Raw genomic sequence first — 57,671 nt, forward strand, 5'->3', positions numbered from 1 at the left:
CTCGGTCGGGTCCTGGTTGGGCCGCGGGTCGATGCCGATGAGCAAAATGTTCTTGGCGCCGCTGACCGTGGCGTGCTTCTCACCCTCGGTGCCGAGCAGGTTTTCCTTGTTGACGCTGCGCGTCGCATACCCGAAGACCGCATCCTTCAGCACGAATGTCGTGCCAGAGACGATCATGAGTAGGGCACCGGCGATCACGAGGATCCGCGCCCACAGTGGATCCCGCCGGCCGCGACCCTTTCGCCGCGCCACGCCTTTCGCCAACTCCCCGCCACTCCCCGTACTCGGCAATCACCTTCCGTCATGAAGGCCGGCCCCGGAAGCCTTCTGCACGGTACCTGGACAACGCGATATCGTCACGTCCCGGCGGCGACGTTGCATCGCCGGTGGCCCCGATCGATACGGAGCGTGTTGGTGATCCGGAAGACGGCGGTGGCGCTGGTCCTCGCCTGGCTCATCCCGCTGGCGACGCATCCGCTGCGGCTGGACTTCCTCCTGCCGTTGCTGGTGCTCGCGGGCACCGTGGCGATCCAGCGCGGCGGGGTCACCCTGGCCGACCGGGTCGTGGTGGCCGCCGCCCAGCTCTTCGGCGCGGCCTGCGTCTTCGGGCTCGCGGTCACGCTGTGGCCCGGCCACCTGCACCCGACGCTGCTGGCGGGCGTCGCGCTGACGGTGCTGGTGCTGGTCGCCGCCGCCACCGGACGGGTGCCGCAAATGCCCCGGATGCGTAAAGACGCACTCCTCGGCATCGCGGTCGCCGGGGTGTCGGTGGTGGCGCTCGTGCCGTACGTCGCGCGCGATCTCGGCGGCCGGCTCGGCCTGCCCCTCGCCGGGGAGGACATCACCCGCCACTTCCTGCTGTTCGACGTGATCGGCCGGACCGGCGGCTACCTGTTCCTGCGCCCGGAGGCGCTGCGCCCGTACGTGCCGGACGAGCAGCTGGCCGGCATCGCCAACTACCCGCAGGGCGCGCACTTCAGCTACGCGGTGCTGGACCGGTTCGTGCGCTCCTCGGGGCACAACGCCGCGCCCGCAACCGCCGTCGACGTGATGATGTGGCTGGTCATCGGCACGTACCTGCTGCTCGCCCTCGCCGTGCTGTGGGCGGCGCGCCGCATCGCCGGACCCGGCGCCGGCACCGCCCGGCTGCTGCCGGTGCTGGGGCTCGTCGCCGCCTGGCTGGTCCTCGGCGACCCGGTGACCGTGCTGTCCCGCGGGTACCCGAACGAGCTGGCCGGCCTGGCCTGCGCCGCGGTGCTGACCGCGCTGGTGGCCCGGCCGCTGACCCGCCTCGGCGAGCAGACGGCGACCGTGGCGCTGCTGCTGGTCGCGGTCTCGTTCAACTACGCGCTGTTCCTGCCCTACGCCGGGATCGTCGCCGCGCTGTGGGCGGTCCGGGCGCGGCTGTGGCGGCACTGGTGGGCGTGGGTCTGCGCGGTGGCCGCCGGTGGCCTCGCCGCGATCGGCCCGCTGACCGCCGCCGCGGCCTCCAGCGACAGCCAGCTGCTGCTCAACGGCACCGCCAGGGTCGTGGACCGGCCGGCGACCGTGCTGCTCGTCGCGCTGGCCGCGGTGGGCGTGCTGGCCACCAGGAGAAGCCCCCGGCTGCGGGCGGCCGGGTTCGCGCTCGCCACGGCCGGGATCATGGCCGTCGGGCTCGGTGCGTACCAGATCGCGACCATCGGCCGTCCGGTCTACTACTTCGACAAGCTGCTGCACCTGCTGATCGTGGTCGCGCTGTGCGCGCTCGGCGGGCTGGCCCGCTTCCGGTTCAAGTTGAGCGCCGCGGTCGCGGTGCCGGTCGCGCTGTTCATGCTGGTGGCCGGCGGCGAGTGGCACACGACGCCGGTCGCGCCCGGGGTGCAGCTGGCGCTCGGCCGGGACCGTGGCGCTCCGGAGGCGGCCCGCGACGCGCTGCTGATGGCCAGGATGTTCCCCGACGGCGGCGGTGCGGTGAACGTCAACCTCATGGGCCGCCCGTGGCGCAACTGGGCGGCCACGCTCTGTGCCGGTGCCCTGCAGGGCCAGTACCGGCACTTCCCCGGCTGGTCGGACGTGCTGTACCCGGGCGGCAAGGGCGCCACGATGGACGACCTGGATCGTTTGGTGGCGAACAGCCCCGTGACCGTGCGGTTCTTCCTGCACGACCCGGCGGCGAGCCTGCTCGTGGTGGACACGGAGCATCCGAACCGCCCCGCGGTGCGGGCCGGACAGCCCTTGCCGGTAGCCTTCGGAGATCCGGCTGCGCCGACGAACGTCGAGGCCGCTCGCCTGCTGGCTGCGAAGTATCCGGCAAAAGTGCAGCTCGTGTACGCTACGCCAGCGAACCCTTAAGGATCGCCGAGACGGATTGGTCATCGTGCAAAGACCCGTGGTGAGCGTCGTCATCCCGACGCGCAACCGGCCCGAGCTGGTGGTGCGCGCAGTCCGCAGCGCACTGGCGCAGACCCTCGCGGAGCTCGAGGTCGTCGTCATCATTGACGGACCCGACGACGCGACGGTTGCAGCCCTCCGCGAGATCGGCGACGAGCGGGTCCGCTGGGTCGAGCGGGAGACGTCCGGTGGGGCGCCCGCCGCCCGCAACCACGGCGTCGACGTCGCCCTCGCCGAGTGGGTCGCGTTCCTCGACGACGACGACGAGTGGCTGCCGGAGAAGCTGGAGACGCAGCTGGCCCGGGCCAAGGCGTCCGGGGTGCCGCTGCCGATCGTCGGCAGCCGCCTCTACATGCGCACCCCGCGGGCCGAGCTGATCATGCCGCGCCGCATCCCGGCGCCGGACGAGCCGATCAGCGAGTACCTGGCGGTGCGGCACGGGCTGTTCCACGGCGACGGGTTCATCCAGACCTCCACGATCATGGCGCCGACGGCGCTGCTGCGGAAGGTGCCGTTCGCCGACGGGCTGCGCCGCCTGCAGGAGCTCGACTGGACGCTGCGCAGCCTCCAGGAGGACGGCGTCGACCTGATCTACGCCGAGGAGCCCCTGGTCATCTGGTATGCCGACGAGAACCGTCCGCGGATCAGCTTCGACGCGCCGTGGAAGCAGTCGCTGGACTGGCTGCGCGAGACCCGCCCCCGGGTCACCCCCCGCGCCTACGCCGCGCTGGCCATGAGCGTGGTCGGCTCGATGGCCGCCGCCAGCCGCAGCCCCCGGGTCTTCTTCGACCTGCTGGGCGAGGCCCGCCGGCACGGCAAGCCCAGCGTGACCGACTATGTGACGTTCCTGCAGGTGTGGCTGGTCCCCGCCGGGCCCCGGCGGGTCGTGCGCGACTTCTTCCTGAGCCGCCGGCGCGGCAAGGGCAAGAAGCAGCTGCAGGCCAGCGCCCGATGACCCAGCGCACCGCGATCACCGCGGGCGCGGCCGCCGCGGCGGTCCTGGCGGTCCTCGCGGCCGTGCTGGAGCACGGCCGCACCGGTAGTCTCAGCGAGTCGGCAGAGGCGTTCGCGGCGGCGGTGATCGCCCTCGGCGTCATCGCGCTCGCGGTGAGCCTGCCCGGCATCACGCTGCGCGGCGCGGCCACCGGCGGGCTGTTCACCCTCGCCGGCATGCTCACCTGGACCTCGACCCAGCGCCCGATCGTCATCTGGGCCGTGCTGTTCGTGGAGGTCGTCGTCTTCGCCGTGTGGGGCCGGCCGTGGCTGCGCACCCTGCGCGAGCTGCCGGGGCTCGGCGGTGCCTGGCTCGGCCTGTCCTACTGGGTGTTCGGCGTGCTCGGCGCGCTGTTCGTCCTGCGCGCCGGCCACCTCACCGTCGCCGCGCAGCGCCTGGCGTATCTGGGCGTGTTCACCCTGGCGGTCCTCGCCGTCGTCGCCACGACCCGCCGTGACCGCGGCAAGGACTTCACCGTCGGCATGGCCGCGGCGATCCTGGTCGGCATCGGCGCGCTGCTGTACGTCGGTGCCGGCAGCCTCTTCGACGAGCTGCACGCCATCCCGGACAGCGCGTCGGCGCGGGTGATGCGCAACCGGTTCTGGGGCGGGCCGGGGCTGTTCTACCACCCCAACTCCCTCGCCGGCCTGGTCGTGATCGCCGCGGTGCGGGTCGGCTTCGACCGGGCGTTCGCCGCGTGGCAGCGCCTCGGCGTGGCCGTGATCGCGGCGCTGGTGATGTCGATCAGCGACTCGCGGACCGGGTTCGTGTTCGCGGCCGCCGCCGCCTGCGTCCACGCCGTCGTGGTGCTGCTCCCACGGGCCGGCGGCGCCGGCGACCAGGCAGACGGAGAGGGCCAGCATCTGGACCGCGGCCGGGCCAGGTGGGTCGCGGTCGCGATGCCGTTCGTGGTCCTCGCGGCCGTCTTCACCGTCGGCAACGGCAGCAGCTTCCTGTTCCGCGACCGGTTCACCCCGGACGGCGGAGACGTCACCAGCGGCCGCACCGACACGTGGCGGCAGGTGTGGGTCGACTGGGAGCACGCCGGCTGGGCGGAGAAGGCGTTCGGCGACGCCCGCACGTCCCGCGCGGTCGTGCACCGCGAGGACGACGGCGCCCCGAAGGAAGGGCCGCGCCGCGACCTCAACACCGACAACGCCGCCGTCGGCGCGTTCCGCCGCGGCGGGGTCCTCGGCGCGATCGGCTTCCTGATCGGGTTGGCGCTGCTGCTCTGGCACGCGCTGCGCGGCCTCTGGTACGCGGTCGTCCTGCGCCGCCCGGGCGTGGCGCAGCCGGCGCTGTGGTTCACGGTCGGCGCCGCCGCCGCGGTACCGACGATCATGACCGAGGACTGGATCATCGGCGGCACCAACGGCGCGATCTGGCTGGTGCTGCTGGCCGGGGAGGTCCGCGCGCGGCAGCGGCCCGAGCCGCCCGCGGTCGTGCCCGGCCAGAGCCCGGGCAGCCAGGCCCGGGGCGCCGAGGGGCGTCAGGGCGCCAGCGCGTAGGCGACCTCGCCCTGGCGGTGCACCGTCCAGGTCGGCGGCACGTAGAACTCGCAGACGCGCGGCGGGCTCACGCACAGCACCGCGTCCACGTCGACGGCGGCCGCCGGGGGCAGGCCCGGCTGCAGCGACTGCAGCGACACGATCCGGGTGCCGCGCAGCAGGATCCACCAGGGGTACTCCCACGTGTTGTACCCCTGCGCGAGCCCGACCCGCCGCGCGCCGGCGGCGCGGACCGCGGCCGCCGCCCACTCGTAGTCGCGCTGCCACTCCGGCTCCCGGATGAACCGCTGGTCCAGCTGCGAGGTGGTGAAGACGTTGCCGTGCCCGACGAGGCGGCGCGGCCAGCCGTACGTGACGGCGAGCCCGCCGGCGGCGACCCCGGCCACGAGCGTGCCGGTGGTGGCCCAGGTGGCGAGGCGCCGCCCGCCCAGCCCGGCGATCCACAGCCCGGCCAGCGGCGCGCCGAGCACGAGCAGGAAGACGACGAGCCGGTTGCCCCACGGCTGCCACTTGACGGTGATGACGTAGGCGAGGACCGCGAGCCAGAAGACGGCGGCGTAGAGGCGCGTGGTCGTCGCCGAGTCCCTGCGCAGGGCCAGCAGCAGCGCGCCGATGAGGATCAGCACGCCCTGCGCGGGCATCGACACCCGGTCCTCGTCCGGCGGCCATGACTGGTACGGGAACGTCTCGTTCCAGTACGTGATGTCCCGCCCCTGCGGGTCGACGCCGAGGACGCCGGCCAGGCCGATGATCGCGTGCTCGATCGCCGTGTTGACGGGCTGCACCGGGGTCTGCAGCGCCGTCTCGGCGATGCGCAGCGTGTTGATCAGCACCGCCGCCGGGTCGTGCCGCTGCATGGAGATGGACTCGCGCAGGTGCGCCGGACCGAGCGGGTTGTCGTAGGTGTCCTGGACCCGCAGCAGGTTGGGCCCGGCGAGCAGGACCATCAGCGCGCCGGCCGCGGCCGGGCCGGCCAGGCCGCGCCAGCCGGCGAGCCGCAGCTGCGCCGCGGCCCACACCGCGAGCAGCAGCCCGGCGGCGAGCAGCCCGGTCGCCTTCGTCAGCAGGGTCAGCCCGGCGGCGAGGCCGACGAGCAGGATGTCGAACCAGCCGGAGCGGGCGCGCAGGCCGTCGAGGGTGAAGGTGGCGACGCAGGCGACCCAGAGCGCGACGACGAGGTCGGTCTGGGTGCTGGTCGCCTCGAGCACGACCATCGGGGTGGTGCCGACGAGGAGCGCGGTGACGAGCTGCGCCCTGGCGCCGCCGCCGAGCTGCCCGGCGACGCGGGACGCGGCGAGCACGACGCCGACGCCGGCGGCCAGCTGCAGCAGGTTGTAGGCGCCGTCGCCGCCGGTGAGCAGGCGCAGGTGCAGCAGCAGGTACTCCGCGCCCGGCGCCATCGCCAGCTGCCGGTCGATGATCGTCGGGTAGAAGCCGGCGTGACCCTGCTGGACCCAGTGCTCGATCTTCGGCAGGTGGTACGTCTGGGAGTCGAAGTTGTTCGGCGGCGCGAGCACGGCGACGGCGAGGTCGAGCGCGAAGAGCCCGGCGAGGGCGGCCACCATGAGCCGCTCCACCCCGGCCAGCGCCACCCACCGGGCCCGCAGGAGGGGCCACGGCACGGACCGCGGGAGAGGCCGCGCCTGGAGCGGCCGGCGGGACCGGTGCAGCGCGAGGCCGCCGGTGACGAGCAGCGCGACGAGCCAGGCGGTGGTGACCGCGGGCCGGTGCAGCGCGTGCGCCGCCGACAGCGCCTCGACGGCGAGGGCGGCGGCGCCGCCGACGAGCACCGCGGCGCGCAGCAGCGCAACCCGGACCCCGCCGTCGCGGGTCCGGCAGAGCCAGGCGACGGCCAGGAATGTGAGCAGCGGCACCACGATCACCGGGCCAAGCTACCCGACGATCGTGACGCCGCCTCACATTGACGGACTACAGCCGTTCGACGGCATCGCCGTGGCAGCGGGCCCTGGTGTCGAAGATGTACCGGGCGTGCCGCTCGACCATGGCGTAGTCGAAGTCGTCGTGGTCGGTGAGCAGCACGACGGCGTCGGCGGCGGTCAGCTCGGCCGGGGTCAGATCGACGAGGGTCACGCCCCCGACGTGGCCGGTGTCGCGCTGCGACGCGTGCGGCTCGACCGCGTGCACGTCGGCGCCCTGGGCGACGAGCAGCTCGGCGACGGCGCGGGCCGGCGACTCGCGCAGGTCGCCGACGTTGCTCTTGTACGCCAGGCCCAGCAACAGGATCCGGCTGCCGTTGACCGGCTTGCAACGGATGTTGAGCCCGGCGGCGAGGCGCTGCACGACGTAGCGGGGCATCCCCTCGTTCACGTCGTTGGCCAGCTCGATGAACCGGAAGCGCTGCCCGACCTCGCGCTTGACCTGCCAGGACAGGTAGGACGGGTCGATCGGCAGGCAGTGCCCGCCGACGCCGGGTCCGGGGTCGAACGCCATGAACCCGAACGGTTTGGTGGCGGCGGCGCCGATCGCCTCGCGCACGTCGACGCCGAGCTGGTTGGCGACGATGGCGAGCTCGTTGACCAGGGCGATGTTGATGTGCCGGAACGTGTTCTCGAACAGCTTCGTCAGCTCGGCGGTCCGCGGCGCGGAGACCGGCACCAGGCGCTCGACGAAACGCTGGTAGAACCGCATCGTGGCGGCCAGCGACGCCTCGTCGATGCCGGAGACGAGCTTCGGCGTGTTGTCCAGGTGCCAGGTCGGGTTGCCGGGGTCGATGCGCTCCGGGCTGTACCCGAGGAAGAAGTCGTCGGGCGTGCTGAGCCCGGAGGCGTGCTCGAGCAGCGGCCGCAGCACGGTCTCGGTGGTGCCGGGGTACGTGGTGGACTCGAGGATGACGGTGCAACCGGCCCGCAGGTGCGGGGCGAGCTGCAGCGCGGCCTGCTCGATGTGGCTGATGTCGGGCACGCCGTCGGTGAGCGGCGTCGGCACGGTGATCGCGCACGTGTCGAAGCCGGCGGCGTCGGCGTAGTCGTCGCTCGGGCGGTACCGCCCGGTTTCCAGCGCCCAGGCGAGCCGGTCGTCCGGGACGTCCTCGACGAAGGAGATGCCGGCACCGAGGGCCTTGACCCGGTCGGTGTCGACGTCGAGCCCGACGACGTCGTCGCCCGCTTCGACCGCCCGCATGGCGAGCGGCAGGCCGACGTAGCCCTGCCCGATGATGACTGTTTTGCCCATGATCATCCTAAGGGTAGGAACACTCGACCCGCCGGCCGAGGTGCGGCCGGCGGGTCGAACGCATTGGCGTGTTGGTTGGTGGCTGGCAGCTACGAGATGCGGCGGCGGCGCAGGATGAAGCCGCTGCCGAACAGCGCGGTGAGGCCGAGCAGGCCGGCGACCAGGTCGGCGCCGTGGGCGGTGTTCGTCCGGTCCTGAGCGGCGAGGTCGTCGCCGCCGGCGGTGGCACCGGCCCCGTCGAGGGCGGTCTCGTTGGCGGACAGCCGGAACGGGCTCCAGCCGCCGAAGAACGGGCCGTAGAAGCCGGCCGGCCGGTCGCCGCCGTCCCAGCGGCCGTCGTGGCCGCCGTTGTTGCGCACGCCGTTGCGCACGCCGTTGCCCAAGGGCGTGCCGGCGAAGAAGTCGTCGCCACCGAAGCTGTACGAGCCGCGCCAGGCGAGCACCCGCACGGTGGCGGAGGCCGACTGTCCCGACTTCTTGCCGGTGACCTTGATGGTGGCGTAGCCCGGCGACGTGAGCCGGACCTTGGCGGAGAACTTGCCGTCCTCGTCCGCGCGGCGGTCCCCGCTCACCCTGGCCGGGAACGGGCTGTCGAAGCCGCCCGAGTGCCGGGTGATGCGGTACTTGACACGGATCGAGATCGGCTCGCCGGGAAGGAACCGCTTCCCCGCGATGCGGACCGCGCCACCGGTGCTGACGGTGGCGGAGCTCACCCTGATGGCGGGTTCCGGCGCCGGATAGTTGGCTGCTGCCGCAGCGGCTCCACCGGGCTCGGCGTGCGCTGCGGTCGGTGCTCCCAGCACTGCCGCCGCGACGAGTGCCCCCGCGAGGGCGGTCAATGCGGATCTTGTTCGGGGTCGCATAAATTTCACCGTAGACTTCGCATCACCCCGATATGGGCATTTTTCATCATTTGCCGCATGTCTCGGCGGATTGCAACCGAAGCGTCCAGGGTCCGATGCCGGGCGTGGTGACCAGCCGCGGCGTGAACGCGGCACCCGGCACCGGCAGCGGGCCCGTGATGAGGTTCAGCTCCAGCGTGCTGCTGCGCCCCGGCGCCAGGTCGACGGTGAACACCGCGACGGTGCGCCCCAGCTCGACGCCGCTGCCGTAGTCGACCGGCGCGCCGTCCTGGGTGGCGTCCACCGGCGCGCCGCCGCTGGGCAGGTACACCATGACGTTGGTGCGGATGGTGTACTCCCCGGCCAGGCCGAGGCCGAGCACGCTGCGCGGCAGCCCGGAGGCCGGCGCGGTCGAGGCGAGCTTCACCGTGAGGATCAGGTGCCGGGAGCCGTCCTCCAGGCACTCCCCGGCGCGCAGCTGCGCCTCGCGGGTCATGTAGTAGCCGAGTTTGGCGCCCGTGCCGTCGTTGAGGAACACCCCGACGGTCGGGTGGGCGCCGTCCTCGGCGGGCAGGGTGCCGGCCAGAACGGTGCCGGCGATCTCGGCCTGCTCCTGCGGGTGCGCGCTCCAGGCGAGCAGCCGCCGCTCCTGCGCCGCCTGCCGCAGCGCCGGCACGAGCTTCGTGGTGGAGAACGCGGCCGTGGTCAGCTTGTCGAAGACGGCCTTCGCGGCGCCGGCGAAGAACGCGTCCTGCGCGGCCTGGTCGGCGATCGTCAGGTACACCTCCGACAGCAGCCGCCGCACCGCGGTCGGCCCGGTCAGGGGCGGGCCGCCGGCGACGTCGACGGGCCCGGTCGCCTGCAGCAGGTAGGCCAGCGCCACGGGGTCGGTGGCCATGACGCCGTCGACGGCGCGGCCGGAGCGCAGCCGGTACATCTCGCGGTACAGCGCCGCCGCGGTCGGGAAGTCCGGGGTCAGGTTCACGTCGGCGGGGAACGTGCCGAGCCGGTCGGTGTGCAGCTCCTCCTGGTCGGGGTCCAGCGGTAGCACCGGCTCCGGGAACGTGCCGATGCCGGTCGCGGCGGCGCCCTGCTCGACGATGCTGATCGCGCCCCGGTCCGCCCGCAGCACCACGTACGCGCCCATCATGCCGCCGGTGGCGCGCACCTCGGCGAGGTTCTGGAAGAGCATCAGGTAGGTCCGGGGACCGGCGGCGCCGAGCATGGCGGGCAGCAGCCTGGCCGCGCGGGCGACCGGCTCCAGCAGCGGCACGACCCGCCGCAGCCCGTCGTCGAGCCGGTCGACGGCGGCGCGGACCCGCGGGGTGAGGCCGTCGCGGTCGAGGGCGGCCAGGCGTTCCTGCGCCGAGCGGGCCAGCGCGCCCGCGGCGGTGAGCTTCGGCGCGGCCGCGGTGACCGCCGCCAGCCCTCGGGGGTCGTGGTCGCCGGCGAGCGTCGACTGCAGCCCCCCGGCGGCGTCCAGCAGCGGCGGCAGGACCCGGTCGGCGAGGTCGTCGACGATCCGGGCGACCGCGCCGACCGCGGTGAGGTCGTCGCCGGCGACAGGGGCGGAGGTGCCGAGACCCCAGGTGATGCCCTGCGTGTCGGCGCGGGCAGCGTCCGTCTGCCGGCGCAGGTCGGCGGTCGTGCGGCGGGCGGCGGTCAGGTCGCCGGCGCGCAGCGACCGCTCCAGGGTGCCGACCAGCGTGGCGGCGCGCTGCAGGTGCCCGGCGGCGGAGCCGGCCACGACGAGCAGCCGCAGGCCGAACCCGGCGGCGAGCACCAGCACCACGGCGGCGGCGAGCACCACCTTGCGCTGCCGGGTGCGCAGCAGCGCCCGCAGGTGCGGCCGGACCCCGGTGATCTCAGTCGAGCTGTCGGGCACCGCCGACGACCTCCTTGACCTGTTCTGGCTGGGTGATGACGCGCAGGGCGCAGTAGAAGCCGGTACGGCGCCGGGCGAGGGTGTCCGCGGCGTAGCCGCGGGCGCGGGCGAGGTTGCGTCTCGACGCGGCCGCGGCCGCCGCCGGGTCGGCGACCAGGGCGGTGATCGCATAGGCGAGGGCGACCGGGTCGTCGGGCGGCACCAGGTGCGCCGGGTCGAGCAGTTCCGGGGTGCCGCCGACGCGGGTGCCGACCGCGGGCAGGGCCCTGGCCATCGCCTCGATCAGCGCCCGGGGCAGCCCCTCGGTCCGTGACGGGAGCACGAACAGGTCGGCGTCGTCGAGGAACAGCCGCACGGCCGCGCCGGGCGGGACGGCACCGGCGAACGCGACCCGCCCGCCGAGGCGCCGCTGCCGGACGAGGCGCTCCAGGTCGGGGCGGCAGCGGCCGTCGCCGAGGTGCACGAGGTGCGCCTCCAGGCCGGCCCGCACCAGAATCGGCAGCGCCTCGATGAGGGTGTCGATCCCCTTGTACGGCATCTCCAGCGAGCCGACGGAGACCAGCCGGACCGCGACCTTGGGCGAGGCGGCGGCGCGCGGCCGGTCGACGAACGCGGTCTCGTCGAGCTGGATGCTGGAGTACGCGGCCGTCACCGCCCCGGGCGCGGCCGGGTACCGCGACTGCAGCGCCCGCTCGGTGACGTAGGCGACGGCGACGGCGGTGCGGCACTGGGAGCGCAGCCTGGCGGTGAACCAGGCGCGCAGCAGCGGGCGCAGCGGGTGGCGCATGACCTCGGGGGCGAACACGTCGTAGGGGTCGCCGACGACCTCCAGGCCGAACGGCAGCCCGCGGCGGCGCAGGCGCCGGTGCAGCAGCGTGCCGATCGGCGAGGGTACCCGCAGCAGGGCGGCGTCGCCGGGCTCGACCGCGCTGCGGACGGCGGCGCGCACCCCGCGCAGCCGCAGCAGGTACTGCAGTGGGCCCACGTAGTGCGGCACGGCGTGCACGGTGACGTGCTCGCCGTCCACGCGCTGCGCGTCCGGGGGGCGGCCCGGCCGCTCGGCGACCCTGGCCACGACCCGGACCTCGGCGAAGACGGTCAGGTAGCGCTGCCAGAAGTCGTACGCGCCGCCGGTGGTGGACCAGACCCGGCCGTCCGGGGTGCGGACGTACCGCTGCTCACAGCTCACGACGAGACGCACCGCGCCGTCACCTCCTCCTCGCTGCGGACCGAAACGCTGTGGACTGAGACGCTGCGGACCGAGACGCTGCGGACCGAGACCAGCCGCAGCACGCCGTAGAAGACGAGCCCGTAGACGCAGGTCTTGAGCAGGCCGGCGCTCTCGCCGCGGAAGCCGTACATCCAGGCGACGGTGAACAGCACGCTCGCGTACGCGTACACGGGCGCCCGGTCGAGGCGGTTGATCAGCAACCGGTGCACCACGGTCAGGCCGGCGAACAGCACCGGGATGCCCCACAGCCCGTAGTTCAGGTACGCCTCGCCGGTGAGGGAGAAGCCGTAGCCGGACGCGCTGCCCGGGGCGTACCGGTCGACGAGCCACTGCGCGAGCGGCGGCTGGGCGTGCCCGGGCACGAGGTTGACGACGGCCTGCCAGTAGGTGGCGCCGTGCGTGAACGGGTCGACGGCCGGCACGTGCGTCATGACCCACGTGTCGACGAACAGCACGGAGCCCTGGTTGAGCACCTGCGTGGTGCCGGTGGTCCCGCCGCCGCGGAGGTTGAAGATCGCGGTGGCGCCGAGCAGCAGGGCGATGCCGTAGCCGGCGGGCCTGGCGAAGGAGCCGCCGCGGGCCAGTTCCCGGTGCAGGATGATGCTGAACAGCACGAAGACGAAGTCGCGTTCGCCGGTCGACAGGCAGTAGGCGACGTAGACGACGAAGTTCAGCCGGTACGTGAAGCGCCCGGCGCCGCTGCCGTTGGCCATGAAGTACAGCGCGCAGGCGAACATCTCGAACAGCAGGTAGTCGTAGTGGCCGGGGCCGGCGACACCGATGCGGTCGATCTTGGTGCCGGCGAGGAAGCCGGTGCCGCCGAGGACCAGGATCGTCGTGGCGTAGAGGGTCAGGGCGACCAGCACGACCGGCAGCAGCGGGAAGCGGTGGGTGGCGCCGCCCGCACCGCCCGCGCCGCCGGCACCGCCCGCACCGCCCGCGCCGCCGGCACTGCCCGCGCCGCCGGCACTGCCCGCGCCGGTCAGGTCGCGGCGCTGCCGCACGAGCAGGCCGCCGGCGAGGACCCCGGCGAAGGCGAGCAGCAGCCCCAGCGCCGCCCGGTCGATGAGCGCGGTGTTGGTGCCGAAGTAGATGGAGCCGCCGAGCAGGTAGCTGACGACCGGGCCGAAGCCGAAGAGGAAGAAGTACGCGGCGATGTAGGCGAGCACGTCGCGGGCCCCGCCCACCAGCAGCAGCACCGGGATCACCAGCCCGGCGAGCAGCACCGCGTACCAGGGGTCAAAGCTCACGCCGCAGCAGCTCCCACTTCAGGCCGGCGTGGACGGCGGCGGCCGCGGCGGTGGCCCAGGCCGCGCCGGTGATGCCGTAGCGGGGCACCAGCACCAGCGCGGCCAGGACAGCGGCGGCCAGGACGGCGGCGTTGACGGCGAGCTGGCCGGTGAAGCGGCGCACCGCCGACAGGGCGGCGTCCAGCACGAAGCAGGTGGCGGCGACGGCGGTGGCGACGGTGAGGACGGTGAGGGTGCCGGCGTCCTCGGCGTACACCTCGCCGTAGACGGTCCGCAGCAGGTCCGCGCCGAACAGGTCGGCGGCCCACACGGCGAGCACGCCGGCGAGGGTGACGCCGGTGAGTGTCCGGCGCACCAGCGCGGCGAAGCGGTCCCGGGCGCCGGTGGCGCGCAGCTCGACCAGGCGCGGCAGGAGCGTCTGCGCGACGGCGGAGACGAGCACGTTGCCGGTGAGGACCAGGTACCCGGCGGCGGCGAACGCGCCGAGCGCGGCGGCGCCGAGCTGGTCCTGCAGCGCGTAACGGGGCACGTTCGCGGTCAGCGAGGCGAGGCCGGAGGCGAGGCCGAGCGGCAGCGCCGTCCACACCAGCGCGCCGGGGCCGGGCGGGCTGGAGCGGTGCCGGTGCCGCTTCGGCACGCTGACGCGGGCGTCGGCGTCCAGGACCCGGGAGGCGAGCGGGGCGCAGCAGCCGAGCCAGGCGATGAGCGAGCCCATCGCGGAGCCGGCCGCGGCCCAGGCGACGCTGCCGGTCGCGGCGAGCAGCACCGCGGTCAGGCCGATGGTGAGCGCGCCGTTGACGAGCTGGGCGACGGCGACCGCGCGCTGGTCGTGGTGGCGCTGCAGCAGGCCGAGGTAGATGTCGCCGATGCCGTCGAACGCCTTGGCCAGCCCGACGAGGATCACCACCGCGGCGGGCAGGTCGAAGATCCACACGGCGGCGCAGACCGCGGCGGCGGCGACGGCCATCCCGCCCGCGCGGACCCGCAGGTACCGCCGGAACGGGTGCTCGTGGACGGTGTCGGTGACCAGGACGGTGCGCAGCGACAGGTTCGCCAGCAGCACCAGCGGGGCGCCGACGGCCAGGCCGAGCGCGTAGTCGCCGACCATCGCCGGGGTGCCGAGCCGGGCCACGACGACGAGGACCAGCCACTGGCACAGGGCGTAGCCGGCGTTGCCCGCCACACCCCAGCCGACGTTGCGGGCGAAGGACGGCCGCCGCGCGTGCCGGACCCGGGGGCGCACGGACGGGCGCAGCGACTGGCGGCCGGCCGGGCGGGCAGCGGAGTTGGCGGGTCGCAGCTGGGTCATCTTCGGGCGGCCCGTTCCAGCACGTCGGCGACCGCCGCGGCGGCCCGGTCCTGCGCGAAGCGCGCCTCGGTGTGCTCCCGGGCGAGCTGCCCGCGGCGGCGCAGCGCGCCGTTGCGGAACTCGGCGTGCGCCTCGTGCAGGGCGGCGACGAGCGCGTCGACGTCGTCGCGGGGCACGGTCCAGCCGGTCGACGGGGCGACGGTCTCCGGCAGTGCCCCGGCGTCGGAGACGATGCTCGGCACGCCCATCGCGCCGGCTTCGAGGGCCGCGCCGTGGTTCTCCGACAGCGACGGGCTGATGCTGACGTCGGCGGCCGCGTAGCAGTCCCGCACGTCCAGGACCGAGTCCTGCCAGTCGATGCTGGGGTCGGCGGCGACGCCGAACCGGCGCATCAGCGCCCGTTTGTGGGTCTCGCCGGCCGGGGTGAAGCCGCCGCCGAGCAGGATGAGCCGGGCGCCGCCGGACGTCTCCCGGCGGAAGCGCTGCCAGGCGGCGAGCAGTACGTCGTGGCCCTTGATGCCGCGGCCGCGGTGGGTGAGCCGCTTCGGCGGGTACACGTAGGCGACCATGCAGGCGGTGAACGTGCCGGCGGCGACGCCGAACGCGTCCCGGCAGGCGGCCCGGTAGGCGGGCGACGGCGGGGTGAAGTGTGCGGTGTCCACGCCGTACGGGATCGCGGTCACCCGGGCGCCGGGCATGCCGATGCGGCGGTAGAGCGTCGCGGTGTGCTCGCTGCCGCCGACGACGACCGCGTCGAGGCGGCACAGCAGCCGCTCCACCAGCCGGATCAGCGGCGACTCGAGGTACAGCGGCCCGGCCACCATGTGCACCCGCCGGGCGGGCAGGCCGAGGCTCGCGATCCGGGTGGCGAGCGCGGAGGCGTACAGGTGGTAGTGCAGCACGTCCGGGGCGAGGGCGCGCAGCTGGCCGCGCAGGCCGAGCAGCCCGGCGGCGGTGGCCGGCGCGGGGCGGAACCGGAAGTCGAACGCGGACTGCACGACGTCGATCCCGCGGTCGTGCAGGGCCTTGCGCAGCCGGCCCTCGCTGCCGGGCGGCAGGACCGCGACCACCTCGTGGCCGCGCCCGCGCAGCTCGTCGAGGTGCGGCAGGGTCCACCGGCCGCCGTCGTCGGTCTTGACGATCATGGCGACCTTCATCGAGCCGGTACCCCTTTCACGGTCGTCTTCGGCTCGACGTCGCGGGTCACGCACGCCCCGGCGCCGACGGTGGCGCCCTCGCCGACGTGCAGGCCCTGCAGCACGCAGGCGGTGGTGCCGATGAGCACCTCGGGCCCGACCCGGCAGTCGCCGGAGATCGCCGCGAGGGGGTTGACCTGCACGAAGTCGGACAGTTCGGTGTCGTGCCCGACGGTGCAGTTCTGGTTGAGGTGCACGTGCCGGCCGATGCGCACGTTGGTGGTGACCCGGGCGCCGGCGAACGCGACGAACCCCTCGCCGACGCTGGCGTCGGGGCCGATCGTCGCGGCCGGGTGCACCAGGGTCGCCGCGGCGAGGCCGTGCAGCCGCAGCCGCTCGTCGAGCCGGGCCCGGATCCGCGGGTCGCCGATGCCGATGACGTAGCCGATCGAGGGCCGCTCGTCGCCGAGGCGGGCGCTGGGGCCGAGGAACGGCACGCCGAGCGCCGAGACCCGGTCGAGGTTGCGCTGGGTGGGGTTGTCGTCGACGAAGCCGCGCACCGGCAGGCCGGCGGCCCGCGCGATGGTCAGGATCTCCCGGCCGTGGCCGCCGATGCCGACGATGACCAGTCCGTTCTTCACGACTGCCGTCCCGCCGCCGGAGCGCGCAGCTCGTGGCCGGTCGCCGAGCCGGTGGCGGTGACGCCGTCGCGGCGCAGCACGGTGCCCAGGGTCGCGGCGAGGATGCGCAGGTCCATCCGCAGCGTGCGGTGCCGCACGTAGTGCAGGTCGTGGGCGAACTTCTGCTCCCACGTAAGGTTGTTACGGCCGAGGACCTGGGCCAGGCCGGTGATGCCGGGCCGCACGTCGTGGCGGTGCGCCTCCCGCGCGGTGTACCGGCCGAGGTACGCACTCGGCAGCGGCCGCGGGCCGACGAGGCTCATGTCGCCGCGCAGCACGTTCCACAGCGCGGGCAGCTCGTCGAGGCTGGTGGAGCGCAGGAACCGGCCGGCCGCGGTGAGCCGCCCGGCGTCGCTGCCCGGGTCGAAGCCGGGCGCCGCCGCGGGGCGCATGGTGCGGAACTTGACGAAGGTGAACGGCTGCCCGTGCAGGCCGGTGCGCTCCTGCCGGAACAGCACGGGCGCGCCCATGGTGCAGCGGACGAACACGGCGGTGGCCGCGATGACGGGGGCGAGGACGACGGCGGCGATCCCGGCGCCGGCGAGGTCCAGGGCGCGGTTCACAGGAACCCGTCGATCGCGTCGAAGATGCGCTGCTGCGCGGCGTCGGTCAGCTGCGAGCCGCTGGGCAGCGCCAGCCCGGTCGCGAAGAGCCGGTCCGCGGCGCCGGTCAGCCAGGCGCGGGCGTGGCGGTACACCGGCTGCTGGTGCATCGGTTTCCAGACCGGCCGGGTCTCGATGTCGTGCCGGGCGAGGTGCGCGCCGAGGTCCGCGGCGCGCCAGCCGGCGTCGCGCTCCTCGACGGCGATGACGGTCAGCCAGCAGTTGGAGCCGTGGTCGGACTCGCCGACGATGCGCACCCCGGGCACGCCGGCGAAGGCCTTGGCGTAGCGCTCGCGCAGCTGCCGGCGCCGGGCGAGCATCCCGTCCAGGCGCGACAGCTGGGCCCGGCCGACCGCGGCGAGCAGGTTGCTGAGCCGGTAGTTGTACCCGACGTCGGCGTGCTCGTAGTGCGGCACCGGCCGGCGGGCCTGGGTGGACAGGTACCGGCAGCGTTCGGCGAGCGCGGCGTCGCCGGTGACGAGCATCCCGCCGCCGGACGTGGTGATGATCTTGTTGCCGTTGAACGACAGGGCGGCGGCCCGGCCGAACGACCCCGCCGGGCGCCCGTCCCGGCTCGCCCCGAGCGCCTCGGCCGCGTCCTCCAGCAGCGGCACGTCCAGCGCCTCGAGCCGCTGGTTGTCGGCGCAGGCGCCGAACAGGTCCACCGGGACGACGGCGCCGACGTGCCGCCCTCCGCGGCGAAGGTCGGCGACCGCCCGCTCGGCGAGGCCCGCGTCGACGTTGCCGGTGTCGGGCTCGCAGTCGACGAAGACGGGCTCGGCGCCGGTGTAGACCACGGCGTTGGCGGTGGCCGCGAACGTCAGCGTCGGCACGACGACCGCCTGCCCGGGCCCGACGCCGAGGGCGAGCAGGGCCAGGTGCAGGGCGGCGGTGCCGGAGCTGACCCCGACGGCGTGCGCGGTGCCGCACCGCTGGGCGATCTCGGCCTCGAACGCGTCGAGATCCGGCCCGACGGGCGCCACCCATCCGGACCGTAAGGCGTTGACCAGGTAGCGCTCCTCGGTGCCCGACATGTCAGGCGCCGACAGGTGGATGCGTGTGTTCATCGGGGGCTTTCCATGCTGTTCGTGTGTCGGGCCAACCTGTGCCGGTCGGCCATGGCGGAGCGGCTGGCCCGCGCCGCCGGCCTGGACGCCGCGAGCGCGGGCACCCACTCGGTGCCGGAGCTGGACATGCCGGCGGAGGCGAAGGCGGTGCTGCGCGGGCTCGGCGCGGACCCGGAAGGGTTCGCCAGCCGGCGCCTCGACGCCGGCCTGCTCGCCGGCGCCGACCTGGTGCTGACCGCGACGCGGGCCGAGCGGGCGCACTGCGTGACGCTGGCCCCGGCGGTGGCGGCGCGGACGTTCACGCTGCGGCAGTTCGGCCGGTACCTGGCGGCGCTGCCGCCCGGGCCGGCCACGCTGCGGGACGTCGCCCGGGTCCGGGGCCGGCTGCAGCCGGGCTCGCCGTCCGACGACGACCTGCCCGACCCGTACGGCGGCCCGATCGACGGGTACCGGGCCTGTGCCGCGACCATTGCGCCCATCGTCACCCTCCTGGCCGACCGGCCGCGTCGAGATCCCGGCTGAGCGGCGCGGGCCGCGCGGTGAGCAGCGGCGCGCCGGGCCGGGTGCCGTAGTAGGCGTACGTGTAGGCATCGTCGCCGCCGGCCTTGGCGCCGTTGAGCACCGCGCCGAAGAGCCGGGCGGAGACCGCCTCGATCGCCAGGACGGCGGAGCGCACCTGGGTGACGGTGGTCCTGCCGGCGCGGGTGACGAGCACGGCGCCGTCGGCGCGGCTGGCCACGACCGCGGCGTCGGTGACGACCAGCAGCGGCGAGGTGTCCACCACGACGTAGTCGAAGTCCTCGCCGGCGGTGGCCAGCAGGCGGGCCATCTGCTGCGAGCCGAGCAGCTCGCTCGGGTTGGGCGGGATCGAGCCGCTGGCCAGGACCCACAGGTCGCGGTCGCCCCACGGCTGCACGGCGGTGTCGAGGTCGACCTGGCCGACGAGCACGTTGGTGAGGCCGACGGCGCCCTCGAGGTCGAGGTACTCGGCGATCTTGGGGCGGCGCACGTCGGCGTCGACGAGCAGGACCCGGTGCCCGTTCTCGGCCAGCACGATCGCGAGGTTGCAGGCGATCGTGGACTTGCCTTCGTCGGGCAGCGCGCTGGTGACGACGATGCAGCGGGCCCGCCGGTCCGGGTCGACGAACTGCAGGTTGGTACGCAGGTGGCGCATCGCCTCGCCGCGCGGCGACCAGGCCGCGTCCTCGACCAGCAGCGGCTCCTGCCGGGCCCGGGGGTCCATCGGCACGGTGGCCAGGACAGCCTTGCCGGCGGCCTGGCGCAGGGTGGCCGCGGAGCGGACGCTGCTGTCCAGGATCTCCCGCAGGACCGCTCCGGCGGCGCCGACGAGCAGCCCCATGAGCAGGGCGACCGCGAAGTTGCGGGCGGGCTGCGGGGAGACGGGGTCGGTGCCGACGCGGGGGCCGGTGACGACGTCGACGCGGACGGTCGGGTTGTCCGCGCCCGGCGGGGTCTCCAGCACCGAGACGAGCGCGGCGAACCGCAGCGCGACGGCCTCGGCGATGCGCAGGGCCCGGTCGCTGCTGGTGTCCAGCACGGTGATGTCCAGCAGCACGGTGTCGGGCACGGTCCGGGCGCTGATGCGCTGCTTGACGCCGTCGGCGTCGAGGCCGACGGCGGGGTCGGACGCCACGGCCCGGGCCAGGCGGTCGCTGCGCACGAGGTTGACGTAGGACCGGGCGCGCTGCTGGGAGAACAGGCCGCCCTGGTACGCGTCGGTCACGCCGCTGCTCGGGGTGCTGACGAAGAACGTCACCGAGGCGGCGTACGTCGGCGCCGTGCGCGCGGTGACGACGACTGCGGCGACCAGGGCCAGACAGGCGGTCGTGGCCACCAGCCACCAGCGTTTCCGGACCGCGCTGACATAGTCGCGCAGCTCCATACGCCATGACCTCCCGTGTTCGCTTCTTTACGAAGAGTGACAGGTTGTCACGGCGTAAGAGGTGAAACGGTCTAATTTCCCCGATCTACGTTTTAGCCGGGTTTCACCCCACAAATCATGAAGAATGGTCGCAGTCGTGTCCGAAGGAGCTCCGGGGGGAACCGATGGACGACCACAGGCGGCCTTCGGGGCCCGCGGACTGGCCCGCCGACCTCTGTGCCTGGGCCGGTGGCCTAGCGCTCGCGGTCACCGTCGCGCCCGCCCCGCCGTCGCTGTTCACCACCGGCGTCGCGGTCGTCCTGGCCGCCGCGCTGCACACGATGACCGCCTGGCCGGTGCACCTGTACCGGCGCCGCTACGTGCGCGGCACGCTGCCGGAGCTGCGGGCGCTGGCGTTCACCGTCGCCGTGGCCGGCGGGCTGCTGTGGGCGCTGGGCGCGGCACAGACCACGGTCGCGGTGCTCGGCGCGATGACGGCCCTGCTCGCGATGGTCACCGGCCGCGCCGCCGGCCGGCTGCGGCGCGAGCGCCGGCTGCGGGTCGCCCCGGCGACCGGCCCGGCCGTGCCCGCGCTGGTCTTCGGCGCCGGCGCCGCCGGGCACCGCCTGCTGCGCTCGATGGCACACGACCCGCACTGCCGGTACCGGCCGGTCGGCCTGATCGACGACGACCCGGTCAAGCGCAACCTGCGCATCGAGGGCGTCGCGGTGCTGGGCGGGCGCGCCTCGCTGATCGCCGCGATCGAGCGCACCGGCGCCCAGGTCGTCATCTTCGCGATCCGCTCCGGCGACGGCGCCCTGCTGCGCGGCGTCCGCGCGATGGTCACCGCCGCGGGCCGGGAGCTCAAGGTCCTGCCGTCGATCAACGAGAGCCTCGACAACGGCCTGGACGGCACGGACGGCCCGGCCGGCGTGGCGCAGGTGCGCGACGTGCGCCTGTCCGACCTGCTCGGCCGCCGCCAGATCGACACCGACGTGGCCTCGATCGGCGACTACCTGACCGGCCGCCGGGTGCTGGTGACCGGCGCGGGCGGCTCGATCGGCTCGGAGCTGTGCCGGCAGCTGCACCGCTTCGCCCCGGCCGAGCTGATGATGCTCGACCGCGACGAGTCGGCGCTGCACGCGGTGCAGCTGTCGATCCACGGCCGGGCGCTGCTGGACAGCCCGGAGCTGATCCTCGCCGACCTGCGCGACGCCGCGTCGATCGCGGAGATCTTCGCCGCGCGCCGGCCGGAGGTGGTGTTCCACGCCGCCGCGCTCAAGCACCTGACCCTGCTGGAGCGGCACCCCGCCGAGGCGGTGCAGACCAATGTGCTGGGCACGCTCAACGTGCTGTCGGCCGCCGCGGCGGCCGGCGTCGAGCGGTTCGTGAACATCTCCACCGACAAGGCCGCGAACCCGGTCAGCGTGCTCGGCTACTCCAAGCGGATCACCGAGCGGCTTACCGCGCACCGGTCCACCGCCGCGGCCGGCACGTACCTCAACGTCCGCTTCGGCAACGTGCTGGGCAGCCGCGGCTCGGTGGTGACCGCCTTCCAGGCGCAGATCGCCGCCGGCGGGCCGGTCACCGTCACCGACCCGCAGGTGACCCGCTTCATGATGACCGTCCAAGAGGCGGTGCAGCTGGTCATCCAGGCCGCGGCCCTCGGCGCCGGCGGCGAGGCGCTGGTGCTGGACATGGGCAGCCCGGTGCGCATCGACGAGCTGGCGCACCAGCTCGCCGCGCAGGCCGAGCGGCCGGTCGACTTCGTCTACACCGGGCTGCGCCCGGGCGAGAAGCTGCACGAGGAGCTCTTCGGCGACGGCGAGACCGACCTGCGGCCGCTGCACCCGCTCATCTCGCACGTGTCGGTGCCGCCGCTGGACCCGGCCCTCGCCCTCGCGCTGGACGTGCGCGCGGCACCGGCCGCGCTGGTCGGGCAGCTCGCCGACCTGTGCGTGGTGCCGCACGTGCCAGACCAGGCGCCGGACCAGGTGCCGGGCACGGCTACCGCGCTGCCGACGCTATCTGCCGCTCGTACCAGCTGACCGTCTCGGCGAGCCCGGCGGCCAGCGGGACGGGGGCGTGGCCGGGGAACAGCTCCCGCAGCCGGGCCGGTTCGGCCTGGGAGTCGCGTACGTCGCCGGGGCGGGCCGGGTCGAAGACCACCTCGAGCGGCCGGCCGACGAGCCCGCGGATCAGGTCGATCAGGTCGAGCAGCGAGGTGCGGGTGCCGAACGCCAGGTTCACCGGCGTCGGGCTGGTGACCCGGCGCACCGCGGCGTCGGTGAGCAGCCGGGCGACCGAGCCGACGAAGGTGAAGTCCCGGGTCTGCCGCCCGTCGCCCTGCACGTGCAGCGGCTGCCCGCGCAGCGCGGCGTCGGCGAACCTGGGGATCACCGCGGCGTACGCGTGCCCGGTGGACTGCAGCGGGCCGTACACGTTGAAGAACCGCAACGCGAGCACCGGCAGCCCGTAGGTGGCCCCATACGCCAGGACCGCGGACTCGGCGGCGAGCTTGCTGGCGGCGTACGGGCTCTGCGGCAGCGTCGGCAGGTCCTCGTGCTTGGGCAAGACCTTCGTCGGACCGTACACCGACGACGAGGACGCCACGATGATCGGCGTGCCGTCGCGCCGGCACGCCTCCAGCACGTGCATCGTGCCGGTGGCGTTGACCAGGTGGCTGCGCATCGGGTCGGCGACGGACCGCGGCACCGACGGCCGGGCGGCCAGGTGGATCACGACGTCGGCGCCGCCGACCGCGGCGTCGATCGCGGCCCGGTCCAGAATGCTGCCGCAGATCAGCATCGCGCCGACGCCGTCGAGGTTGCCTTCACTGCCGGTGCTGAGATCGTCGAACGCGACGACCTCAGCCACGGCCGGGTGGCTGACCAGCTCCCGGCACAGGTTTCCCCCGATGAACCCCGCGCCGCCGGTGACCAGAACTCTCATCGACCGGTGCAACGGCACCCGGGCGGCGCAGGTGACGCCACGCACGAGGTCACCGCTTTTCCGGATCAACCGGCCCTTTCGGACAACATCGAGTCCTGCGAATCGAGAAGATCCGTGAGAGGTTGGTCCCCATGACGGATTCCGAGGTCGAGGAGGAGCTCGCCGGCGGTGGCGTGAACCGGGTCGTGCGGGTCGGCGCGACGGTCCGGCGCCCGGCGGGTGCCTGGAGCCCGCGCGTCCACCAGCTGTTCGAGCACCTGCAGACGCGCGGGTTCACCGGCGCGCCCCGCTCGTTCGGCACCGACGCGCTCGGCCGCGACGTCTTCGAGTTCCTGCCCGGCGAGGTCGGGCACGACCCGTGGACCCCGGCGGTGGCCGGCGACGCCGCGCTGGTCAGCGCCGGGCGGCTGCTGCGGGCGTACCACGACGCGACCGCCGACGTCGCCGCCGGCTGGCGCGGCGGCTGGCAGAAGCCCGCCGTGGAGCCGGTCGAGGTGATCTGCCACAACGACGTCGCGCCCTACAACTGCGTCTACGACGGCGAGCGGGTCGTCGCCCTGATCGACTTCGACGTGGCCGCGCCCGGCCCGCGAGCCTGGGATCTCGCGTACGCGATCTACCGGTTCGTGCCGCTCGGCTCGGCCGCCGGCCCGCGCGCCGGCGAGCGGCTCACGCTGTTCTTCGACGCGTACGGCGCCGACGAGGCGCTGCGCCGGGCGGCCCGGGCCGCGGTGGTGCCGCGCCTGCGCGACCTGACCGACCACATGCGGGCCGCGGCCGCCGCCGGCGACGAGGCGTTCGCCGCCCACATCGCCCGCGGCGACCTGGCGCACTACCTGAAGGACATGGCCCTGCTCGGCAGCTGACCGGCGCACCTCACGGCATCCGGGGCACGATCTGCTCGGCGAGGGCGGTGGCGAACTCGACCGGGTGGCGGTCGGGCATCGTCATGACCTCGGCGATGCCGAGCCGGCCGTGCGCCTCGACCTCGCGCAGCCACGCGTCGGGGTCCTTCAGCGGGGGCCGGGTGACGAGCCCATCATTGCCCCGGACCGCCGCAGCGACACGGCGATCCGGGGCCCGCGATCCCTACAGCAGCCCCCGCGCGGCGAACGCGTTGCGGGTGGTCTGGGCGGCCGAGGCGCCGTAGAGCCGTCGCGCCGCGTCCACGGTGGCCTGGGCCGCCGCCGCGAACGTGGTGTCGACCGTGAAGGCGAACTGCGCCTCCACGATCAGAGTGCTGGCCCGGGTGTCGCCGAGCGCCGCCCGGATGTCCCACAGGGCGCGGGACCAGATCTCGCCGTCGGCGTGGACCTCGCCGACGACGTCCTCCGGGTAGTGCTTGACGCCGTCGAGCCGGCGCAGGCAGTGCGGCACGGTGCTGGTGTAGGACACGGCGTCCCAGTCCGCGACGCACGCCTCGGGTGTGCGGGTCGGCACCCCCGTGGCCCAGCTGGTGACCACCACGGCGAGGTAGTCGCCGAACGCCTCACCGATCGCGCCCGACTGCAGGGTCGTGCCGAAGCCCGGCACCTGGCCGTCCTGCACCGAGTGGCCGTACTCGTGCACGATGACCTCGGCGTCCTCCGCGTCGTCGACCCCACCCTTGCCGAGGGTGATGTTGGCCTTGTCTTCGCGGAAGAACGAGTTGTCGCCGCCGTACTGGTCGATCCGGATCTCGATCCGGCGCTGGTTGACGGGCCGCAGCGTCGAGCCGAAGCCGAGGTGCTGCAGGTACGACTGCGCGGTCGTCACCCAGTAGTAGCCCATGACCTGCTCGAACTGGTCGGCGTCGCGATGCCAGGCGGGGAACGCGCCGTCGACCACGAGGGCCGCCTTGCCGGTGGAGCTCTTCACGACCGCGTACCGGCCGGACAGCCCGCCGGAGCCGTCCAGGTCGGTGAGCGTGACCTGGCGGTAGGCCGGGGCGAACGCCGGGCTGTCGGCGTCCTTGCCGTCGGCCAGCTCCTGCAGCCCGAGCGTCTGGACCGGGTTGGGGAAGAACACGGTCGCGGTCGCCGAGCCGGGCGGTGCGGCGTGCGCCGGACCGGTTGCCCCGACCGTCACCGCCGCCGTCGCCATCATCGTCAGTGCGAGCATTCGCCGCATTCGTCGCCCCTTCCCGCGGTTGCCCTCCCGTGCGGAAGGCACCATCGGATGCCTCCGGGTGGGAGGCAACTCCGTGCGGAAGAAGCGCGGTGGGCCGCCGGCCTGTTACCTGACGGCCTGGTGGACCAGCCGGACGTCGGGCTCGCGGTACACCGCGAAGCCGCCCTTGGTGCCCTGTTTCACCTGGTACATGGCCATGTCGGCGTCGCGCAGCAGCTGGGTGCCGTCGCGGCCGCCGCTGCTGATCGCGACGCCGACGCTGGCCCCGACGCGGACCTCGGTGCCGGCGATCTCGAACGGCTCGGCGACGGCGGCGACGATCCGCTCGGCGACCCGGACCGCGACGGCGGCGTCGCCACCGGCGATGACGACCGCGAACTCGTCGCCTCCGAGCCGCACGACCGTATCGTCGTCGCGGACGGCGGCCAGCAGGCGGCTGGAGACGCCGACCAGCAGGTCGTCGCCGGCGGCGTGGCCGAGCTGGTCGTTGACGGGTTTGAAGTTGTCCAGGTCGACCAGCAGCAGCGCCTGGTCGCGGTCCTCGCCGCCCTCCAGCAGCTGGGTGAGCATCCGCCGGTTCGGCAGGCCGGTCAGCGCGTCGTGGGACGCCTGGTGGCGGATCAGCGCCTCGTGCTCGGCGAGGGTGTCCAGCGCGATCTGCTGCTGGTGCAGCATCTCCTCGTTGGCCCGGTTGGTGGCGTGGTGCTCGCGTTCGAAGCGGTACAGCAGCCGGCCGATCGCGACCACGGCGATGGTCATGGCGACGCCGAGCGCGAGGTCGGCGATGTTGTTGGCCAGTTCGGCAGCGTCGGCCGCGCGGTCCTCGAGGCTGCGCAGCCGGGCGTTGAGCCGGCCGAACTGCGGCTCGGTCTGCTGCTGCTCCAGCACCCGGGCCTCGCTGACCTTGCCGACGCCGAGCAGGCCGAGCTCGACGTCCAGCACGGCGTGGTACGCCTCAACGCTGCTGGTCAAGCTCGCCAGGGTGTCCGCGCCGAGGTCGCCCCGCAGCGAGACGAGCAGGTCGCGCTCGCGGCGGCGGGTCTCGCCGAGCTCACGGGCCACCTTCACCGGCGAGTTGCGGTCGGCGAGGGTCTTCCACTGCAGCGAGCTCTCCTCGTGCAGCAGCATGTTGAGCTCGCTCAGGCGGGACCGGGTCGCCTCGTGGACCTGGCTCTTGCCGTGCAGGTGCACGTTGGCGAAGGTCACGCCGCCGAGCAGCACGACAGCGAGCGCCAGCACCCGCGGCCAGCGCCACTTGAGCTTCCCCACCTTCCGCATGGCCAGGAGATCGGCACGCGCGGGCGGAGTTTCGGAGTTTTGTGCCGGAGATTTGCTCTCAGCAGCGGCGGGGCCGGGTCGATTGACTGGTGGGACGAGACGAGCATCACAGGGGGTATCCGTGGCGAGCAGCCTCAGCCGTCGCCAGCTGATCATGACCGCGGCCGCCGCGGCGGCGTCGCTCCTGCCGGCCGCCGGTTGCGCCAAGAAGGACGTCGGGTCCGCGAGTGGCCTGGGGTACGCCGCCGACCGGCCGCCCGTCACGATCGACTTCTGGTACATGCCGTACGGCGGGCCGGTGCAGGACCAGGCGGTCGTCACCGAGACCGAGGAGTTCCACAAGGCGCACCCGAACATCACGGTCAACCCGGTGCGGGTGCCGTGGGACGAGGCGCTGACCCGGCTCAGCACCGCCTCGACCAGCGGCGAGGGGCCGGACGTGACAGTCCTGGGCACCACGTGGGTGGCCGGGTTCAGCTCGATCGGCGCGCTACGGCCGTACAGCATCGAGGAGATCGCGGCGGTCGGCGGCGAGGACGTGTTCGCCAAGGCCAGCTGGAGCTCCAGCCACCTGATCACCTCCGAGGAGATCACCGCGCTGCCGTGGCTGATCGACATCCGGGCCCTGTTCTACCGCACCGACGTACTGCGCAGGATCGGGCTGGACCCGAAGGACGCGTTCGCGACCTGGGACTCGTTCGAGACGACGCTGCAGAAGATCAAGGCGTCGGACGCCGGGGTCGCGCCGCTGGCCATCGGCCTGCAGAACAACTTCGGCATCATCCACAACGTGGCCCCCTTCATCTGGGCCTCCGGCGGCGACCTGATCAAGGACGACGGCACGAAGTCGATGCTCGCCGAGCCGGCCGCGATCGACGGGGTCAGCTACTACCAGCGGCTCATCGGCCTGTACGACGATCCGAAGGCGATGGCGCTGTCCTCCAGCGACGTGCCGCGGGCATTCGCGGAGGGCACCGGCGCGATCACGATCGACAACTCGCAGTCGGTGGCGGAGTTCGCGTCCGACACCAGCCGGGCCGGGCTCAGGGCCGGCTGGTCGACGGCGCCGATGCCGGCCGGCAAGGCGGGCAGGTTCGGCTTCCTCGGCGGCTCCAACCTGGGCGTCCTCAAGGAGGCCAGGCACCCCGACGCGGCGTTCGAGTTCGTCCGGTACCTGACGGGCAAGGCGAGCCAGCAGCGGTACAGCGTCAACTCCGGGCTCTGGCCGGCCCGCACCGAGGCGATCGAGGGCACGAAGCTGGCGACCCAGCCGGAGTACGCCGCGTTCCGGGAGATGATCCCGCACGGCAAGATGTACCCCTCCGTCTCCGCCTGGATCATCGTCGAGTCGATCATCGCCAAGGACCTCCGGGAGCTGTGGAGCGCGCCCGGCGCCCTGACCCGCGAGCAGGTCCAGGCGATCATGACGAAGACGACCAACGACATCGACGAGGCCCTGCGGGATCCGTCGAACACCGGCATCACCCCGTAACGGTTCGGGGGGCTGTGCCGCTTCTTCCTCCGTGAACGTGGTCGACCCGGTCTTCGTGGACCGCAGCGGCCGGCGACGGAGGCTGTTCACCGGCCTCGGTGCCGGCCTGGGCGGATTGCTCGTGCTGGGTCTGCTTCTGCTGGTCGCCGGGCTGCTCGGCAGCTCGCCGGTGCCGCTGCCCGGTCTGCCGCAGGGCGGCCAGGGCGCCCAGCACCGCGACGACGCGGAGTCCGGCATCGCCCCGGCCCCGAGCCGCACCGGCGCCGACCCCCGCCCGTCGCCGACCGGGGCTCCGCCGGCGGTGCCGGCCGGCGCCACGACCGGTGGTCCGGCCGCCGGGTCGTCGGCGGCGAGCTCGCCGCACGACAACCGCAGGACGTCGCACCCGGGCAACGCCAAGCCCAGCCGGACGAAGTAGTGGCCCGGCACGCCTCCCGCCGGGCACCCCGCGCGCACTGGCTCCTGCTGCTGCTCGCCATGGGGGTGCTGCTCGCCGAGCTGTGCCTGGACGGCTGGGTGGACGGGGTCTCCGGCGAGCAGGGCCCGGCGCCCGCGGCCGCCGCCCCGCAGGCCGCCGCGCCGGCCCTTCCTGACGGCACCGGACCGGTGTTGCAGGTCGCCGCCGACGGCTCGGTGCGCTCGGCCGCGATGCCGGCCGGGGCGGTCGCGCTCACCTTCGACGACGGCCCCGACCCGAAGTGGACGCCGCTGATCCTCGACGCGCTGCGCCGCCACCACGCCCGCGCGACGTTCTTCGTCGTGGGCGCGCGGGTCAACCAGCACCCGGACCTGGTGCGCCGCATCGTCGCCGAGGGCCACGAGCTGGGCGTACACACCTTCACCCACGCCGACCTGGCGGCCGTCCCGGCGTGGCGGCAGCGGCTCGAGCTCGACCTGACCCGCAACGCGATCGCCGCGGCGACCGGGCGCACGGTGCGGCTGCTACGGCCGCCGTACTCCTCGACGCCGTCGGCGCCGCCCGGCCCGGCCGTGCTGCGCGCCGCGACCGGCTACCTGACCGTCCTGACCGACCGCGACACCGAGGACTGGCGCCGGCCGGGCGTGGACGCGATCGTCGCGGCGGCGCTGCCCGCACCCGCCGGGCCCGGCGCGGTGGTGATGCTGCACGACGGCGGCGGCGACCGCGCGCAGACCGTCGCGGCGGTCGAGCGCATCGTGTCCCAGGGGGCCGGCCTCCGGTTCGTCACCGTCTCCGAGGGCATCGGCCTGCCGCCCGAGGTGGCCGCCGGCACCGGGACCGTCGTGCGCGGCCACGCCCTGCGGTGGGCACAGGTGGCCGCCGACTGGATCAGCGCGGCGATGTGGTGGCTGATCGTCGCCGGCACGGTCCTGGCCCTGCTCAGGCTCGTCGTCCAGGTGGTCACGGCGCGCCGGCACGCGCGCCGGGCCGCGGTGGCCGCCCGCCGGCCGCTGCGGTCCTTCGGCCTGGTGTCGGTCGTCGTCCCGGCCTACAACGAGTCGGCGAACATCGCCGCCACGGTCCGCTCGCTGATCGGCAACGACTACCCCCAAATCGAGGTCATCGTCGTCGACGACGGCTCCACCGACGGCACCGCCGAGGTGGTGCGCCGCCTCGGCCTGCCCGGCGTCCGCCTGATCCGCCAGGCCAACGCGGGCAAACCGGCCGCGCTGAACACCGGCATCGCCGCCGCCCGCGGCCAGCTGCTGGTGCTGGTCGACGGCGACACCGTGTTCGAGCCCGACGCCGTCGGCCGGCTCGTCCAGCCGTTCGCCGACCCGTCCGTCGGCGCGGTCAGCGGCAACACCAAGGTCGCCAACCGCGGCGGGCTGCTCGGGCGCTGGCAGCACCTGGAGTACGTCGTCGGCTTCAACCTCGACCGGCGCATGTTCGAGCTCGGCGAGTGCATGCCCACCATCCCCGGCGCGATCGGCGCCTTCCGGCGGGCCGCGCTGCTGGACGTCGACGGCGTGCCGTCCGACACCCTCGCCGAGGACACCGATCTCACGATGGCGGTGCTGCGCGCCGGATGGCGGGCCGTCTACGCCGAGCGCGCGGTCGCCTGGACGGAGGCCCCGGCGTCGCTGCGGCAGCTGTGGCGGCAGCGGTACCGGTGGTGCTACGGCACCATGCAGGCTGCCTGGAAGCACCGCCGGGCGCTGCGCGAGCGGGGGCACCTCGGCCGGCGCGGGCTGGTCTACCTGGCGGTCTTCCAGATGCTGCTGCCGCTGACCGCGCCGCTGGTCGACGTCTACGCCGTCTATTCGTTGTTCTTCCTGCCGGTGGGGCAGGTGGCGGCGGTCTGGTGCGGCTTCACCCTCCTGCAGGTGCTGGTGGCCGCCTACGCGCTGCGCCTCGACCGGGAACGGTTCGGTCCGCTGTGGACCGTGCCGCTGCAGCAGGTGGTGTACCGGCAGCTGCTGTACCTGGTCGTGGTGCAGTCCACGGTCGCCGCGCTGCTCGGCAGCCGGCAACGCTGGCAGGTCATGGCCCGCACCGGCCTGGCCGCCACGGCCGTCGCTCCGGGCGGGAGCGCGGACCGGGCATCGGTGCACAACCGGCCGGGTCGGCCGTGACGACCTTGGCCGACACGCATCCGGCGCCGTTCTCCCGCGGCGACCCTTCCTCCGGCGCATCGAGGGACTCCTCCTCCAGCGCACCGAGGGACTCCTCCTCCTCCGGCGACGTCTCCGGCGAGTTCGATGCCGGGGTGCCCGATGAGACCGCCACCGGCGCCGCGCACGACGCCCACGGGCTCGACGGCCGGCTCGACGCGGCGCTGGCCGGCGCGACCACCGGCGACCCCGCGGCCTTCGCCGAGCTGTGGCGGGCACTGCACCCGCTGGTGCTGCGCTACCTGCGGGTCGTCTGCGGCGACGCGGCCGAGGACGTGGCGTCGGAGACGTGGTTGCAGGTGTCGCGGGACCTGGCCCGGTTCAGCGGCGGCACGACCGCGTTCCGGGTATGGCTCTTCCGGATCGCCCGCAACCGCGGTATCGACGAGAACCGGCGGGCGTGGCGCCGCCGCGAGAAGCCCCACGAGACGGTGCACGAGCTCGGCGAGGCCGCCGGCGAGACCGTCCCGGACGCGGCCCTCGACGCCGGCGACCGGGCCGGCACCGAGTGGGCACTGCGGATGATCGGCACCCTGCCGACCGAGCAGGCCGAGGCGGTCATGCTGCGCGTCGTGGCCGGTCTCGACGTCGCCGGCACCGCCCGGGTCCTGCGCAAACGCCCTGGCGCGGTCCGTATCGCAACGATGCGCGGACTGCGCCGGCTGGCCGAACACCCCGAAGTCCAGGCACACCGCGGCACTGACCCGCGGGAAGGCAGTTGATCATGCACGACTCCCTCGCTCCTGACGTCACTGAGCAATTGCTCGACCTGCGCGAGCCCGGCGGCGAGCAGTACGCCGCCGTCACCGCGCTCCTGGTCGCCGCCGCCGGCCCGGCCCGGCCCGCCGAACTGACCGGCGAGGACTCCGCGCTCCGGGCGTTCCGGCTGGCCTACCGCGCCCGCCGCAAGCGACGCTCTGGCCTGATCGCCGGGGCGGCCCTGGTCGTCGTGTCGGTGGGCGGCACGGCGTACGCGGCCGGCGGCGACCACCTGCCGGACCCCGTGCAGCGCACCGTGGAGGCACTGTTCGGCACCAGGAACACGCCGCCGTCCGCAGCGCCCGGGCCGACCGGCGCGCCGACCGTGACACCCGCGCCCCCGTCCCCCGCCGCGGCCCCGGCCGGCAATATCGAGCACCTGTGCCGCACCTGGGAGGCCGCCCGCACCGATCCGCACGCCCCGCGGGTCACCGGCGAGGAGCGCGCGGAGCTGGCCCGGGCCGCGAAGAACCCGGCCGGCATCGACGACTACTGCCACGCCGTGCTGGCCGATGCCACCCCGTCACCGGCCGGATCCGCGCCGCCGACGGCGACCCACGGGTCCAAGGCCCCGACGAAGGCCCCGACGAAGGCCCCCAGCAAGCAGGACACCGCGAAGCCCGGCAACGGCCAGCAGGGCGCCGGCCCGAGCCATACCCGCCCCGCCAAACCGGCGCGCTCCTGACCAACCAGCACCACCGCAGGCGCTAGCGTACAGATGTACACATGCAGTGTACGGTTGTACACATGACGGGGAAGACCATGCGTGAGCGCATGCTCGCGGGAGAGCTGTACCTCGCCGACGACCCGCAGCTGGCCGCGGACGACGCCCGGGCGCAGGGGCTCACCCACCGGATCAACACGACCGACCCGACCGATCACGAGACGCTGCGGGCCCTGCTGACCGAGCTGCTCGGCGGCTTCGGCGAGGGCGCCTACATCCGTCCCCCGCTGCGGTGCGACTACGGCTACCAGACCACGTTCGGCGCCCGCTCCTTCGCCAACTGGGGGCTGGTCTGCAACGACGTGGCGACGATCAGCATCGGCGAGGACGTGCAGATCGGGCCGGGCGTGCACCTGCTGACCTCGACCCACCCGCTGGAGCCGGGCCCGCGCCGGGACAAGTGGGAGGCGGCGAAGCCGATCGTCGTCGGCGACAACGTCTGGCTCGGCGGCGGGGTCATCGTCTGCCCCGGGGTCACGATCGGCGCCGACACGGTCGTCGGGGCGGGCTCGGTCGTGGTCCGTGACCTGCCCGCGGGCGTGCTCGCGGTCGGCTCGCCGGCCCGGGTCGTCCGGCGGCTCGACGAGCAGGCATGAACGCTCCGCAGCACGGCGGAGGCGACGGCGGTCCGCAGCACGGCAAAGGTGACGGCGGTCCGCAGGGCGGCGGAGGGACGACGTGAGCCGGGTGGGCACCCGCCGGCACGACCCGAACCGCAAGGACCGCATCATCGACGCCGCGATCGGGGTCATCGCCGAGCACGGCGTCGCCGGCACGACCCACCGGCTCATCGCGGCAGCGGCGGACGTGCCGCTGGGGTCGCTGACGTACCACTTCAGCAGCCTCGACGACCTGCGCGCCCAGGCCTTCCAGCGGCACGCCGAGCGGATGTCGGCCGTCTACGAGTCGCACTTCCTGCGCGTCGACTCCGCTGCGGCCCTGGTGGAGGCGGTCACCGACCTCATCCACGGCGACGCCGGCGCGGACACCGCCGACTGGGCCATCGCCTACGAGCTGTACCTGGCCGCCCTGCGCGACCCGGCGCTGCGCACGGTCACCGAGACCTGGATGCGCGCCAGCCGCGCCGTGCTCGAGCGCTTCGTCGACCCGGTCACCGCGCGGGGCGTCGACGCCCTGATCGAGGGCCTGGTCATGCACAAGACCCTGTCGACCGCCCCGGTGCCCCGCGAGCAGATCCGGGTGATCGTCGCCCGGTGCCTCGCCGGCGCGACCCACCCGGACCTCCCCGCACAGCCCTCCGGAGAAGCACCATGACCCTGACCACCGGGACGGCATCCGCCACCGACCGGCCGCTGCGGGCCGCCACCCGCGCCGTCTACGCCGCCTTCATCTGGTGCGGCGTCGCGATGGCCAGCTGGGCCACCCGCATCCCGCAGATCCGCGACGAGCTGCGCCTCGACCCTTCCCAGCTCGGCCTGGTCCTCGTCGCGATCGCCGCCGGCTCGATCATCTCGCTGGTGCTCTCCGGCCAGATCGTCGCCCGGTTCGGCTCCCGCGCCACGGTCGCCGCGATGGCGGTCCTGCTCACCGTCAGCCTGATCGTGGTCGCCGGCGGCTACCACCTCGGCGTGCCGCTGGTGGTGCTCGGCCTGTTCGGGTTCGGCTTCGCCAACGGTGCGTGGGACGTCGCGATGAACGTCCAGGGCGCCCTGGTCGAGCGCCGCCTCGGCCGGGCGATCATGCCCCGCTTCCATGCCGGGTACAGCGTCGGCACCGTGGCCGGGGCGCTGCTCGGCACGGCGATGGTCGCCCTGAAGGTGCCCGTGACCGTCCACCTGAGCGTGGTCGCGGTGGTGGTCGGCGCCAGCACGTTCGTCATGGTGCGCGCCTTCCTGCCCGACACGGCCGACGCCTCCGACGCCTCCGACGCCTCCGACGCCTCCGACGCCTCCGCCGAGGATCCGTCGACCGGCGGTGCGCGGAGGTTCCTGGAGTTCTGGACCGAGCCCCGCACGCTGCTGATCGGCGTGTTCGTGCTGGCGTTCGCGTTCACCGAGGGCGCCGGCATCGACTGGATCGCCGTGGCGGTGATCGACGGGTACCACACCTCCGCCGCCGTCGGCACGCTCGCCTTCACGGTGTTCCTGACCGCGATGACCGTCGGGCGCTGGTTCGGCCCGGGGCTGCTCGACCGGTTCGGCCGCGTCCCGGTGGTGCGCGGCCTCGCCGTGATCGCGCTCGCCGGCCTGCTGCTGTTCATCTTCGGCCCGAACACCCCGACGGCCTTCGCCGGCGCCCTGCTGTGGGGCACCGGCGCCTCGCTGGGCTTCCCGGTCGGCATGAGCGCCGCCTCCGACGACCCGGCCAAGGCGGCGGGCCGGGTCAGCGTGGTCGCCTCGATCGGCTACTGCGCTTTCCTGGGCGGGCCGCCGCTGGTCGGCCTCCTCGGCGACCACGTGTCGGTGCTGAAGGCACTCATCGCCATCGCGGTCCTGCTGACAGTCGCGTTCCTGCTGGCCGGCGCGATCCGGCCGCTCACCGCGCCGGAGTCCGCGAAGGACTGACGGCCGGGGGCGTGTTTGGCGGCGGATCCGATCGGGCACTCCTTGAAGCAGCGGCACATCGACGCCGTTACCTGAAACACCGAGGAGGAAGCAGTGACCGTCACCGGAATCATCACCGCGCTGATCGTCGGTCTGATCGTGGGCGCGCTCGGCAGGCTGGTGGTCCCCGGCCGCCAGAACATCCCCGTCTGGCTCACGATGGTCATCGGCGTGGTTGCCGCCCTGATCGGCACGTTCATCGCCAACGCCGTGGGCATCGCGACCAACACCCCCGGCGTGGACTGGGGCGAGCTGGTCGTCCAGGTCATCGTGGCCGCCATCGGCGTGGCGCTGGTCGCCGGCTTCGCCGGCCGTGGCCGCCGGGCCCTCTGACCCGCACCCGAAGCTCCTCGAAGCCCCCGGCCATCCGGCCGGGGGCTTCGGTTATCCACAGGCGCCTCGTCGTACACATGTGCTATCCACAGCCTGTGGATAGCACATGTGTACGACGGTGTGCCGGTGATGTCCTCAGCTGAACGCTCGATGAACGTGAAGCAACATCGCGTCCTGGCGGCGCCGATCGTCCACGTTGGACGTCAGCCAGTTGGCACTGGCGGAAGCGCGGAGGGCGGCCTATTCTGGGATGCAGTAGACCGGCGCCTTCCCCCGTGGGTGCCGGTCTCACTATTTTCCGGACCCGGTGCTCGCCGCCGGCCGCCGAGCACCGCGCTCAGCGCCGGGCGCCGACCAGGGCCGTGGCGACCGCCACCAGCGCCGTGCCGCCGACCAGGGCACCGAGCGTGCCCCACGGCACGCTCACCGTCACCGGCCCGGCGATCCTGAGCAGCGTCGCCCACAGCCCGCCGACCGCCACCACGGTGACGGCCGCCGCGAGCACCACCCCCAGCGCCACGGTGACCAGCACCTCCACCGCCGTCCAGGCGAGGATCTGGCCCCGGCTCGCGCCGAGCAGGCCGAGGCTGCGGCGCTCCCCGGCCCGGTCCGGCGCCGCCATCAGCAGCGTGTTGACCAGCGCCAGCGTGGTGTAGGCCAGCACGATGCCGAGCACCACCAGCAGGCCGAGGCGGCTCGCCGAGCCCTGCCCGGCGCCCTGCGCCGCCGGCGAGGCACCACTGCCCTGCGTCGCCGGCGAAGCACCACTGCCCTGCGTCGCCGGCGCCGCACCGGGGTCCTGTGCCGCCAGCCACGCACCGCGGGGGACCGCCCGGGCCCGGTGCCCCTCGACGGCCCCGTGCAGCGCCGCGGCGACCGCCGCCCGGTCGGCGCCGGGACGCAGCCGCACGTAGGCGACCTGCGGCAGCTCGCCGAACGCCTTGGACGCCGCCACGTACGCGTCCGCCGGGTCGCCGACCGGCAGCACCTCGATCACCCGCAGCTGCGCCCGGCTGCCGTCGGCGAGCCACACCCGGGCCGTGTCGCCGACCCGCAGGCCCCAGTCGGCGGCGACCTTGATCCCGTCCTCGGGCATCCCGTCCACCGCCTCGGCCGGACGCTGGATCAGCGCGGTGTCGCCTTCCAGGGTGTAGACGCTGGTCGCGGTGCTGACGACGACCTCGGCGCCGGGCACGCCGCGCAGCCCGGCGACGAGCTGGCGGTCCAGGCCGGCGGTGCCGTCCGGCAGGACCAGGAAGTCGGCGTGCACCGGCCTGGCCCGCAGGACGTGCTTCGCTGCGTCGGTCAGGTCCGACGCGATCAGCAGCGACGCCGCCAGCCCGACGGTGACCAGCACCGGCGCGGCCACCGCCGCGGTACGCCGCGCGGAGGCGGTCACGTTGCGCAGGGCGAGCAGCAGCCCGGTGCCGGGCGGTGCGGCGCCGCCGGCACGCCGGGCGACCAGCCCGACGAGGGCGGGTGCGAGCAGGCCGGCCGCGGCGACCAGGAGCATGACGACCGGCATGTAGCTCTTGCGGTTGGTTGCCGAGCCGGGGTCGCCGATCGCGGTGACGGCCATCGTGACCAGGGCCGTCGCGAGCGTGAGCCCGCCGGCGGCCCACCGGGCGGGCGGCATGGTCCGCGACTCGACGGCGCTCTCCCGCAGCGCCTCGCCGGGGCGGACCCGGCCGGCCCGCCACGCGGCGGTGACCGCGCCGAGCAGCGCCACGGCGACGCCCGTGCCGAATGCGGTCCAGGCCGGCCACTGCGCCGCGCTGACCGCGTGGACCCAGTCCGGCGCCATGCCGCGCCCGCGCAGCAGGTCCAGCACCGCCGGCGCCAGCGACGGGCCGGTCAACGCCCCCACCGTGGCGGCGACGAGCGAGACGAGCAGGGCCTCGCAGTACACCAGCCGCCGGATCTGGCCGGGCAGCGCCCCGGCGGCCCGCAGCAGCGCGAACTCCTGCCGCCGCTGCCCGACGGCGAACGCGAACGTCGAGGCGACGACGAAGATCGCGACGAACGCGGCGAAGCCGAGGGCGATGCCGACGATCGTGTTGGCGTTGTTGCGGGCCCTGCCGTCGGCGGTCCGGCCCGGGTCGAGGCGGGCCCGGTCGGCGCCGGTCAGGACCCTGGCCCGGTCGCCGACCACCGCGCGGACCTCGCCGGCGCCGCCGGCCGGCAGCAGCGCGTCGACCTGCGGCCGGAGCTTCGCCGCGGTGGCGTCGGCGAAGAAGAGCCCGTCCGGCACGACGCCGGTCACGGTGTACGTGCGCACCCCGTCTCCGGTCACCACCCGCACCCGCGCGCCGAGCGGGTGCCCGGCGGCGGCGAGCTCGTCGTCGGCCGCGGGAGCCCTGCCGGCCAGCAGCGCCGGCGCGACCGCCCACGGCCTGCCGACCCCGTCACCGCGCCCGCCGTCGGCCAGGTACGCCGGGATGATCCGGTCGACCTTGCCCCCGGGCAGGGCCGCCACCACGTCCGCGGGCAGGCCGGGCGACACCGCCAGCGGCGCGCTGTCCCCGCCGTGGCGGGTCGGCACGGTCAGCGTGTCGTGCGGCGCGACCACGACCGGGTGGGCCGCGTACCGCTGCGGGGCCCGGTCCGGCGCGGTCGCGGTGGTGGCGAGGACCTGGCCCATCGCCGCGATGAGCGCGCTGCCCAGGGCGAGCGCGACGAACGTGCCGGCGAACGACAGCCACCGCAGCCGCAGCGTCGCCACCGCGATCCCGATCATGCCGCCCTCCCGAGGTCGGTCATGCACCTGGCCACGGCACCGGCGGTGGGGGTGTCGAGGCTGCCGGTGATCCGGCCGTCGGTCAGGAACAGCACCCGGTCCGCGGCCGCGGCGGCGACCGGGTCGTGGGTGACCATGACGATCGTCTGGCGGTGCGTTTCGACGAGGGTGCGCAGCAGCCGCAGCACGTCGCGGCCGGTGGCGCTGTCCAGGGCGCCGGTCGGCTCGTCGGCGAAGAGCACCGCCGGGCCGGTCACCAGGGCGCGGGCGATCGCGACCCGCTGCTGCTGCCCGCCGGACAGCTCGTGCGGCCGGTGCCCGGCCCGGTCGGTGAGGCCGACCGCGGCGAGGGCCCGTTCGACGGTGCCGCGGCCCGGGCGGCGGCCGGCGAGGCGCAGCGGCAGGCCGACGTTCTGCCGGGCGGTGAGGGCGGGCAGCAGGTTGAACGCCTGGAACACGAAGCCGATCCGGTCGCGGCGCAGCAGGGTGAGCCGGCGCTCGCTGAGTCGGGTGAGGTCCTGCCCGGCGAGCGTGACCCGGCCGGCGGTGGGCCGGTCCAGCCCGGCGGCGCACTGCAGCAGCGTCGACTTGCCAGACCCGGAGGGGCCCATGACGGCGGTGAACGTGGCCGGCGGGAACGCGACCGTGACCGCGTCCAGCGCGGTGACACCGTTCGGGAACCGCCTGGTGACGGCATCGAGCTCAACCATGCCCCGCACGGTATGGACGGCGGCCGGGGGCGCGGTACCGGACAGGTGACCAGTACCCTCGAATGATCATGCTGTGGGGCCGGGACACCGATCGGGCCGCGGCGGCCGCGGTCCTCGAACGGGCCCGCGCCGGGCGCAGCGCCGCGCTGGTCGTGCGCGGCGACCCGGGCATCGGCAAGAGCGCGCTGCTGGACGACGTGGCCGCCGCCGCGACCGGTATGACGGTGCTGCGCTGCGCCGGGGTGGAGACCGAGGCCGAGGTGCCGTTCGCGTCGCTGCACCAGCTGCTGGCCCCGGCGCTGGCCCGGGTCGCGCAACTGCCGGACGTGCAGGCCGCGGCCCTGCGTGGCGCGCTCGGGCTGGGCCCGGCCGCCGGCGGCGACCAGTTGCTCGTCGGGGTGGCGGTGCTGACGCTGCTGGCCGAGCTGGCCGAGGACGGCCCGGTGCTGTGCGTCGTCGACGACGCGCACTGGCTGGACCGTTCATCGGCGCAGGCGCTGCGGTTCGTCGCCCGCCGCCTGCACGCGGAGCCGGTCGCGATGCTGTTCGGGGCGCGCGACGAGTTCGCCCCGGAGGGCCTGCCGGAGCACCGGCTCACGGGGCTGGACCCGGACACCGCCGACGCCCTGCTGCGGCAGGTGCGACCCGACCTGCCGCAGCGGATCCGGGTGCGGCTGGTGCGCGACAGCGCCGGCAACCCGCTCGCGCTGCGCGAGCTGCCCCGCGGGGCGCCGCCGTTCGTGCCGGCCGCGCTGCCGCGCCGGATCCAGGACGCGTTCGCGGCGAGGATCGACCGGCTGCCCCCGGACGGGCGGGCGATGCTACTGATCGCCGCCGCGGCGTCGTCCACCGCCGCGCCTTCCCCTACCGAGGAAGGCCTCGGCCTCGTGCTGCGCGCCGCCGAGCTGCTCGGGGTCGCCCCCGACGGGCTCGGTGCGGCCGAGGAGGCCGGCCTGGTGACGGTCGCCGCGGGGCGGGTCGTCTTCACCCATCCCCTGCTGCGGTCGGCGGCGTACCAGCAGACCACGTTCGACCGGCGGCTGGCCGTACACCGGACCCTGGCGCGACTGCTGCCCGCCGACGATGACCGCCGGGCCTGGCACCTGGCCGCCGCGGCCACCGGTCCGGACGAGGAGGCGGCGCTCGCCCTGGAGCACGCCGCCGAGCGGGCCCGCGGCCGCAAGGGCTACCCGGCCACGGCCGCGGCGCTGCAGCGCTCCGCCCAGCTCACCGCCGACCCGGTGCGGCGGACCCGGCGGCTGGTCGCGGCCGCGGTCGCCGCGAACGACGCCGGCCAGCCGGACCTGACCCGGAAGTTCCTGGCCGCCTGCGACCCGATCGACGGCGACCCGGTGCTGACGGCCCGGGTGTGCGAGCTGCGCGCCCGGCTCGCGTTCGACGAGGGGTCGGCGGCGGCCGCGCACGACCTGCTCGTCGCCGGGGCGCTCGCGCTCGCGCCGGTCGACCGCAGGGCCGCCGGGCTGCTGCTGGTCGACGCCGCGCGCAACGCGTGGCAGCTCAGCGACCCGCCGCGGGTGCAGGAGGCGGCGGCGCGGCTGGGCGAGCTCGGGCTGTCCCCGTCCGACGGGCTCGACCCGGCCGTGGCGGCGGTCACGGCGGCGGCCCGGCTGCTCGTCGATGGTCCGGAGGCAGGTGTACCGGCAATGCGCGCGCTGACCCGCACCCGCACCGGCCCGCCGAACCTGCGGCTGAACGCGGCGTTCGTGGCCGGGCTCGTCGGGGACTTCGAGGCCGGACGGGCGATCGCGCAGGGCGTCGCCGACGAGGCGCGCGCGGAGGGCTCGATCGGCTGGCTGCCGCTGGCGCACGTGACCCTGGCCGCGTCACAGCTCTACCTGGGCCGCTTCGCCGACGCGGTGGCCACCGCCACCGAAGGGCTCCAGCTGGCCGCGGACACGGGCCAGCCGAACCGGGCCGGCTACCTGGAGGGCATCCTCGCCTGGATCCTCGCGGCGCGGGGCGACGCCGCCGGGTGCGCGCAGCTGGCCGGGCACTGCCACGACCGGTACACCCGCAACCACATCGCCAACGGCCTGGCCTGGTCACAGTGGGCGCTGGCCCTGCTCGACCTGGGGCTGGGCCGGCCGGCGGAGGCATCGGACCGGCTGGACGCGGCGCTCGCCGGCCCGGTCCGCCACCAGATCCAGGCCGTGTACTTCGCCCCCGACCAGGTGGAGGCGGCGACCCGGATCGGCGCCTACGAGCGGGCCGAGGCGGCCTGTGCCCGCTTCGCCGCCTGGGCCGGCGCGGCCCGCCTCGACTGGGCCGGCGCGGTCGCGCACCGCTGCCACGCCCTGCTGGAGCCGTCCTGGCCGCTCGCGCAGCGGCACTTCGAGGCGGCGGTCGCCGCGCACGCCGCGGGCGGCAGCCCGTGGGAGGCGGCCCGCACCCACCTGGCGTTCGGCGAGCGGCTGCGCCGGGAACGCCGCAAGGGCGAGGCCCGCACCCAGCTGCGCGCCGCCGCGGAGCTCTTCGACCGGCTCGGCGCCCGCCCCTGGCTCGACCGGGCCCACGCCGAGCTGCGCGCCGCCGGCGGGTTCGTCGAGGCGTCGGCGAGCGCGGTGCCGGCCCTGTCACCGCAGGAGCTGCAGATCGTGCGGCTGGTCGCGGCGGGCCTGACCAACCGCGAGATCGGCGCCCGGCTGTTTCTCAGCCCGAAGACGGTGAGCTACCACCTGTACCGGGCGTTCCCGAAGCTCAACGTCACCAGCCGCACCCAGCTGGCTCGCCTTGACCTGACCGGCTGACACGGAGGGCCGGACCCTGGCGGGAGTCCGGCCCTGCGCGGTGGCGGTGCGCGTCAGACGCGGTGCCACTTCTGGTTGGCGCCGCCCGTGCACTCCCACAGGTGCAGGACGGCGTCGTTGTTCGGGTTCCAGCCGGCGATGTCCACGCACTTGTTGGCCTGGGGGTTGACCAGGTCGCCGGCGGCGGACAGGACGAACTGCTGGGCGGCGTTGCCGCTGCAGTTGGCGATCTGGATCGCGGCGCCGTTGGCGGTGGAGCCCCACGCCACGTCCATGCACTTGTTGTTCTCGGTGCGCAGGGTGCCGTTGACCCAGGTCCAGCGCTGGTTGGTGCCGCCGGTGCAGTTCCGCACGATGAGGCGCTGGCCGTCGTTGAAGTTCCAGTTCGGCACGTCGATGCACTTGCCGTGCCAGTTGCTGGCGATCGCGCTGACGTTGCCGGCCGGCGGCTGGCTCGTCGGGGCCGCGGTGGTCGGCGGGGTGGTGGTCGGCGGGGTCGTGCCGCCGACGAACGGGCTGAGCGTGATGCCGGCCGAGCGCGGGTCGCCGGAGTGCACCAGCGACTCCTGGTTCTGCACGTCGTCGAAGGCGAACCCGTACGCCTTCCCGTCGGCCATGTTCGCGTGGATGATCCGCGAGTAGTGGTTGGTCAGCGAGCTCTTGTAGAAGTCCGCCGCCCCGCCGCCGGGCTGGGTGTCGATGGTGCCGAGCGTGCCGCGGTGCAGCGCCGCGCAGAGGGTGCGGGCGATCGGGCCGACGACCTGGTCGTTGGGGGCGCCGAGGGCGCCGTCGCAGCCCCACACGTTGCTGGTGGAGGGCTTGTTGAACGACGCGACCTGCTGGCCGGAGCCGTTGGTGAAGGTCATGACGGAGCCGCTGGTGCGGCCGAAGTACTTGATGCCCGGCTGGTCGGTGAAGGGGACCACGGTCAGCGTCTTGGACGCGTACGCGTTCCAGGCGTTGGTGATGTACGGGTCGAGGTACGTCGCGCTGAACAGCCCGGCCTCGGCGGCCTTGCCAGGCGCGAGCACCCGCAGCACGGTGCCGTCGGCGCGGGTGACCACGGTGTTGCCCCAGCCGGCCTGGGCCTTGACCTGGTTGATGACGTTCTGCCGGCCGTTGGCCACCGGCGCGCCGGTCCGGGTCGTGACGCCGTTGCTGCCGGTCACGCTGACCTCGTGCGGGACGGCGAACATGTCGACCTGCGAGCTGTTGAGCCACAGCCCGGCGTCGTTGTACGTGAACTCGCTCCAGTCGAACAGGATGTCGTGGTTGGGGTCGCTGGCGGACCACGGCGCCGGCTGGACGAGCCCGTCGGGGGTGAGGAAGAACTTGAGCTTCTGCCCCAGCGACATGTACACCCGGCCGGACAGGTTCTTCGGCAGCTGGATGGTGGTGCTGGCGCCGTTGGCGGGCCCGGCGATCGCGACGTCGGGCGCCGGCGACGGCGGGTTCGACCCGGCGGCCCAGTTGGTGAAGGTGCCGCCGGCGTTGACGTAGCCGAGCCGGCCCGTGGTCAGGTTGACGCCGAGAACGTAGAGGTAGACCGCGTCGGCGCGGCCCGTCGTGTTCTTGACGGTGAAGGGCAGCAGGTTGGGCCCGATCGCCGACGCCGTCGGCATGGCGGCGATGCCCACCGGCACCGCGACGGCCAGCGCGGCAAGGGCACCGAGCACTTTTGTCCTCAAACGCACCGAGAGACTCCTTCGTGAGAGCGCTCTCAGGAGCATTGTTACCGGCGGGAAACCTTGTCAATAGCGATCTAGCGGTTCGACCGGTACTGAATGCAAACTTAAGAGTTCGTTGAGCGGTACCCAACGTCGGCAAGGCCGGTGGCACGCCAAGGGCGGGGACCACGAAACCGCGGCCCCCGCCCTGCCGGGTCATGCCTAGCGCAGCAGCGACAGCACGTTCTGTGGTGCCTGGTTGGCCTGGGCCAGCATGCTGGTGCCGGCCTGGGTCAGGATCTGCGAGCGGGTGAAGGACACCATCTCCTGAGCCATGTCCGTGTCCCGGATGCGCGACTCCGAGGCGGACAGGTTCTCCACCGCCGTGTTCAGGTTGTTGATGGTGTGCTCGAAGCGGTTCTGGTACGCACCGAGCGTGGCCCGAGCGGTCGAGACGCCCTTGATCGCCTCGTCGATCGCGGTGATCGCCGCCGAGGCGCCGGTCACCAGGTCCAGCGAGGCGACGCCGAGACCGGACGCGTCGAAGCCGGTCACGGCCGTGACGCCACCGAAGGCATTGGTGGTGAGGTTGACCGCGATCTGATCGGCCGTCGCGGTGTTGGCGCCGACCTGGAACGTGCCGACGTAGGACGACGACGAGTCGAGCAGCTTCTGGCCGCCGAACGCCGTGGTGGTGGCGATGCGGTCCAGTTCCGCGTTCAGCTGGGTGAACTCGGTCTGCGCGGCGGTGCGCGCATCGGTGTCCTGCGAACCCGTGGACGACGCCTGCACGGACAGGTCACGCATGCGCTGCAGGATGGAGTGCGTCTCGGTGAGCGCGCCCTCAGCGGTCTGCACGACCGAGATGCCGTCCTGCGCGTTGCGCACCGCGACCTTGAGACCGCCGATCTGCGAGCGCAGGCCCTCACTGATCGACAGGCCGGCCGCGTCGTCCGCCGCCCGGTTGATCCGGAAACCCGAGGAGAGCCTCTCCAGCGACTTGCTCATCTGACTGTCGGTGACCGACAGGTTCCGGTAGGCGTTCTGCGCGGCGATGTTGTTGTTGATCCGAAGACCCATGACTGTTTCCTCCTTGAACGGGTCGTGCACCGGGGCCGTCCGTGGCCCCGCACGGTGATGACATCGGTGCCCCGGCCGCGGCCATGAGGGTTCGCCGCGAAGTTTTTTGCGCGGCATGACAGGCGGGACGTGACAGGCGGGACGTGACAGGCGGGACGTGACAGGCGGGACGTGACAAGGTCTGCGGATGGGCATGTACGGGTACGTCGACGGGGTCTCGTTCTGGGAGCCGGGCAGCGGCACCGGGCAGCTGTTCGCGGCGCAGGTGCGGGTGATGGAGCACCGCATCCAGCGCTCCAGCGGCATCCTCGGCCCCGAGAGCGACGAGCTGCACTTCGATCCGCTGAAGCTGCGCGAGTTCTTCGTGTTCCTGCTCAACGACTGGAACCGGCAGGGTTCGCCGACGTACCGGGCGATGGCGCTGGGCACCATGCAGGTGCTCGCCGCGCTCGACCAGCACCTCAACGGACCGCTGCGGGAGCTCGGCGGCAACCCGGAGATCCGCGATGCGATGCACGCGGCGCTGCCGCCGAGCTACCTGGAGCCGGTCGCATGGGGGCCGCCGACGGCCCGGGACCTGCCGCCGTCGGTCCGCTTCGAGCTGGCCGCGATCGTGTTGGATCTTGTGCGAGGTTGGTACCAGACGATCGACGCGCGCACGGGCGGTCAGGGCTGGCAGGGCGACCGGCTACGGGCAGTCGTCGATGGGTATCCGGTGCCGCTGCTGCTGCCGCCACAGCGAATCCCGCCGGACCTCATCAGCACCGACGAGGGTTTTCGCAGGGTGAGCGTCATGTCGTTGTGGGACACCGTCTACGGGGTGTCGCGGCTGCGCCTGCAGGTGGTGCACGACGGGCTCGGGCACCGCATCACCTGGCTCGGCTTCGGTGATCCGCCGAGCCTGACATGAAGTGTTCGAACATGTCAATGCTTGACGTAACCTGATGAGTTTTGTTGATATGGGTTCCTTCGATGCGCTCCCGAAGGAGTCCCGTGACCAGACGAAGAGGCCTTGCCCTGATCGCGGCCGTCACCGCGATCACGGTCGCCGTCGCCACGCCCGCAGCCGCCGCCCCACCACCCCCCGAGGGCCCGTCCTGGCACCCCGGCATCCCGCCCATCGCCACCCCGTGGACCGCGCAGGTCGGCCCCGGCAACGCCCTGCCCGAGTACCCACGACCGCAGCTCACCCGCAACCGCTGGGAGAACCTCAACGGCGTGTGGGAGTTCGCCCGCGCCGAGGTCGGCCAGGCCGTGCCCGCCGGGCGGAGCCTCGGCGAGCGGGTGCTGGTGCCGTACCCGATCGAGTCGGCGCTGTCCGGCATCCAGCGCCACGAGGACCGCATGTGGTACCGGCGGACCTTCACCGTCCCGGCCGGCTGGGGCGTCGGCGGCGCAGGCCAGCGGCTGCTGCTGCACTTCGGCGCGGTCGACTACGACGCCAAGGTGTTCGTCAACGGCACCCAGGTCGGCACGCACCGCGGCGGGTACGACGGCTTCGACCTCGACGTGACCGACGCGCTGGTCGGCACCGGCCCGCAGGAGCTCATCGTCTGGGCCGAGGACCTCACCGACGCGACCGGCCAGCCGATCGGCAAGCAGCGCCGGGTCAGCGACCGCGGCATCTTCTACCAGGGCAGCTCCGGCATCTGGCGGACGGTCTGGATGGAGCCCGTCCCGGCCGCGCACATCACCGATCTGAAGCTGACCCCTTCGCTGGCGACGCAGACGCTGGGGCTGACCGTGAACGGCACGCCCGGCCAGCAGTTCGAGGCGGTCGCCCGCAACGGCAACAAGGTCGTCGGCCGGGTCACCGGCACGGTCGGCACGGCCGTGGCGCTACCCGTGCCCAACCCGAAGCTCTGGTCGCCGGACAACCCGTTCCTGTACGACCTGCAGGTCCGGCTGCTGTCCGGGGACACCGTCGGCTCGTACTTCGGCATGCGCCAGATCGGTACGGCGCGCGGCGCCGACGGCAAGCTGCGCATCGCCCTCAACGGCAAGATCCTGTTCAACCTCGCCAACCTCGACCAGGGCTTCTGGCCCGACGGGCTCAACACCGCGCCCACCGACGCCGCGCTGAAGTTCGACCTGCAGCAGGACAAGGCGATGGGCTTCAACGCGGTGCGCAAGCACATCAAGGTCGAGCCGGATCGCTGGTACTACTGGGCCGACCGCCTGGGCCTGATGGTGTGGCAGGACATGCCGTCGGCCAACACCGGCCCGATCCCGGTGGAGTGGCGCGACCAGTTCGAGGCCGAGCTGCACGAGATGGTCCGCGAGCACCAGAGCTGGACGTCGATCGTGGCGTGGGTGCCGTTCAACGAGGGCTGGGGCGAGTGGGACCGGCTCGCGACCGGCCGGATCGCCGACGAGGTCAAGGCCCAGGACCCGACCCGCCTGGTCAACGCGCACAGCGGCGTCAACTGCTGCAACTCCAAGGGCGACTCCGGCCGCGGCGACGTGATCGACTTCCACCAGTACCTCGGCCCGGCCTCACCCGCCCCGAGCGGCGACCGCGTCTCGATCGACGGCGAGCACGGCGGGTACGGCCTGAAGACGGCCAACCACATGTGGTTCGGCGACGGCGGCGCGTACGAGATGACCCCGGACAAGGCGACGCTGACCGCCAAGTACGTGGAGAACCAGAAGGCGGTCATCACGTCGGCGAAGTCCTGCGGGATCAGCGCTTCGGTGTACACCCAGATCACCGACGTCGAAGGAGAGCTCAACGGCTTCTGGACCTACGACCGGCAGGTCGCGAAGATGGACCTGCGCCAGGTGAAGAAGATCAACCAGCAGATCATCGCGGCCGCCGACGGCTCCGCCGGCAACGTGCCGCAGCCGGCGCCGGGCACCCCGGGCCTGACCGGGATCGCCTTCTACCCCCTGGAGGACTCCGGTTCGGACGAGGCGGGCTCGCACGACGCGACGGTCGTCGGCGGCGCGGCCTTCGTGCCCGGGCACACCGGCAACGGCGTCCAGCTCGACGGCGGCTACCTCGACACCGGCGCGCCGCTGGTCAACACGGCGTCGGACTACACCGCCGCCGCGTGGGTCAGGCTGGACCGGGCCGACGGCGCGTTCCAGACCGTCGTCAGCCAGGACGGCCCGACCAACAGCGACTTCTTCCTGCAGTACTCCGGCGCCGACCAGCGCTTCGCGATGAGCTTCGTCGGCGTGCGGGCCCTGTCGCCCACCAAGCCCAACCCGGGCCAGTGGTACCACCTCGTCGGCGTCCGCGACACCGTCAAGGGCGAGCTGCGCCTCTACGTCGACGGCGAGCTGGCCGGCACCGCGAGCGCCTGCATGCCGCAGACCGCCCCGACCGGCAACACCGTCATCGGGCGGGGCAAGTTCGGCGGGAACCCCGTCGACTTCCTCGACGGCACCGTCGACCAGGTCCACCTGTACGACCGTGCCCTCACCCCGGCGGAGATCCACCAGCTGTCCGCCTCCGGCAACTGACCGGCCGACCCTTGAGGATGGACCGGGAGCGCCCCACGCGTTCCCGGTCCGTCAGCACCCGTCGCACGGCGCACAGACAATTGGCGCACGAGCGGTGTGGCGGGGAGGCTACGGTGGCGCATGGGCACGGTGATCCTGATCGACGACCTGCGGTCCTTCGTCGACGGGCGGCCGGCTGAGGTCGCCCGCTCCAGCGCCGAAGGGGTCGAGCTCCTGCGCCGGCACCGGGCGGCCCGGATCGATGAGCTGTGGCTGGACCACGACCTGGGCGGCGACGACACCATCTGGCCGGTGGTGGAACTGCTCGAGCTGGCCGCATTCGAGGAGCGCCCCTTCGACGTCGGCGTCATCCTCGTCCACTCCGCCAACCCGGCCGGCGGCGCCACGATGCTGCGGGCGTTGCGCCGGTGGGGTTACCCGGCCCGGCTGGCCGCCGGGTCGCCGCACGTCGGATACGTCGATGGCTGACGGGGCGCGGAGGGTGAAAATGCGTGACGGTGCGGCGGGGGTGGGTGCCAGGATGGCGCGATGCAGTTCACGATCAGAGCGGTCCGCGCCGAGGAATGGCCGCTGGTGAAGGAGCTCCGGCTGGCCGCCCTGCAGGATCCGGTGGCGCCGATCGCGTTCCTCGAGACGTACGAGAAGGCTTCCGTGCAGCCCGACAGCTTCTGGCAGGGCCGCACCGCCGACGCCGCCGAGGGCAGGACGGTGCGGCAGTTCATCGGCGAGGACGGCGCCGGGCGCTGGCTCGGCAGCCTGACCGTCCTGGTCGAGCAGGCCGGCGCGGAGGACTACTTCGGCCACCTGCTGGAGGCCGCGCAGACGCACATCGTCGGCGTGTTCGTCCGGCCGGAGGCGCGCGGCACCGGGCTCGCGCCGGCGCTGTTCGACGCGGCGCTGGCGTGGTCGTGGGGGCTGAGCGAGCCGAAGATCGACCGGGTGCGGCTGTACGTGCACGAGGACAACGCCCGTGCCCAGGCGATGTACGCGAAGGCCGGGTTCCGCCGCTCCGGGGTCACCGTGGACGCGGCGGCGGGGCGCGAGTTCGAGTACGTGGTGGAGCGCGACTGAGCCGGCCGTGCCTTCAGCGGATCAAGTTCCGCAGGAACTGCAGGTCCTGGCGGCCCGTCCAGATCGGGGCCCGGGCGTACGGCCGCTGCGACCTCGCGTGCGGGTCGGCGCCCGCGTCGAGCAGCCCGCGCACCAGCTCCGGCGTGCCGTAGTCGACGGCCGGGTGCAGCGGGGTCTCGCCGTGCAGGTCGCGGGCGTGCACGTCGAGGCCCGCGGCGAGCAGGCGCGGCAGCAGGTCGACCCCGCTCAACCAGGGCAGCAGGTGCAGCAGCGTGCGGCCGCGCTCGTCGCGCACGTGCGGGTCGACGCCGGCGTCAAGGGCGGCGGCCACGGCCGGGCCGTCGCCGTGCCACACCAGCGTCAGCAGGTCGCGGCGCAGCCCGCGCATCGGGGCCGGCATCCGCACGGTGGCGTCGCGCCAGCCGTCGCGCGCGGCGACGCAGCCCTGCACCTGGCCGCCGAGCGCCTTGATCGCGTGCTCCCGCTGGATCTCGACCGGCGGGTGCGGCAGGTGTACGGTGCCGCCGCGCAGCTCCACCTGGTGCAGGGCGCGGTTGCAGTACACCCGCACCCGGTCACGCAGTCCCGGTGGTGGCGGCGGTGGCGGTACCGCGGCGGCCGGGAACAACGCCCGGTGCACCAGCGGATGCAGCTGGTCCGGCCGCACCGACCCCGAGAGCAGGGCGGTCAGCTCGGCGGGCCGGCGGGCCAGCACGTGCGGCAGCCGCGGCACGCGGGCCAGCTCCAGCCCGAACTCGGCCACCTCGGCGCGGCGCCGGGCGTCGTCGGCGCGCCCGTACGGCACGCCCGCGACCAGCCGGGCGCGCGGCGCGCCGGTGTCGAGCCGGTCCAGCACGATGCAGCGCCCCCGCACATCGATGCGCACCAGCCCGGCGTGCTCGTCCACGCCGAGCGGCAGCGGGTCCGGCACCGGCACGTTGATCGCTTGAGCGGGCGCGGTGTAGCCGTGGTGGTACGCCGGCTCCCGCTCCACCGGCGCGACCCGGCGCAGCTCCGCCACGTGCGCGACCAACCGGCGGGCCACGCCGGCCAGCGCCGCGTGCAGCGGCCGCAGCCAGCTCAGCGACTGCTCGACCGCGCGCCGGCGGGCCTCGTCGCGGCCCGGGCCCGCGGCGAACGCGGCCGGGTCGATGCGCTCCCGGCCCCAGCGGTCGTCGAACAGCAGCACCTCGAGTGTGAACCCGGCCGCGGCCCACGCCTCGGCGTGCCGGCCGGCCTCGTCGAGCAGGACCGCCCGCGCCACGGCACCTTCCTGGTCTTCGCCGGGCGCGTCCAGCCGCTCGCCGGCCGCGGTGAACAGCGGCAGCCGGGTCACGCCGCCGCAGCGGGCCAGTAGCTCACCCGTACGCCGGGCGTCCCAGCGGTCCCGCAGGTGCAGCAGGGCGTCGTCGCGCCGGCCGGCGGCGGCGTTGTCGAGCCGCTCGAACCTGATGCTGATCCGCTGCGGCCGGTCCAGCCGCTCCGGTGGCCGGGCGACCAGGGCGTGCACGTCGGGGAACAGCGCCAGCGGCAGCCGCAGCCCGGTGCGCAGCAGCCCGTCCGCGGGGCGCCGGGGCAGGTGCCAGCGCAGCAGGTCGGGCACCAGGTGGCGCAGGTCGTCCTCGGCCTGCCCGGCGACCTCGGCGCCGTGGACCCGCCGGACGGCGGCCAGGTCGACGTCGACGTCGACGCCCGCGGCGGCGCACGCGCCCCGCCAGTCGCCCGCCAACCGGCGCGCCGTGGCCCGCTCGATCATCCATGCGGGCACCGCGGACGGATGCAGCGCCAGCACCGGGCCCTCCCCTCGCGTCGAGGGCAGTGCCGGCCGGATTCGAACCGGCGTCCTTCCGGTTATGAGACGGACGCGACCACCTCTGCGCTACGGCCCTGCCGCGGCCGATCCTAGTGGCGGCGCGCCAAATCTCCCGAGGTCGGTCAGCTGGCGATGGTGCTGAAGAAGTCACCGAACCCGGTGCCGAGCCGGGTGATCAGGCCGATGAGGCCTTGGGCCACGTTCGCCGCGGCCTGCGGGCGGAAGGCAATGAAATAGATGAGGAACGCCCAGGCGGCGTAGGTCAGCGTTTTCTTCAGCGTCATCGGGTGCCCCGTGCGGTGTCGTTCGGTCAGGTGCCGACCGGCGCACTACCCGCACGCCACCGCCCTAACCGCCCTGCCGTCACAATCCGTGAGGACGTCGGCCGGTTGGCGGTGACCGCCCGCCGGCGGCCGTTCCGCGGGCACGGACGGTCGGCCATGATGGGCCCATGGAAGCTCCGCTGGACCGGGCCGCGGTCGAGGCCGCACTGCTGCCGTTCGGGTCGTCACGGATGCTGCCGGCGCAGGCGTACACGGACCCGGCGGTCCTCGCGTGGGAGCGGCGGCACCTGTTCGCCGGCGCCTGGACGTGCGTCGGCCGGGTCGGCGAGCTCGGCGAGGGCTGCACCCAGCGGGCCCTCACCGTCGGCGATGTGGGGGTACTGCTGACGTTCGCCACCGACGGGGCCGTGCGGGCCTTCGCGAACGTGTGCAGGCACCGGGCGCACGAGATCCTGCCGGACGGCGCGTCCAACGGCCGGCCGTCGGCGGTGTGCCCGTATCACGGCTGGGCCTTCCGCCTCGACGGCACCCTCGCCACGGCGCCCGGCATGGGACCGCTCGACCCGGCGGAGCTCGGCCTCATCGAGCTGCCCGCCGCCGTATGGGAGGGCTGGCTCTTCGTCAACTCGGGCGCGCCGGCGGCGCCGTTCGAGGAGCACCTGGGTGCGCTGGACGGGCTGCTGCGGCCGTACCGGATGGGCGGTCTCCAGCTCGGCGCCCGCCACGAGTACCGGGTGGCCGCCAACTGGAAGGTGATGATCGACAACTACCACGAGTGCTACCACTGCCCGCTCATCCACCCCGAGCTGTGCAAGGTCTCGCCACCCACGTCCGGCGACAACTGGACCATGCCCGGCGCGTGGGTCGGCGGCTCGATGGACCTGCGCCCGCACGTCACCACCATGTCGTTCGACGGCACCGGCCCGGGCAACTTCATCGCCGACGCCCCGCGCCGCACCGTCCTGTACGTCGGGCTGTTCCCCAACCTGCTGGTGTCCGCGCACCCCGACTACGTGATGACGCACCGGCTGATCCCGCTGGAGCCGGGCCTGACCACGATCGAGTGCAGCTGGTTCTTCCCCGAGGGCACCACGGAGACCGCGTACGCCGTCGACTTCTGGGACCTGACGAACCGGCAGGACTGGGCCGCCTGCGAGTCCGTGCAGCGCGGCCTGGGCTCGCCGCACTTCGTGCCGGGGCCGCTCGCACCCAACGAGGACGCCGTGTACCAGTGGACGACGCTGGTCGCCGAGGCGTACCTGGGCCGCGGCCTGCGACTAACCTAGCTTCTTGGTCAGGGTTTCGAACGCCAGGTCGTCGCGCAGCGGCCGGCCGAACCGTTCGTCGCCGTACGGGAACGGCGACAGCTCCCCGGTGCGCACGAAGCCGCGCCGCTCGTACCAGGCGATGAGGTCGTCCCGCTGCACGATCACCGTCATGCGCAGCTCGCCGGCCCCCCACTCGTCCCGCGCGATCCGCTCCGCCTCGCCGAGCACCGCCCGCCCCAGCCCGTTGCCCTGCTGCGCCGGGTCGACCGCGAACATGCCGAAGTAGCCGTACCCGTCGCGCCGCTCCAGCTGGCAGCACCCGACGACCCGCCCGTCCTGCTCCGCCACCAGCACGAACGTGTCGTCGATCGCCTCCTGCACCATCTGCGGATCGGCCCGCTGCCCTTCGAGCAGGTCCGCCTCCGTCGTCCAGCCCACCCTGCTGCTGTCCCCCCGGTACGCCGACTGCACGAGCGCGATCACGGCCGGGACATCAGAACTGCTGGCAGGACGGAAGGTCACCATGCCCGCATTATGGTCGTTACCTGGGGCGTCGCCTATTCTGGGGACCGGCGCCCCGGGGTGCCGGCGGTCCGCGCGAAGGGCTCAGCCCACCTGGAAGACCTCAGCGGTGCCGGTGTGTCGACCCTCCTTTCCGGCCTGAGCATGCGGACGCCAGGCATCCGGACAAGGAGGCATCCGTGCCGATCCGCCGTCTTCCCGACAAACCCGACCTCGAGCACCTGCGCAACCAGGCCAAGACGCTGCAGCGGCAGGTCCGTGACGGCGATCAACGGGCCGCCGACCTGGTACGGGAGTTCCATCCGCACCCGCCGCAAGCGTTGCGCCGGGCCGACGCGCTGCTGGTCACCGCCCGGTCCTACGGGTTCGCCAGCTGGCCGGCGCTGCGGGCGACCCTCGACGTCATCGACCGGTACACCAGGTCGCCGCACCGGCAGGCGGCCGCGGACGGCACAGACGAGTTCCTGCTGCTGGCCTGCCTCACGTACCGCGGCGACGACCCCGGCCGGTGGGCACGGGCCCGGCGGATGCTCACCGAGCACCCCGAACTGGCCGGGCGCTCGATCCACACGGCGGCGGCGGTCGGGAACGTGGCGGCGGCCCGGCGAATGCTGGACGGCGATCCGGGGCTGGTGGACCGGCAGGGCGGGCCGCACCGGTGGGAGCCGCTGCTCTACCTGGCGTACTCCCGCCTCGACAGCACTGTCCCGGGACACTCGACGCTCGAGGTGGCGCGGCTGCTGCTGGAGCGGGGCGCCGACCCGGCCGCGGGGTTCCTGTGGGACGGGCTGCGCTCGCCGTTCACCGCGCTGACGGGGGCGTTCGGCGGCGGGGAGGGGGCGCCGCCGCCGCACCAGTTCCGGCTGGAGCTGGCCGAGCTGCTGCTCGACGCGGGAGCCGACGCGAACGACAGCCAGGCGCTGTACAACTGCGGCCTGCAACCCGAGGACGACGCGCACCTGCGGCTGCTGCTGCGGCACGGGCTGGGGCGCGGCGACGGCGGGGTGTGGCACCGGCGGCTCGGGCACACCCATCCGACGCCCGCCCAGCTGCTGCAGGACGAGCTGATCAAGGCGGCGCAGCAGGATCGGGCCGAGCGGTTCCGGCTGCTGCTGGACCACGGCGCCGACCCGCACGGGATCGGCACCGGGCATCCGGTGTACGAGGGCCGCACCGCGCACGAGTGGGCCGCGCTGTACGGGCACGGCGACGACCCCGACCCGGTGCTGCGGTTCCTCGGCGCCTGCATGCGGGCCGACGAGGCGACCGCGCGCCGGCTGCGCAGCGAAAAAGCGGTCGCGTACCGGCCGCAGCACCTCGTCACCGCCGCCGAGCAGGGACGGACCGCGGCGGTGCGGCTGATGGTGGGGCTGGGCTTCGACGTGCGGGGCATGGCGCTGCACCAGGCGGCGTTCCACGGGCATCTCGACACGGTCCGGGCGCTGGTCGAGCTGGGCGCCGACCCGGACCGCACGGATCCCCGATTCCAGGCCACGCCGCGGGGCTGGGCGGAGCACAACCACCAGTGGTCGGTGGCGCGGTACCTGGCGACCGTGGAACGTTCGCGGCCGCGCTGACCGTCGATGGTGCTGTGGAACGTTCGCGGCCGCGCTGACCGTCGACGGTGCTCACGCCGCTGAGCACTGTCGAAGCGCTTGACACGGTCCCGGGACATTCCCAGCATGGGAGCGCTTCCATCCATGCCTCCCGATTGGACCGCCATGCAGATCGGATTTCGCCGCCGCGCCGTGATGGGCGCGGCGGTGCTGCTCGCGGCCGGATTGTCGGCCGCCCTCCCGGGCGCGGCCGCGGCCGCCGACCCCGTCGCCACGACCGTCACCGTGAACGCCCGCGCCGGCCTGGCGACGGTCCCGAACACCGCGTTAGGGGTCAACGACGCGATCTGGGACGCCGAGCTCGGCACCACCGCCGTGTCGGACCTGCTCGGCGCCGCCGGCGTGCAGATGCTGCGCTACCCGGGCGGCTCCTACGCCGACATCTACCACTGGCGCGACCACACCGCGCCGGGCGGCTACGTGGCGCCGAACACCGACTTCGACACCTTCATGGCGTCGGTACGCCGGATCAACGCCCAGCCGATGATCATCGCCAACTACGGCACCGGTACCGCCGAGGAAGCCGCCGACTGGGTCCGCTACGCGAACGTGACCAAGGGCTACGGGGCGAAGTACTGGACGATCGGCAACGAGAACTACGGCAACGGCCACTACGGCTCCGCGTGGGAGGCCGACAACCACCCCGACAAGAGCCCGCGCGCGTACGCCGAGGGCGTGGTCGCCTTCGCCACCGCGATGAAGGCCGTCGACCCCACCATCAAGATCGGCGCGGTGCTCACCACGCCGGGCAACTGGCCCGACGGCCTGGTCGGCTCCGGCGACGCCGGCACGTGGAACCAGGTGGTCCTGTCGATCGCCGGGCCGTCCATCGACTTCGTGGACCTGCACTGGTACCCCGGTGGCGGCACCGCCGCGGAGGCGCTGAGCAAGACGGCTCAGATCGACGACATCATGTACCTGACGCGCGAGCAGCTCGCCCGGTACGCCGGTGCCGGCGCCGGACGCATCAAGGTGAGCTTCACCGAGCTCAACGTGGGCGTCGGGCAGAACACCCAGCCCGGCGCGCTGTTCCTCGCCGACGCGTACAGCAGCATGCTCGCCAACGGCGTCTTCACCGTGCAGTGGTGGAACGTGCACAACGGCATCGGCACCGTCTCCACCGTGGCCGGCCAGACCGACTACGGCGACTTCGGCCTGCTGTCCAGCGGCGGCTGCCAGACCGGCGGCACCGTGTGCGAGCCGCCGATGAACACGCCGTTCGCGCCGTACCACGCGCTCAGCGTCATGAAGTCCTTCGTGCGCCCCGGCGACCAGCTCGTCCGCGCCGGCACCGCCGACCCGCTGGTGAGCGCCCACGCCGCCCGCCGCCCCAACGGCGACCTCGCCGTCCTGCTGATCAACAAGGACCCGGACAACGCGCGGGCGGTCACTCTGCAGTACTCCGGCTACTCCCCCGCCGCGGGCGCGCCGACGGTCGTGTCGTTCGGCAACGGCGACGCCGCCCCGAGCACCGCGTCGACGGGTACCGCGGGCGCGCAGACGATCGCGCCGTACTCGCTGACCCTGCTCGTGCTGCACCCGACCTCGGCCACCACCGGTGCGCCGGGCGCGCCCGGCCAGCCCTCCACCGGCGCCGTCGGCGCGAGCACCGCGACCATCACCTGGCCGGCCGCGACCGCCGGCGGCAGCCCGATCGCGAAGTACGAGGTGTACCGCCAGAACGGCGCCATCAGCGAGCAGCTCGGCGAGACGCCGGGCACGTCGCTGCAGGTGCACAACCTGACCCCGGGCACCCGGTACACGGTCAACGTCATCACCCGCGACACCGCGGGCCGGGTCTCCTGGTCCTCGCCGCCGCTGACGTTCACCACCACCAGCCCGGCCACCAGCACCTGCACCGTCAAGTTCACCGACGTCAACGACTGGGGCAACGGCTACGTCGGCAACATCGACATCACCAACACCGGCGCCGCCCCGATCAACGGCTGGACCCTCACCTTCACCTGGCCCACCCCCTGGCAGACCGTGAACGGCAGCTGGAACGGAAACTGGACCCAAACCGGCCGCGACGTGAAGATCACCAACATCGACACCAACGGCACCCTGCCCGCGGCCGGCGGCATGACCAGCACCGGCTTCGTCGGCGGCTACAACGGCCCGAACGTGCTCCCGACCGCCTTCCGCCTCAACGGCACGGTCTGCACCGTCGCCTGACCCCCGTGTCCCCGGGCCGGCAGCACCACCTGCCGGCCCGGGCTTCACTCCCGCTGCTGCTGATGAGCTGCAAAAGTAGCCCCACAGGCAACTTTTGCAGCTCATCGTCACCGGGGAGCGAGCAGGTCCGTGCGCACGCCGACCAGGCGCACGCGCCGCCCGGTCAGGTCGAACTTCTCCAGCACCGCCAGCGCGGCGCGTTCGATCGTGTCGAGGTCGGTGGTGGGGCCGCCGCGCAGCTTCATCACCCTCGTCGGAGTGGCGAACGACGCGAACCGCACCTTCACCGCCACGTGCGTGACCTGCCGCCCGTCCGCCACGACGGAGGCGCCCAGCGCCCGCGCCAGGGCCGCGACGTGCCCGGCGATCTCGTCGCGGTCGGTGAGGTCCTCGGCGAAGGTCGTCTCGCGGCTGCGTGAGCGGGCCACCCAGGGCTCCGTGTCGACGCTCGCCAGCGTCGCCATGACGCGCGCCGACGCGGCCTGATAGGCGGGCGGGTCGGACGGCAGGAACACCGCCTCGGGGCACCGGCGCGCCGCGACCCGCAGCGGCATGCCGGACCGGACCCCGGACGCGCGGGCCTCATAGGACGCGGTCGCCACCACCTGCCGCGCCCGGCCCGGATCCCCGTCGCCGCCGACCACGACGGGCCGCCCCCGCAGCTCGGGCCGGCGCAGGACCTCCACCGCCGCGATGAACTGGTCGAGGTCGACGTGCAACACCCACCAGCCCACCTGCCTCAGCGTAGCCCCGCGCCGGCCTGATCAAGCCACGAACAGATGGTTGAATCATCTGTCAACTTGACCGAGTCAACCTGCAACATGAACAGATGACTTGTTCATTCCGCTATCGTGGAGCGCATGCTATTCACGACGCCTGACCTTGACGCGGACGACCGGCGGATTGTCGAGGAGATCAACGAGTCACGCCGCTCGCTGCGGATGCACCTCAGCGAGCCCCGACGGTGGAACGGCTTGATGCGGCGCAACCTCAAGGCACGGGCCATTCGCGGCTCGAACAGCATCGAGGGTTACGACGTGTCCTTGGACGATGCGGTTGCCCTGATCGAGGACGAGGAGCCGCTCGACGCCGACCACCGCACGTCACTGGAAATTCTCGGTTATCGCAACGCGCTCACCTATATCCAGCAGCTCGCCGATGACACGGAATTCAGTCTTGACGAGTCGCTGCTGCGCAGCCTGCATTTCATGATGCTTAGCCACGACCTGAGCAAGCGACCTGGCCGCTGGCGTCAGAAGCAGATCTTCGTCATGGACGAGGAGCGCAACATTCCGGTGTACGAAGGCCCGGAGCCCGAAGACGTCCCCTCCCTCATGCGTGAGCTCGTAATCTCACTGCAGGATGCGAACGGCTGCCCGGTGTTCGTCCGCGCCGCAATGGCGCACCTGAACCTGGTGATGATCCACCCGTTCAGCGACGGCAACGGACGGATGGCGCGCGCCTTGCAAACGCTGGTGCTCGCCCGCGAAAAGATCCTGACCCCGGAGTTCAGCAGCATCGAAGAGTGGCTCGGCCGGAACACCGTCGCCTACTACAACATTCTGGCCGAAGTCGGTGCCGGCTCTTGGCATCCCGAAAGGGACGCACACCGTTGGGTACGGTTCAACCTGGTCGCTCATCACATGCAGGCACAGACGGTCCTGCGCCGCGTCCAGGACGCCTCCAGCACCTGGCGGGTCCTTGAAGAGGCCGCCAGCAAGGCCGGGCTACCCGA

At 73.7% G+C, this 57,671-nt stretch carries 48 protein-coding genes (2 of these 48 cut by a window edge); 24 read left to right on the forward strand and 24 right to left on the reverse strand.

Features of this window, described 5'->3' with window-relative positions:
* Window positions 1-177, reverse strand: the start of a protein-coding gene (locus tag AB0H83_RS25995; RefSeq protein ID WP_360098765.1) for an LCP family protein. Its footprint begins 897 nt before the window's first position; only the first 177 of its 1,074 coding nucleotides appear in the window; it begins with the start codon at window positions 175-177; its stop codon lies beyond the left edge, outside the window.
* Between the two features lie 237 nt (window positions 178-414).
* Between AB0H83_RS25995 and AB0H83_RS26000 the strand changes: the two genes are divergently transcribed.
* From AB0H83_RS26000 to AB0H83_RS26010, 3 genes are read left to right on the forward strand one after another with little or no spacing between them, the layout of a single operon-like run.
* Entirely contained in the window at window positions 415-2,334 is a 1,920-nt protein-coding gene (locus tag AB0H83_RS26000) for a hypothetical protein (protein WP_360098767.1), read from the forward strand.
* 40 nt (window positions 2,335-2,374) lie between these two features.
* Window positions 2,375-3,328 (forward strand): glycosyltransferase family 2 protein, encoded by a 954-nt coding sequence (locus tag AB0H83_RS26005; RefSeq protein WP_360098769.1) that lies wholly within the window; start codon window positions 2,375-2,377, stop codon window positions 3,326-3,328.
* A complete protein-coding gene (locus tag AB0H83_RS26010; RefSeq protein ID WP_360098771.1) occupies window positions 3,325-4,875 on the forward strand; it encodes a hypothetical protein in 1,551 nt (516 codons plus the stop codon). The genes AB0H83_RS26005 and AB0H83_RS26010 overlap by 4 nt, the downstream gene beginning before the upstream one ends.
* On the opposite strand, the gene AB0H83_RS26015 is transcribed toward AB0H83_RS26010, so the two are convergent.
* The 11 genes from AB0H83_RS26015 to AB0H83_RS26065 all read right to left on the reverse strand — a co-directional run bounded on the left by AB0H83_RS26015 (window position 4,857) and on the right by AB0H83_RS26065 (window position 18,069).
* Complete coding sequence (locus tag AB0H83_RS26015; protein WP_360098773.1) at window positions 4,857-6,758, reverse strand: hypothetical protein; 1,902 nt, start codon at window positions 6,756-6,758, stop codon at window positions 4,857-4,859. The two genes, AB0H83_RS26010 and AB0H83_RS26015, sit on opposite strands and share 19 nt — an antisense overlap.
* A 46-nt stretch (window positions 6,759-6,804) precedes the next feature.
* Window positions 6,805-8,067, reverse strand: coding sequence for a nucleotide sugar dehydrogenase (locus AB0H83_RS26020; protein ID WP_360098775.1), 1,263 nt, complete (start codon window positions 8,065-8,067; stop codon window positions 6,805-6,807).
* Window positions 8,068-8,156: 89 nt separating this feature from the next.
* Window positions 8,157-8,930, reverse strand: coding sequence for a hypothetical protein (locus AB0H83_RS26025; protein ID WP_360098777.1), 774 nt, complete (start codon window positions 8,928-8,930; stop codon window positions 8,157-8,159).
* 46 nt (window positions 8,931-8,976) lie between these two features.
* A complete protein-coding gene (locus AB0H83_RS26030) occupies window positions 8,977-10,794 on the reverse strand; it encodes a DUF4012 domain-containing protein (protein WP_360098779.1) in 1,818 nt (605 codons plus the stop codon).
* Window positions 10,775-11,995, reverse strand: coding sequence for a glycosyltransferase (locus tag AB0H83_RS26035; protein WP_360098781.1), 1,221 nt, complete (start codon window positions 11,993-11,995; stop codon window positions 10,775-10,777). Before AB0H83_RS26035 ends, AB0H83_RS26030 begins: the two co-directional genes overlap by 20 nt.
* Window positions 11,980-13,275 carry an O-antigen polysaccharide polymerase Wzy gene (wzy, locus tag AB0H83_RS26040; RefSeq protein ID WP_360098783.1) on the reverse strand — a complete coding sequence of 432 codons (1,296 nt, stop codon included), beginning with the start codon at window positions 13,273-13,275 and terminating at the stop codon, window positions 11,980-11,982. The genes AB0H83_RS26035 and wzy overlap by 16 nt, the downstream gene beginning before the upstream one ends.
* Window positions 13,265-14,584 (reverse strand): lipopolysaccharide biosynthesis protein, encoded by a 1,320-nt coding sequence (locus tag AB0H83_RS26045; protein WP_360098785.1) that lies wholly within the window; start codon window positions 14,582-14,584, stop codon window positions 13,265-13,267. Before AB0H83_RS26045 ends, wzy begins: the two co-directional genes overlap by 11 nt.
* Entirely contained in the window at window positions 14,581-15,741 is a 1,161-nt protein-coding gene (locus tag AB0H83_RS26050; RefSeq protein WP_360098787.1) for a glycosyltransferase, read from the reverse strand. Before AB0H83_RS26050 ends, AB0H83_RS26045 begins: the two co-directional genes overlap by 4 nt.
* Window positions 15,738-16,361, reverse strand: coding sequence for an acetyltransferase (locus tag AB0H83_RS26055; protein ID WP_360098789.1), 624 nt, complete (start codon window positions 16,359-16,361; stop codon window positions 15,738-15,740). Before AB0H83_RS26055 ends, AB0H83_RS26050 begins: the two co-directional genes overlap by 4 nt.
* A complete protein-coding gene (locus tag AB0H83_RS26060; RefSeq protein WP_360098791.1) occupies window positions 16,358-16,963 on the reverse strand; it encodes a sugar transferase in 606 nt (201 codons plus the stop codon). The genes AB0H83_RS26055 and AB0H83_RS26060 overlap by 4 nt, the downstream gene beginning before the upstream one ends.
* On the reverse strand, window positions 16,960-18,069 hold the full coding sequence (locus AB0H83_RS26065) for an aminotransferase class I/II-fold pyridoxal phosphate-dependent enzyme (RefSeq protein ID WP_360098793.1): 1,110 nt from the start codon (window positions 18,067-18,069) through the stop codon (window positions 16,960-16,962). The genes AB0H83_RS26060 and AB0H83_RS26065 overlap by 4 nt, the downstream gene beginning before the upstream one ends.
* 12 nt (window positions 18,070-18,081) lie before the next feature.
* On the opposite strand from AB0H83_RS26065, the gene AB0H83_RS26070 reads away from it, so the two are divergent.
* Window positions 18,082-18,591, forward strand: coding sequence for a low molecular weight phosphatase family protein (locus tag AB0H83_RS26070; protein ID WP_360098795.1), 510 nt, complete (start codon window positions 18,082-18,084; stop codon window positions 18,589-18,591).
* Here the strand turns inward: AB0H83_RS26070 and AB0H83_RS26075 are convergent.
* Window positions 18,551-19,972, reverse strand: a complete 1,422-nt coding sequence (locus tag AB0H83_RS26075) for a polysaccharide biosynthesis tyrosine autokinase (protein ID WP_360098797.1) — start codon at window positions 19,970-19,972, stop codon at window positions 18,551-18,553. The two genes, AB0H83_RS26070 and AB0H83_RS26075, sit on opposite strands and share 41 nt — an antisense overlap.
* A gap of 164 nt (window positions 19,973-20,136) precedes the next feature.
* On the opposite strand from AB0H83_RS26075, the gene AB0H83_RS26080 reads away from it, so the two are divergent.
* Window positions 20,137-21,999, forward strand: a complete 1,863-nt coding sequence (locus AB0H83_RS26080; RefSeq protein WP_360098799.1) for a polysaccharide biosynthesis protein — start codon at window positions 20,137-20,139, stop codon at window positions 21,997-21,999.
* On the opposite strand, the gene AB0H83_RS26085 is transcribed toward AB0H83_RS26080, so the two are convergent.
* The gene (locus AB0H83_RS26085) at window positions 21,959-22,948 is read right to left on the reverse strand and encodes an NAD-dependent epimerase/dehydratase family protein (RefSeq protein WP_360098801.1); all 990 of its coding nucleotides are present in this window, start codon (window positions 22,946-22,948) and stop codon (window positions 21,959-21,961) included. The two genes, AB0H83_RS26080 and AB0H83_RS26085, sit on opposite strands and share 41 nt — an antisense overlap.
* An 86-nt stretch (window positions 22,949-23,034) precedes the next feature.
* Between AB0H83_RS26085 and AB0H83_RS26090 the strand changes: the two genes are divergently transcribed.
* Window positions 23,035-23,769: an aminoglycoside phosphotransferase family protein gene (locus tag AB0H83_RS26090; RefSeq protein ID WP_360098803.1), complete on the forward strand. Its 735-nt coding sequence runs from the start codon at window positions 23,035-23,037 to the stop codon at window positions 23,767-23,769.
* Between the two features lie 223 nt (window positions 23,770-23,992).
* Here the strand turns inward: AB0H83_RS26090 and AB0H83_RS26095 are convergent, their stop codons facing one another.
* A complete protein-coding gene (locus tag AB0H83_RS26095; protein ID WP_360098805.1) occupies window positions 23,993-25,012 on the reverse strand; it encodes a M36 family metallopeptidase in 1,020 nt (339 codons plus the stop codon).
* A 105-nt stretch (window positions 25,013-25,117) separates the two neighbouring features.
* A complete protein-coding gene (locus AB0H83_RS26100) occupies window positions 25,118-26,290 on the reverse strand; it encodes a GGDEF domain-containing protein (RefSeq protein ID WP_360098807.1) in 1,173 nt (390 codons plus the stop codon).
* Window positions 26,291-26,411: 121 nt separating this feature from the next.
* Here AB0H83_RS26100 and AB0H83_RS26105 point away from each other — a divergent pair, with 121 nt between their 5' ends.
* From AB0H83_RS26105 to AB0H83_RS26145, 9 genes are all read left to right on the forward strand, one after another.
* Window positions 26,412-27,782, forward strand: coding sequence for an extracellular solute-binding protein (locus tag AB0H83_RS26105; protein ID WP_360098809.1), 1,371 nt, complete (start codon window positions 26,412-26,414; stop codon window positions 27,780-27,782).
* Window positions 27,783-27,903: 121 nt separating this feature from the next.
* The gene (locus AB0H83_RS26110) at window positions 27,904-28,200 is read left to right on the forward strand and encodes a hypothetical protein (RefSeq protein ID WP_360098811.1); all 297 of its coding nucleotides are present in this window, start codon (window positions 27,904-27,906) and stop codon (window positions 28,198-28,200) included.
* Window positions 28,200-30,338, forward strand: coding sequence for a bifunctional polysaccharide deacetylase/glycosyltransferase family 2 protein (locus AB0H83_RS26115; RefSeq protein WP_360098813.1), 2,139 nt, complete (start codon window positions 28,200-28,202; stop codon window positions 30,336-30,338). Before AB0H83_RS26110 ends, AB0H83_RS26115 begins: the two co-directional genes overlap by 1 nt.
* Entirely contained in the window at window positions 30,335-31,099 is a 765-nt protein-coding gene (locus tag AB0H83_RS26120) for an RNA polymerase sigma factor (protein WP_360098815.1), read from the forward strand. Before AB0H83_RS26115 ends, AB0H83_RS26120 begins: the two co-directional genes overlap by 4 nt.
* 2 nt (window positions 31,100-31,101) lie before the next feature.
* Entirely contained in the window at window positions 31,102-31,821 is a 720-nt protein-coding gene (locus AB0H83_RS26125; RefSeq protein ID WP_360098817.1) for a hypothetical protein, read from the forward strand.
* A 62-nt stretch (window positions 31,822-31,883) separates the two neighbouring features.
* Window positions 31,884-32,456 (forward strand): sugar O-acetyltransferase, encoded by a 573-nt coding sequence (locus AB0H83_RS26130; RefSeq protein WP_360098819.1) that lies wholly within the window; start codon window positions 31,884-31,886, stop codon window positions 32,454-32,456.
* Between the two features lie 82 nt (window positions 32,457-32,538).
* Window positions 32,539-33,135: a TetR family transcriptional regulator gene (locus AB0H83_RS26135; RefSeq protein WP_360098821.1), complete on the forward strand. Its 597-nt coding sequence runs from the start codon at window positions 32,539-32,541 to the stop codon at window positions 33,133-33,135.
* Window positions 33,132-34,385 (forward strand): MFS transporter, encoded by a 1,254-nt coding sequence (locus tag AB0H83_RS26140; RefSeq protein WP_360098823.1) that lies wholly within the window; start codon window positions 33,132-33,134, stop codon window positions 34,383-34,385. Before AB0H83_RS26135 ends, AB0H83_RS26140 begins: the two co-directional genes overlap by 4 nt.
* Before the next feature lie 93 nt (window positions 34,386-34,478).
* A complete protein-coding gene (locus tag AB0H83_RS26145) occupies window positions 34,479-34,757 on the forward strand; it encodes a GlsB/YeaQ/YmgE family stress response membrane protein (RefSeq protein WP_360098825.1) in 279 nt (92 codons plus the stop codon).
* Window positions 34,758-35,094: 337 nt separating this feature from the next.
* Here AB0H83_RS26145 and AB0H83_RS26150 read toward each other — a convergent pair whose 3' ends face one another.
* Window positions 35,095-37,494: an ABC transporter permease gene (locus AB0H83_RS26150; RefSeq protein ID WP_360098827.1), complete on the reverse strand. Its 2,400-nt coding sequence runs from the start codon at window positions 37,492-37,494 to the stop codon at window positions 35,095-35,097.
* The gene (locus tag AB0H83_RS26155) at window positions 37,491-38,204 is read right to left on the reverse strand and encodes an ABC transporter ATP-binding protein (protein ID WP_360098829.1); all 714 of its coding nucleotides are present in this window, start codon (window positions 38,202-38,204) and stop codon (window positions 37,491-37,493) included. Before AB0H83_RS26155 ends, AB0H83_RS26150 begins: the two co-directional genes overlap by 4 nt.
* Window positions 38,205-38,272: 68 nt before the next feature.
* Here AB0H83_RS26155 and AB0H83_RS26160 point away from each other — a divergent pair, with 68 nt between their 5' ends.
* Window positions 38,273-40,972 carry an AAA family ATPase gene (locus AB0H83_RS26160; RefSeq protein ID WP_360098831.1) on the forward strand — a complete coding sequence of 900 codons (2,700 nt, stop codon included), beginning with the start codon at window positions 38,273-38,275 and terminating at the stop codon, window positions 40,970-40,972.
* Between the two features lie 53 nt (window positions 40,973-41,025).
* On the opposite strand, the gene AB0H83_RS26165 is transcribed toward AB0H83_RS26160, so the two are convergent.
* Both AB0H83_RS26165 and AB0H83_RS26170 read right to left on the reverse strand, forming a co-directional pair.
* Window positions 41,026-42,666, reverse strand: a complete 1,641-nt coding sequence (locus AB0H83_RS26165) for a beta-1,3-glucanase family protein (RefSeq protein WP_360098833.1) — start codon at window positions 42,664-42,666, stop codon at window positions 41,026-41,028.
* A 195-nt stretch (window positions 42,667-42,861) separates the two neighbouring features.
* On the reverse strand, window positions 42,862-43,719 hold the full coding sequence (locus AB0H83_RS26170) for a flagellin (protein WP_360098835.1): 858 nt from the start codon (window positions 43,717-43,719) through the stop codon (window positions 42,862-42,864).
* Between the two features lie 187 nt (window positions 43,720-43,906).
* On the opposite strand from AB0H83_RS26170, the gene AB0H83_RS26175 reads away from it, so the two are divergent.
* From AB0H83_RS26175 to AB0H83_RS26190, 4 genes are all read left to right on the forward strand, one after another.
* Window positions 43,907-44,629 (forward strand): DUF6086 family protein, encoded by a 723-nt coding sequence (locus AB0H83_RS26175; protein WP_360098837.1) that lies wholly within the window; start codon window positions 43,907-43,909, stop codon window positions 44,627-44,629.
* An 83-nt stretch (window positions 44,630-44,712) separates the two neighbouring features.
* Window positions 44,713-47,187 (forward strand): LamG-like jellyroll fold domain-containing protein, encoded by a 2,475-nt coding sequence (locus AB0H83_RS26180; RefSeq protein ID WP_360098839.1) that lies wholly within the window; start codon window positions 44,713-44,715, stop codon window positions 47,185-47,187.
* Between the two features lie 120 nt (window positions 47,188-47,307).
* Window positions 47,308-47,655 (forward strand): cyclic-phosphate processing receiver domain-containing protein, encoded by a 348-nt coding sequence (locus AB0H83_RS26185; RefSeq protein ID WP_360098841.1) that lies wholly within the window; start codon window positions 47,308-47,310, stop codon window positions 47,653-47,655.
* 60 nt (window positions 47,656-47,715) lie between these two features.
* The gene (locus tag AB0H83_RS26190; RefSeq protein WP_360098843.1) at window positions 47,716-48,258 is read left to right on the forward strand and encodes a GNAT family N-acetyltransferase; all 543 of its coding nucleotides are present in this window, start codon (window positions 47,716-47,718) and stop codon (window positions 48,256-48,258) included.
* Between the two features lie 13 nt (window positions 48,259-48,271).
* On the opposite strand, the gene AB0H83_RS26195 is transcribed toward AB0H83_RS26190, so the two are convergent.
* Both AB0H83_RS26195 and AB0H83_RS26200 read right to left on the reverse strand, forming a co-directional pair.
* The gene (locus tag AB0H83_RS26195; protein WP_360098845.1) at window positions 48,272-50,050 is read right to left on the reverse strand and encodes an ankyrin repeat domain-containing protein; all 1,779 of its coding nucleotides are present in this window, start codon (window positions 50,048-50,050) and stop codon (window positions 48,272-48,274) included.
* Between the two features lie 143 nt (window positions 50,051-50,193).
* Window positions 50,194-50,355 carry a hypothetical protein gene (locus AB0H83_RS26200; protein WP_360098847.1) on the reverse strand — a complete coding sequence of 54 codons (162 nt, stop codon included), beginning with the start codon at window positions 50,353-50,355 and terminating at the stop codon, window positions 50,194-50,196.
* A gap of 167 nt (window positions 50,356-50,522) precedes the next feature.
* Between AB0H83_RS26200 and AB0H83_RS26205 the strand changes: the two genes are divergently transcribed.
* A complete protein-coding gene (locus AB0H83_RS26205; RefSeq protein WP_360098849.1) occupies window positions 50,523-51,641 on the forward strand; it encodes an aromatic ring-hydroxylating dioxygenase subunit alpha in 1,119 nt (372 codons plus the stop codon).
* On the opposite strand, the gene AB0H83_RS26210 is transcribed toward AB0H83_RS26205, so the two are convergent.
* Complete coding sequence (locus tag AB0H83_RS26210; protein WP_360098851.1) at window positions 51,633-52,148, reverse strand: GNAT family N-acetyltransferase; 516 nt, start codon at window positions 52,146-52,148, stop codon at window positions 51,633-51,635. The genes AB0H83_RS26205 and AB0H83_RS26210 overlap by 9 nt on opposite strands.
* A gap of 176 nt (window positions 52,149-52,324) precedes the next feature.
* On the opposite strand from AB0H83_RS26210, the gene AB0H83_RS26215 reads away from it, so the two are divergent.
* Window positions 52,325-53,722, forward strand: coding sequence for an ankyrin repeat domain-containing protein (locus tag AB0H83_RS26215; RefSeq protein ID WP_360098853.1), 1,398 nt, complete (start codon window positions 52,325-52,327; stop codon window positions 53,720-53,722).
* A 123-nt stretch (window positions 53,723-53,845) separates the two neighbouring features.
* Entirely contained in the window at window positions 53,846-55,936 is a 2,091-nt protein-coding gene (locus AB0H83_RS26220) for a cellulose binding domain-containing protein (protein WP_360098855.1), read from the forward strand.
* A 107-nt stretch (window positions 55,937-56,043) separates the two neighbouring features.
* On the opposite strand, the gene AB0H83_RS26225 is transcribed toward AB0H83_RS26220, so the two are convergent.
* Window positions 56,044-56,670: a hypothetical protein gene (locus tag AB0H83_RS26225; RefSeq protein ID WP_360098857.1), complete on the reverse strand. Its 627-nt coding sequence runs from the start codon at window positions 56,668-56,670 to the stop codon at window positions 56,044-56,046.
* A 126-nt stretch (window positions 56,671-56,796) separates the two neighbouring features.
* Here AB0H83_RS26225 and AB0H83_RS26230 point away from each other — a divergent pair, with 126 nt between their 5' ends.
* A protein-coding gene (locus AB0H83_RS26230; protein ID WP_360098859.1) for a Fic family protein crosses the window boundary here: on the forward strand, window positions 56,797-57,671 show its 5' portion. The gene runs 274 nt beyond the window's last position; 875 of the gene's 1,149 nt are visible here — the first part of the coding sequence; the start codon lies at window positions 56,797-56,799; its stop codon lies off the right edge, out of view.

Source organism: Dactylosporangium sp. NPDC050688, from assembly GCF_040654515.1.
Taxonomy (GTDB): Bacteria; Actinomycetota; Actinomycetes; order Mycobacteriales; family Micromonosporaceae; genus Dactylosporangium.

Bases quoted from the DNA above. Each gene is read 5' to 3' on its own strand.
- AB0H83_RS26090 (WP_360098803.1), top strand. From the start codon at position 23,035: ATGACGGATTCCGAGGTCGAGGAGGAGCTCGCCGGCGGTGGCGTGAAC.
- AB0H83_RS26050 (WP_360098787.1), bottom strand. From the start codon at position 15,741: ATGAAGGTCGCCATGATCGTCAAGACCGACGACGGCGGCCGGTGGACC.
- AB0H83_RS26150 (WP_360098827.1), bottom strand. From the start codon at position 37,494: ATGATCGGGATCGCGGTGGCGACGCTGCGGCTGCGGTGGCTGTCGTTC.
- AB0H83_RS26130 (WP_360098819.1), top strand. From the start codon at position 31,884: ATGACGGGGAAGACCATGCGTGAGCGCATGCTCGCGGGAGAGCTGTAC.
- AB0H83_RS26125 (WP_360098817.1), top strand. From the start codon at position 31,102: ATGCACGACTCCCTCGCTCCTGACGTCACTGAGCAATTGCTCGACCTG.
- AB0H83_RS26075 (WP_360098797.1), bottom strand. From the start codon at position 19,972: ATGGAGCTGCGCGACTATGTCAGCGCGGTCCGGAAACGCTGGTGGCTG.
- AB0H83_RS26070 (WP_360098795.1), top strand. From the start codon at position 18,082: ATGCTGTTCGTGTGTCGGGCCAACCTGTGCCGGTCGGCCATGGCGGAG.
- AB0H83_RS26160 (WP_360098831.1), top strand. From the start codon at position 38,273: ATGCTGTGGGGCCGGGACACCGATCGGGCCGCGGCGGCCGCGGTCCTC.
- AB0H83_RS26065 (WP_360098793.1), bottom strand. From the start codon at position 18,069: ATGAACACACGCATCCACCTGTCGGCGCCTGACATGTCGGGCACCGAG.
- AB0H83_RS26025 (WP_360098777.1), bottom strand. From the start codon at position 8,930: ATGCGACCCCGAACAAGATCCGCATTGACCGCCCTCGCGGGGGCACTC.
- AB0H83_RS26045 (WP_360098785.1), bottom strand. From the start codon at position 14,584: ATGACCCAGCTGCGACCCGCCAACTCCGCTGCCCGCCCGGCCGGCCGC.
- AB0H83_RS26190 (WP_360098843.1), top strand. From the start codon at position 47,716: ATGCAGTTCACGATCAGAGCGGTCCGCGCCGAGGAATGGCCGCTGGTG.
- AB0H83_RS26210 (WP_360098851.1), bottom strand. From the start codon at position 52,148: ATGGTGACCTTCCGTCCTGCCAGCAGTTCTGATGTCCCGGCCGTGATC.
- AB0H83_RS26175 (WP_360098837.1), top strand. From the start codon at position 43,907: ATGGGCATGTACGGGTACGTCGACGGGGTCTCGTTCTGGGAGCCGGGC.
- AB0H83_RS26010 (WP_360098771.1), top strand. From the start codon at position 3,325: ATGACCCAGCGCACCGCGATCACCGCGGGCGCGGCCGCCGCGGCGGTC.
- AB0H83_RS26100 (WP_360098807.1), bottom strand. From the start codon at position 26,290: ATGCGGAAGGTGGGGAAGCTCAAGTGGCGCTGGCCGCGGGTGCTGGCG.
- AB0H83_RS26200 (WP_360098847.1), bottom strand. From the start codon at position 50,355: ATGACGCTGAAGAAAACGCTGACCTACGCCGCCTGGGCGTTCCTCATC.
- AB0H83_RS26155 (WP_360098829.1), bottom strand. From the start codon at position 38,204: ATGGTTGAGCTCGATGCCGTCACCAGGCGGTTCCCGAACGGTGTCACC.
- AB0H83_RS26020 (WP_360098775.1), bottom strand. From the start codon at position 8,067: ATGGGCAAAACAGTCATCATCGGGCAGGGCTACGTCGGCCTGCCGCTC.
- AB0H83_RS26140 (WP_360098823.1), top strand. From the start codon at position 33,132: ATGACCCTGACCACCGGGACGGCATCCGCCACCGACCGGCCGCTGCGG.
- AB0H83_RS26080 (WP_360098799.1), top strand. From the start codon at position 20,137: ATGGACGACCACAGGCGGCCTTCGGGGCCCGCGGACTGGCCCGCCGAC.
- AB0H83_RS26185 (WP_360098841.1), top strand. From the start codon at position 47,308: ATGGGCACGGTGATCCTGATCGACGACCTGCGGTCCTTCGTCGACGGG.
- AB0H83_RS26220 (WP_360098855.1), top strand. From the start codon at position 53,846: ATGCCTCCCGATTGGACCGCCATGCAGATCGGATTTCGCCGCCGCGCC.
- AB0H83_RS26095 (WP_360098805.1), bottom strand. From the start codon at position 25,012: ATGCGGCGAATGCTCGCACTGACGATGATGGCGACGGCGGCGGTGACG.
- AB0H83_RS26205 (WP_360098849.1), top strand. From the start codon at position 50,523: ATGGAAGCTCCGCTGGACCGGGCCGCGGTCGAGGCCGCACTGCTGCCG.
- AB0H83_RS26170 (WP_360098835.1), bottom strand. From the start codon at position 43,719: ATGGGTCTTCGGATCAACAACAACATCGCCGCGCAGAACGCCTACCGG.